58 protein-coding genes (1 of these 58 only partly in view) are annotated in these 56,289 nt (G+C 71.8%); 39 read left to right on the top strand and 19 right to left on the bottom strand.

Features of this window, described 5'->3' with window-relative positions; translation table 11 throughout:
- Positions 1-606: the 3' portion of a bifunctional oligoribonuclease/PAP phosphatase NrnA gene (locus tag LCD35_RS14550; RefSeq protein WP_225044338.1), read on the top strand. 372 nt of this gene lie to the left of the window's left edge; only the last 606 of its 978 coding nucleotides appear in the window; its start codon lies off the left edge, out of view; its stop codon occupies positions 604-606.
- 7 nt (positions 607-613) lie between these two features.
- On the opposite strand, the gene LCD35_RS14545 is transcribed toward LCD35_RS14550, so the two are convergent.
- Positions 614-1,126, bottom strand: a complete 513-nt coding sequence (locus LCD35_RS14545; protein ID WP_224960178.1) for a CGNR zinc finger domain-containing protein — start codon at positions 1,124-1,126, stop codon at positions 614-616.
- A 67-nt stretch (positions 1,127-1,193) separates the two neighbouring features.
- Between LCD35_RS14545 and LCD35_RS14540 the strand changes: the two genes are divergently transcribed.
- The 15 genes from LCD35_RS14540 (at position 1,194) to LCD35_RS14470 (ending at position 17,597) form a co-directional block, all read left to right on the top strand.
- A complete protein-coding gene (locus LCD35_RS14540) occupies positions 1,194-2,507 on the top strand; it encodes an MATE family efflux transporter (RefSeq protein WP_224960177.1) in 1,314 nt (437 codons plus the stop codon).
- Between the two features lie 67 nt (positions 2,508-2,574).
- Positions 2,575-3,516 carry a tRNA pseudouridine(55) synthase TruB gene (gene truB, locus LCD35_RS14535; RefSeq protein WP_224960176.1) on the top strand — a complete coding sequence of 314 codons (942 nt, stop codon included), beginning with the start codon at positions 2,575-2,577 and terminating at the stop codon, positions 3,514-3,516.
- Between the two features lie 37 nt (positions 3,517-3,553).
- Positions 3,554-4,540, top strand: coding sequence for a bifunctional riboflavin kinase/FAD synthetase (locus LCD35_RS14530; RefSeq protein WP_224960175.1), 987 nt, complete (start codon positions 3,554-3,556; stop codon positions 4,538-4,540).
- A gap of 131 nt (positions 4,541-4,671) precedes the next feature.
- Positions 4,672-5,157, top strand: coding sequence for a helix-turn-helix transcriptional regulator (locus LCD35_RS14525; protein ID WP_224960174.1), 486 nt, complete (start codon positions 4,672-4,674; stop codon positions 5,155-5,157).
- Positions 5,158-5,188: 31 nt separating this feature from the next.
- Positions 5,189-5,767, top strand: coding sequence for a 2'-5' RNA ligase family protein (locus LCD35_RS14520; RefSeq protein WP_224978151.1), 579 nt, complete (start codon positions 5,189-5,191; stop codon positions 5,765-5,767).
- 383 nt (positions 5,768-6,150) lie between these two features.
- A complete protein-coding gene (gene rpsO, locus LCD35_RS14515) occupies positions 6,151-6,420 on the top strand; it encodes a 30S ribosomal protein S15 (RefSeq protein ID WP_224960170.1) in 270 nt (89 codons plus the stop codon).
- A 238-nt stretch (positions 6,421-6,658) separates the two neighbouring features.
- Complete coding sequence (locus LCD35_RS14510; RefSeq protein WP_225044334.1) at positions 6,659-8,920, top strand: polyribonucleotide nucleotidyltransferase; 2,262 nt, start codon at positions 6,659-6,661, stop codon at positions 8,918-8,920.
- 122 nt (positions 8,921-9,042) lie between these two features.
- Positions 9,043-10,419, top strand: a complete 1,377-nt coding sequence (locus LCD35_RS14505; RefSeq protein WP_224960165.1) for a pitrilysin family protein — start codon at positions 9,043-9,045, stop codon at positions 10,417-10,419.
- A complete protein-coding gene (gene dapB, locus LCD35_RS14500) occupies positions 10,416-11,189 on the top strand; it encodes a 4-hydroxy-tetrahydrodipicolinate reductase (RefSeq protein ID WP_374108077.1) in 774 nt (257 codons plus the stop codon). Before LCD35_RS14505 ends, dapB begins: the two co-directional genes overlap by 4 nt.
- Positions 11,190-11,675: a hypothetical protein gene (locus LCD35_RS14495; protein WP_225044333.1), complete on the top strand. Its 486-nt coding sequence runs from the start codon at positions 11,190-11,192 to the stop codon at positions 11,673-11,675.
- Positions 11,676-12,248: 573 nt separating this feature from the next.
- Complete coding sequence (locus tag LCD35_RS14490) at positions 12,249-14,081, top strand: hypothetical protein (protein WP_224960161.1); 1,833 nt, start codon at positions 12,249-12,251, stop codon at positions 14,079-14,081.
- Positions 14,078-15,742 (top strand): DUF6239 family natural product biosynthesis protein, encoded by a 1,665-nt coding sequence (locus tag LCD35_RS14485; RefSeq protein WP_225044332.1) that lies wholly within the window; start codon positions 14,078-14,080, stop codon positions 15,740-15,742. Before LCD35_RS14490 ends, LCD35_RS14485 begins: the two co-directional genes overlap by 4 nt.
- Before the next feature lie 35 nt (positions 15,743-15,777).
- Entirely contained in the window at positions 15,778-17,025 is a 1,248-nt protein-coding gene (locus LCD35_RS14480; RefSeq protein ID WP_225044331.1) for a YeeE/YedE family protein, read from the top strand.
- An 84-nt stretch (positions 17,026-17,109) separates the two neighbouring features.
- Positions 17,110-17,313, top strand: coding sequence for a hypothetical protein (locus tag LCD35_RS14475; RefSeq protein ID WP_224959819.1), 204 nt, complete (start codon positions 17,110-17,112; stop codon positions 17,311-17,313).
- 38 nt (positions 17,314-17,351) lie between these two features.
- Positions 17,352-17,597 carry a hypothetical protein gene (locus tag LCD35_RS14470; RefSeq protein ID WP_224959818.1) on the top strand — a complete coding sequence of 82 codons (246 nt, stop codon included), beginning with the start codon at positions 17,352-17,354 and terminating at the stop codon, positions 17,595-17,597.
- An 85-nt stretch (positions 17,598-17,682) separates the two neighbouring features.
- Here the strand turns inward: LCD35_RS14470 and LCD35_RS14465 are convergent, their stop codons facing one another.
- Both LCD35_RS14465 and LCD35_RS14460 read right to left on the bottom strand, forming a co-directional pair.
- Entirely contained in the window at positions 17,683-18,174 is a 492-nt protein-coding gene (locus LCD35_RS14465) for a hypothetical protein (protein WP_225044330.1), read from the bottom strand.
- A 221-nt stretch (positions 18,175-18,395) separates the two neighbouring features.
- Entirely contained in the window at positions 18,396-18,953 is a 558-nt protein-coding gene (locus LCD35_RS14460; RefSeq protein ID WP_224959816.1) for a GNAT family N-acetyltransferase, read from the bottom strand.
- Positions 18,954-19,171: 218 nt separating this feature from the next.
- Here LCD35_RS14460 and LCD35_RS14455 point away from each other — a divergent pair, with 218 nt between their 5' ends.
- Positions 19,172-20,401, top strand: coding sequence for a winged helix-turn-helix domain-containing protein (locus LCD35_RS14455; protein WP_224959815.1), 1,230 nt, complete (start codon positions 19,172-19,174; stop codon positions 20,399-20,401).
- On the opposite strand, the gene LCD35_RS14450 is transcribed toward LCD35_RS14455, so the two are convergent.
- Both LCD35_RS14450 and LCD35_RS14445 read right to left on the bottom strand, forming a co-directional pair.
- Entirely contained in the window at positions 20,385-21,398 is a 1,014-nt protein-coding gene (locus tag LCD35_RS14450) for a DUF4097 family beta strand repeat-containing protein (protein WP_225044329.1), read from the bottom strand. The two genes, LCD35_RS14455 and LCD35_RS14450, sit on opposite strands and share 17 nt — an antisense overlap.
- Before the next feature lie 22 nt (positions 21,399-21,420).
- Entirely contained in the window at positions 21,421-21,999 is a 579-nt protein-coding gene (locus LCD35_RS14445) for a toxin-antitoxin system HicB family antitoxin (protein WP_225044328.1), read from the bottom strand.
- Positions 22,000-22,198: 199 nt separating this feature from the next.
- Here LCD35_RS14445 and thyX point away from each other — a divergent pair, with 199 nt between their 5' ends.
- The 5 genes from thyX (at position 22,199) to LCD35_RS14420 (ending at position 28,359) form a co-directional block, all read left to right on the top strand.
- A complete protein-coding gene (thyX, locus tag LCD35_RS14440) occupies positions 22,199-22,951 on the top strand; it encodes an FAD-dependent thymidylate synthase (RefSeq protein ID WP_224959811.1) in 753 nt (250 codons plus the stop codon).
- 72 nt (positions 22,952-23,023) lie between these two features.
- Positions 23,024-24,448 carry a serine/threonine-protein kinase gene (locus LCD35_RS14435; RefSeq protein ID WP_224959809.1) on the top strand — a complete coding sequence of 475 codons (1,425 nt, stop codon included), beginning with the start codon at positions 23,024-23,026 and terminating at the stop codon, positions 24,446-24,448.
- A gap of 360 nt (positions 24,449-24,808) precedes the next feature.
- Positions 24,809-25,435: a TIGR03085 family metal-binding protein gene (locus tag LCD35_RS14430; protein WP_224959808.1), complete on the top strand. Its 627-nt coding sequence runs from the start codon at positions 24,809-24,811 to the stop codon at positions 25,433-25,435.
- A 261-nt stretch (positions 25,436-25,696) separates the two neighbouring features.
- Complete coding sequence (dapA, locus tag LCD35_RS14425; RefSeq protein ID WP_224959806.1) at positions 25,697-26,638, top strand: 4-hydroxy-tetrahydrodipicolinate synthase; 942 nt, start codon at positions 25,697-25,699, stop codon at positions 26,636-26,638.
- Positions 26,635-28,359 carry a ribonuclease J gene (locus LCD35_RS14420; RefSeq protein ID WP_304612900.1) on the top strand — a complete coding sequence of 575 codons (1,725 nt, stop codon included), beginning with the start codon at positions 26,635-26,637 and terminating at the stop codon, positions 28,357-28,359. Before dapA ends, LCD35_RS14420 begins: the two co-directional genes overlap by 4 nt.
- A gap of 69 nt (positions 28,360-28,428) precedes the next feature.
- Here the strand turns inward: LCD35_RS14420 and LCD35_RS14415 are convergent, their stop codons facing one another.
- Positions 28,429-29,067 (bottom strand): hypothetical protein, encoded by a 639-nt coding sequence (locus tag LCD35_RS14415; RefSeq protein ID WP_224959804.1) that lies wholly within the window; start codon positions 29,065-29,067, stop codon positions 28,429-28,431.
- A 114-nt stretch (positions 29,068-29,181) separates the two neighbouring features.
- Here LCD35_RS14415 and LCD35_RS14410 point away from each other — a divergent pair, with 114 nt between their 5' ends.
- From LCD35_RS14410 to LCD35_RS14395, 4 genes are all read left to right on the top strand, one after another.
- Complete coding sequence (locus LCD35_RS14410) at positions 29,182-29,793, top strand: TetR/AcrR family transcriptional regulator (RefSeq protein ID WP_224959803.1); 612 nt, start codon at positions 29,182-29,184, stop codon at positions 29,791-29,793.
- A 316-nt stretch (positions 29,794-30,109) separates the two neighbouring features.
- Positions 30,110-30,373, top strand: coding sequence for a hypothetical protein (locus tag LCD35_RS14405; protein ID WP_224959802.1), 264 nt, complete (start codon positions 30,110-30,112; stop codon positions 30,371-30,373).
- Positions 30,374-30,400: 27 nt separating this feature from the next.
- Positions 30,401-32,107, top strand: a complete 1,707-nt coding sequence (locus LCD35_RS14400) for an alpha/beta hydrolase (protein WP_225044327.1) — start codon at positions 30,401-30,403, stop codon at positions 32,105-32,107.
- Positions 32,104-32,421: a hypothetical protein gene (locus LCD35_RS14395; protein ID WP_224959800.1), complete on the top strand. Its 318-nt coding sequence runs from the start codon at positions 32,104-32,106 to the stop codon at positions 32,419-32,421. Before LCD35_RS14400 ends, LCD35_RS14395 begins: the two co-directional genes overlap by 4 nt.
- 47 nt (positions 32,422-32,468) lie before the next feature.
- On the opposite strand, the gene LCD35_RS14390 is transcribed toward LCD35_RS14395, so the two are convergent.
- From LCD35_RS14390 to LCD35_RS14355, 8 genes are all read right to left on the bottom strand, one after another.
- Entirely contained in the window at positions 32,469-33,209 is a 741-nt protein-coding gene (locus tag LCD35_RS14390; protein ID WP_224966773.1) for a DUF4190 domain-containing protein, read from the bottom strand.
- A 170-nt stretch (positions 33,210-33,379) separates the two neighbouring features.
- A complete protein-coding gene (locus LCD35_RS14385; RefSeq protein ID WP_224959798.1) occupies positions 33,380-33,997 on the bottom strand; it encodes a hypothetical protein in 618 nt (205 codons plus the stop codon).
- A complete protein-coding gene (locus tag LCD35_RS14380) occupies positions 33,994-34,530 on the bottom strand; it encodes a hypothetical protein (protein WP_225044326.1) in 537 nt (178 codons plus the stop codon). The genes LCD35_RS14385 and LCD35_RS14380 overlap by 4 nt, the downstream gene beginning before the upstream one ends.
- A gap of 188 nt (positions 34,531-34,718) precedes the next feature.
- Positions 34,719-35,033: a hypothetical protein gene (locus LCD35_RS14375; RefSeq protein ID WP_224959795.1), complete on the bottom strand. Its 315-nt coding sequence runs from the start codon at positions 35,031-35,033 to the stop codon at positions 34,719-34,721.
- Positions 35,034-35,072: 39 nt separating this feature from the next.
- Positions 35,073-35,588, bottom strand: a complete 516-nt coding sequence (locus LCD35_RS14370; protein ID WP_224959793.1) for a hypothetical protein — start codon at positions 35,586-35,588, stop codon at positions 35,073-35,075.
- 294 nt (positions 35,589-35,882) lie between these two features.
- Positions 35,883-36,071 carry a DUF397 domain-containing protein gene (locus LCD35_RS14365; RefSeq protein WP_224959791.1) on the bottom strand — a complete coding sequence of 63 codons (189 nt, stop codon included), beginning with the start codon at positions 36,069-36,071 and terminating at the stop codon, positions 35,883-35,885.
- 89 nt (positions 36,072-36,160) lie between these two features.
- Positions 36,161-36,349 (bottom strand): DUF397 domain-containing protein, encoded by a 189-nt coding sequence (locus LCD35_RS14360; RefSeq protein WP_255614930.1) that lies wholly within the window; start codon positions 36,347-36,349, stop codon positions 36,161-36,163.
- Positions 36,350-36,367: 18 nt separating this feature from the next.
- The gene (locus tag LCD35_RS14355; protein WP_225044325.1) at positions 36,368-37,225 is read right to left on the bottom strand and encodes a helix-turn-helix transcriptional regulator; all 858 of its coding nucleotides are present in this window, start codon (positions 37,223-37,225) and stop codon (positions 36,368-36,370) included.
- 119 nt (positions 37,226-37,344) lie between these two features.
- Here LCD35_RS14355 and LCD35_RS14350 point away from each other — a divergent pair, with 119 nt between their 5' ends.
- The 4 genes from LCD35_RS14350 to LCD35_RS14335 all read left to right on the top strand — a co-directional run bounded on the left by LCD35_RS14350 (position 37,345) and on the right by LCD35_RS14335 (position 40,143).
- The gene (locus tag LCD35_RS14350; protein ID WP_224959787.1) at positions 37,345-37,854 is read left to right on the top strand and encodes a hypothetical protein; all 510 of its coding nucleotides are present in this window, start codon (positions 37,345-37,347) and stop codon (positions 37,852-37,854) included.
- Positions 37,851-38,072 carry a hypothetical protein gene (locus tag LCD35_RS14345; protein WP_224959786.1) on the top strand — a complete coding sequence of 74 codons (222 nt, stop codon included), beginning with the start codon at positions 37,851-37,853 and terminating at the stop codon, positions 38,070-38,072. The genes LCD35_RS14350 and LCD35_RS14345 overlap by 4 nt, the downstream gene beginning before the upstream one ends.
- A gap of 331 nt (positions 38,073-38,403) precedes the next feature.
- Positions 38,404-39,033 carry a bifunctional 2-polyprenyl-6-hydroxyphenol methylase/3-demethylubiquinol 3-O-methyltransferase UbiG gene (locus LCD35_RS14340; RefSeq protein WP_224959785.1) on the top strand — a complete coding sequence of 210 codons (630 nt, stop codon included), beginning with the start codon at positions 38,404-38,406 and terminating at the stop codon, positions 39,031-39,033.
- Between the two features lie 369 nt (positions 39,034-39,402).
- A complete protein-coding gene (locus tag LCD35_RS14335; RefSeq protein ID WP_224959784.1) occupies positions 39,403-40,143 on the top strand; it encodes a hypothetical protein in 741 nt (246 codons plus the stop codon).
- Between the two features lie 56 nt (positions 40,144-40,199).
- Here the strand turns inward: LCD35_RS14335 and LCD35_RS14330 are convergent, their stop codons facing one another.
- The gene (locus LCD35_RS14330; RefSeq protein WP_225044324.1) at positions 40,200-41,783 is read right to left on the bottom strand and encodes an alpha/beta hydrolase; all 1,584 of its coding nucleotides are present in this window, start codon (positions 41,781-41,783) and stop codon (positions 40,200-40,202) included.
- A gap of 145 nt (positions 41,784-41,928) precedes the next feature.
- A complete protein-coding gene (locus LCD35_RS14325; protein WP_224959824.1) occupies positions 41,929-42,672 on the bottom strand; it encodes a 1-acyl-sn-glycerol-3-phosphate acyltransferase in 744 nt (247 codons plus the stop codon).
- Between the two features lie 236 nt (positions 42,673-42,908).
- On the opposite strand from LCD35_RS14325, the gene LCD35_RS14320 reads away from it, so the two are divergent.
- On the top strand, positions 42,909-45,395 hold the full coding sequence (locus tag LCD35_RS14320) for a DNA translocase FtsK (protein ID WP_225044323.1): 2,487 nt from the start codon (positions 42,909-42,911) through the stop codon (positions 45,393-45,395).
- Positions 45,396-45,538: 143 nt separating this feature from the next.
- A complete protein-coding gene (locus tag LCD35_RS14315; RefSeq protein ID WP_224961150.1) occupies positions 45,539-46,870 on the top strand; it encodes a sialidase family protein in 1,332 nt (443 codons plus the stop codon).
- A 253-nt stretch (positions 46,871-47,123) separates the two neighbouring features.
- Here LCD35_RS14315 and LCD35_RS14310 read toward each other — a convergent pair whose 3' ends face one another.
- Together LCD35_RS14310 and LCD35_RS14305 are read right to left on the bottom strand one after the other, a co-directional pair.
- Positions 47,124-48,338: an alpha-hydroxy acid oxidase gene (locus LCD35_RS14310; protein ID WP_224961152.1), complete on the bottom strand. Its 1,215-nt coding sequence runs from the start codon at positions 48,336-48,338 to the stop codon at positions 47,124-47,126.
- Positions 48,339-48,552: 214 nt separating this feature from the next.
- Positions 48,553-49,119: a phospholipase gene (locus LCD35_RS14305; RefSeq protein WP_224966777.1), complete on the bottom strand. Its 567-nt coding sequence runs from the start codon at positions 49,117-49,119 to the stop codon at positions 48,553-48,555.
- 175 nt (positions 49,120-49,294) lie between these two features.
- Here LCD35_RS14305 and LCD35_RS14300 point away from each other — a divergent pair, with 175 nt between their 5' ends.
- The 3 genes from LCD35_RS14300 to LCD35_RS14290 all read left to right on the top strand — a co-directional run bounded on the left by LCD35_RS14300 (position 49,295) and on the right by LCD35_RS14290 (position 51,776).
- Positions 49,295-50,023 (top strand): alpha/beta fold hydrolase, encoded by a 729-nt coding sequence (locus LCD35_RS14300; RefSeq protein ID WP_224966778.1) that lies wholly within the window; start codon positions 49,295-49,297, stop codon positions 50,021-50,023.
- Between the two features lie 113 nt (positions 50,024-50,136).
- The gene (locus LCD35_RS14295; protein ID WP_224961158.1) at positions 50,137-51,450 is read left to right on the top strand and encodes an ATP/GTP-binding protein; all 1,314 of its coding nucleotides are present in this window, start codon (positions 50,137-50,139) and stop codon (positions 51,448-51,450) included.
- On the top strand, positions 51,447-51,776 hold the full coding sequence (locus LCD35_RS14290) for an RloB family protein (RefSeq protein ID WP_225044322.1): 330 nt from the start codon (positions 51,447-51,449) through the stop codon (positions 51,774-51,776). Before LCD35_RS14295 ends, LCD35_RS14290 begins: the two co-directional genes overlap by 4 nt.
- A gap of 6 nt (positions 51,777-51,782) precedes the next feature.
- Here the strand turns inward: LCD35_RS14290 and LCD35_RS14285 are convergent, their stop codons facing one another.
- A complete protein-coding gene (locus LCD35_RS14285) occupies positions 51,783-52,316 on the bottom strand; it encodes an amino-acid N-acetyltransferase (RefSeq protein WP_224961162.1) in 534 nt (177 codons plus the stop codon).
- Positions 52,317-52,523: 207 nt separating this feature from the next.
- Here LCD35_RS14285 and rimO point away from each other — a divergent pair, with 207 nt between their 5' ends.
- The 4 genes from rimO to LCD35_RS14265 all read left to right on the top strand — a co-directional run bounded on the left by rimO (position 52,524) and on the right by LCD35_RS14265 (position 55,723).
- Positions 52,524-53,963, top strand: a complete 1,440-nt coding sequence (gene rimO, locus LCD35_RS14280; protein WP_225044321.1) for a 30S ribosomal protein S12 methylthiotransferase RimO — start codon at positions 52,524-52,526, stop codon at positions 53,961-53,963.
- Positions 53,960-54,577 carry a CDP-diacylglycerol--glycerol-3-phosphate 3-phosphatidyltransferase gene (gene pgsA / locus LCD35_RS14275; RefSeq protein WP_224966780.1) on the top strand — a complete coding sequence of 206 codons (618 nt, stop codon included), beginning with the start codon at positions 53,960-53,962 and terminating at the stop codon, positions 54,575-54,577. The genes rimO and pgsA overlap by 4 nt, the downstream gene beginning before the upstream one ends.
- Positions 54,574-55,038 carry a CinA family protein gene (locus LCD35_RS14270; protein ID WP_225044320.1) on the top strand — a complete coding sequence of 155 codons (465 nt, stop codon included), beginning with the start codon at positions 54,574-54,576 and terminating at the stop codon, positions 55,036-55,038. Before pgsA ends, LCD35_RS14270 begins: the two co-directional genes overlap by 4 nt.
- Positions 55,039-55,228: 190 nt before the next feature.
- Positions 55,229-55,723 (top strand): helix-turn-helix domain-containing protein, encoded by a 495-nt coding sequence (locus LCD35_RS14265; protein WP_224961170.1) that lies wholly within the window; start codon positions 55,229-55,231, stop codon positions 55,721-55,723.
- The last annotated feature ends 566 nt before the right edge of the window (positions 55,724-56,289 follow it).

Raw genomic sequence — 56,289 nt, 5'->3', positions numbered from 1 at the left:
GTGATCGACGAGACGGCCGTGGCGACGGTCGTGCTGGTGCTGAGGTTGCTCGACGAGCTCGGCGCCCCGCTGGACCTGCCGATCGCGCGCTGCCTGTACGCGGGGCTGGTCACCGACAGCGGCCGGTTCCGGCGGGCCACGGCGGCCACCCACCTGATGGCGGCGCGGCTGCTGGAGGCCGGGGTCGATCCGGATGCCCTGACCCGCTCGCTGATGGACACCCACCCGTTCGCCTGGTTGCCGATGCTGTCGGAGGTGCTGGGCCGGGCCGCGCTGGAGCCCGCGGCGGCGCAGGGGCTGGGGCTGGTGCACGCGGAGGTGCGGCTCGCGCAGTCCGGCGACGTGCGCAGCGAAGAACTCGACGGCGTGATCGACATCGTGCGCACCACGGCGGAGGCCGAGGTGTCGGTGGTGCTGAAGGAACTGGCCGCGGATCGCTGGTCGGTGTCGTTGCGCGCGGACAGCAAGGTCGACGTCGGCGCGGCCGCGAGCCTCTGCGGCGGTGGCGGTCACCGGCTGGCGGCCGGGTTCACCGCCGACGGGTCGGCCGACGACGTGCTCGACTCGGTCCGCGCGGCGCTGGAGCAAGCCCCGCTGCTCGGCTGACCGAAGGTCAGGTGCGCCGGCGGGCGCGGAACGCGGCCACGTGCACGCGGTTCGCGCAGCGCGCCGAGCAGAACCGCTTCGCCCGGTTCGTGGACGTGTCCAGGAAGTACGTGCCGCAGCCCGCGGCCTCGCACCGGCCCCACCGGTCCATCCCGTGCAGCACGACGCCTTGCGCCAGGCCCCAGGCGGCCGCGGCCGCGACCTCGGTGGCGGGTGGCGCGTCGGGCCCGGCCACGTGCACGTGCCAGCGCGAACCGTGCCCGGACAGCCGGGGGTGCGGTGGGTGCCGCGCCAGCAGGTCGTTTACGGCGTCCTGCGCCCGCGCCGCGGCTCCGGCCAGCAGCGCGTCCAGCGCGTCCCGCAGGCCGGCCGCCACCGTGCGCAGCACCGCCAGGTCCTGCTCGTGCACCCGCTCGGACCACCACGGCTCGTCGTGCAGCGCCGCGCGCAGCCGGTCCAGGTCGGTGAGGTCGGCGTTCGCGAGCCGCAGCGCCAGCTCCGCGTAGTCGGCGCTGTCCATCCGGGCTCCTCACCGCTAGCCTGCGTCAGGGTCGAAATGCGGTTTCATAGCTTACCGGGAGGATGTCGTGAGCGAGGTCGCCGAACGGGTGCCGGTGCGGACGGTGCTCGGATTGGCCGTGCCCGCGCTGGGCGTGCTGGCCGCCGAGCCGCTGTACGTGCTGGTGGACACCGCCGTCATCGGTCACCTCGGGGCGGTGCCGCTGGCCGGGCTCGCGCTCGGCGGCACCCTGTTCACCCTGGTGTCCAGCCAGCTCACGTTCCTGTCGTACGGCACCACCGCCCGCACGGCCCGGCTGCACGGCGCCGGTCGCCGCAAGGACGCCGTCGCCGAAGGCGTGCAGGCCACCTGGCTCGGCATCGCCGTCGGCGTGCTGCTGCTGGTGCTGGCGCAGCTGTTCGCGGTGCCGGTCGCCGAGCTGCTCGCCGGGGAAGGCCCCATCGCGGACGCGGCGGCGAGCTGGTTGCGGATCGCGCTGCTCGGCGCGCCGCTGGTGCTGATCACGATGGCGGGCAACGGCTGGATGCGCGGGGTGCAGGACACCCGGCGCCCGCTGTGGTTCGTGCTGGCGGGCAACGGGACCTCGGCGGTGCTGTGCCCGCTGTTCGTGTACCCGCTCGGGTGGGGGCTGGAGGGGTCGGCGGTCGCGAACCTGATCGGTCAGAGCATCGCGGCGGCGCTGTTCCTGCGCGCGCTGGTGGTGGAGCGGGCCGGGATGCGCCCCGATCCGGCGACGATGCGCGCCCAGCTGGGCATGGGGCGGGACCTGGTGCTGCGCACCCTCGCCTTCCAGGCGTGCTTCCTGTCGGCGACCTCGGTCGCCGCCCGCACCGGCGCGGACGCCGCCGCCGCGCACCAGGTGGTGTGGCAGCTGTGGTCGTTCCTGGCGCTGGTGCTGGACTCGCTGGCGATCGCCGCGCAGTCGCTGGTCGGCGCGGCCCTCGGCGGTGGTGCGGCGCAGCGCGCGAAGGGCGTGGCGCGGCAGGTCAGCTGGTACGGGCTCGGGTTCGGGGTGCTGCTCGGCCTGGTGTTCGCGGCGCTCGCCGCGGTGCTGCCGCGGGTGTTCACCAGCGATGCGGCGGTGCTCGCGCAGCTGCCGAACGCGTGGTGGTTCTTCGTGCTCCAGCAGCCCGTCGCCGGGGTGGTGTTCGCGCTGGACGGGGTGTTCCTCGGCGCGGGCGACGCGCGCTACTTGCGCACCGCGACGATGCTCAGCGCCGCCGTCGGCTACCTGCCGCTGATCTGGTTGTCGCTGGCCTTCGGCTGGGGGCTCGCCGGGATCTGGACCGGGCTGAGCCTGTTCATGGTGCTGCGGCTGATCACGCTGCTGCTGCGGGCCAGGTCGGGGAAGTGGGCGGTCGTCGGGGCCGCCCCGGCCTGAGCCGGCGTCGCCGCCTGGGCGGGGTCGCTGCGCGACGCGCGGACGCGGTCGGGGAGGATTGCCAGCCGTGTCCGAGCACTCCCGAACAGCACGCAACCGTCCCGCCGTCCCGCCCGGCCTGCTCGTGGTGGACAAGCCCTCCGGCATGACCTCGCACGACGTGGTGTCCCGCGTGCGCCGCATCATGGGCACCCGCAAGGTCGGCCACGCGGGCACCCTCGATCCGATGGCCACCGGGGTGCTGGTGCTCGGCCTGGAACGGGCCACGAAGCTGCTCGGGCACCTGGCGCTGGACACCAAGGCGTACCTGGCGACGATCCGGCTGGGCGCGGCGACCAGCACCGACGACGCCGAGGGCGAGGTGCGGTCGCGGACCGACCCGTCCGGGGTGACCGAGCAGGCCGTCCGGGACGGCATCGCCGAGCTCACCGGGGACATCCAGCAGGTGCCGAGTTCGGTGAGCGCGGTGAAGGTCAACGGCAAGCGCGCCTACGAGCTGGCCCGCGAGGGCAAGGACGTGGAACTGGCCGCGCGACCGGTCACCGTCTCCCGGTTCGACCTGCTGGCGCTGCGCGAACCGGCCGAAGCCACCGGTGAGCCGGACGAGGACCGGTTCGTCGAGCTGGACGTGCTCGTGGAGTGTTCCTCGGGCACCTACGTGCGCGCGCTGGCCCGGGACCTCGGCGCCCGGCTGGGCGTCGGCGGCCACCTCGGTGAGCTGCGCCGCACCCGCGTCGGCCCGTTCGGCCTGGCGACGGCCCGAACCCTGGAGCAGCTGGAGGCCGAGCCGGGCCTGTCGATGGACCTGGACCGCGCGATCGCCACCGCCTTCGCGCGGCACGACACCGACGCGGTCACCGTCCGGGCCCTCATGCACGGCCAGACGATCCCGGCGACCGGCGTCGCGGGCACCTGCGGCGTGTTCGGCCCGGATGGCCGGGCGGTCGCGCTGGTGCAGGACCAGGGGCGGACCGCGCGGCCGGTGCTGGTGCTGACCCCGGCGGGCTGAGCGGCCGATCGGGAGGCAACCAGTAGGCTTGCCAGCCGTGCAGCGTTGGCGCGGTTTGGAGCAGCTCCCGGGCGGTTGGGGCCGGTGCGTCGTCACCATCGGCGTCTTCGACGGGATCCACCAGGGACACCAGCAGTTGATCACGCACGCGGTGCGGGCGGCGCGCGAGCGCGGCATCCCCTGCGTGCTGATGACGTTCGACCCGCACCCGGCGGAGGTGGTGCGGCCCGGCAGCCATCCCGCGCAGCTGACCACGTTGCGGCGGCGCGCGGAGCTGGCCGAGCGGCTCGGCGTGGACGTGTTCTGCGTGCTGCCGTTCACCGCGGAGCTGTCCCGGATGCCCGCCGACGAGTTCGTGCACGAGCTGCTGGTGGACCGGTTGCACGCGGCCGTGGTCGTGGTGGGGGAGAACTTCACGTTCGGCCACCGCGCCGCCGGTGACATCGAGCTGCTGGCGCAGCTGGGAGAGCGGTTCGGCTTCGAGGTGGCGTCGGACCGGCTGCTCAGCGGCACCACCGAACGCGCCGACGGCCCGTCGGAGGCGCCGGTGACGTTCTCCTCGACCTACATCCGGTCCTGCATCGACGCCGGGGACGTGGTGGCGGCGGCGTCCGCGCTGGGTCGCTACCACCGGCTGGAGGGCATCGTGGTGCGCGGCGCCGGGCGCGGCGGCAGCGAGCTCGGCTTCCCGACCGCGAACCTGTCCAGCCCGGAGCATTCCGCGGTCCCCGCCGACGGCGTGTACGCGTGCTGGTTCACCCACCGGCGCCGCGGGTCCGCCGAGCCCGGCGAGACGCTGCCCGCCGCGGTCTCCGTCGGCAGCAACCCGACGTTCTCCGGTACGGAGCGGACGGTGGAGGCGTTCGTGCTCGACGTGGACGCCGACTTCTACGGGGAGCACGTGGCGCTGGACTTCGTGCGCAGGCTGCGCGGGATGGAGCGCTACGACTCGGTGGAGGCGCTGATCGAGCAGATGGATCAGGACGTCGTGGACACCCGTGAGATCCTCGGTGCTCGTGGCTGATCGACCCGCTGGGGGCGGGGCAATTCGCCGAACCGGTCCGGTGCGGCGCGATGGCCTGGCAGTATTCAGTACCGGTCGCCCCGGGGAACGTTCCGGTGGCGGCGATCGACGGTGGCACCGGGGGAGCTGAGGTGGCGGAACACAAGAGCGTCCAGCGCAATCTGGCGCTGCAGCGCGAGTGGTACGGCGAGCCGTTGGGCGATCGGGTTCGGCGGCTCGTGGTGGCGTTCCGGATCTCGCAGGCCCAGCTCGCCGAGGTGCTCGGCATCAGCGCACCGATGCTCAGCCAGGTGATGAGCGCCCGCCGCGCCAAGATCGGGAACCCGTCGGTGCTGGCGAGGCTCGTGATGCTGGAGCGCAAGGTGCTGGTGCCGGGCGTGGCCGCCGGCGAATCGGAGGCGATCCAGGCAGCGCTGGCGGACGTGCGCGACTCCCGGCCGTCGGTGGGCCGGGACACGCTGCCGGTGCGGGCGGCGAACGGTGAGGAGGCGGCGTGGCCGGTGCTGCGGGGTGCGGCGAAGCCGAGCGAGCTGGAGGCAGCGGCCGCGCTGATCGACGGCCGCTACCCGGAGCTGGCGGGCCTGCTACGCCGGGCCGCCAACGGCGAACCGGCCTGACCCGGCGGCCCCGGACCGGCGGGGCGGGCGGATGAGCGGGAGCGCGCCGCCGCGGTTGTTCACCGCGGTGCGGCCGCCGCCCGCCGCGGTCGAGCACCTCGCCGCCGCGCTCGGCGAGATCCCGCACGACCAGCGGTTGCGGCGGTTCCGCCGGACGGATCCCGCGCAGTGGCACCTGACGTTGTGCTTCCACGGCCCCACCGACCCGGCGCCGCTCGCGGCCGAGCTCGACCGCCGGGTGCCCGCGGCCGGCCCGGCGCCGCGACTGCGGCTGGCCGGTGCGGGCACCTTCCGCGGGGTGCTGTGGATCGGCGTCGAGACCGCCACCGACGCCGACACGCGCGGGCTGCACGAGCTGGTGCGGATCGCGGGCGGGGATCCCGGCGGGTTCCGGGCGCACCTCACCGTGGCTCGGTGGAACGCGGGCCTGCCGGACCCGGCGCGGCTGATCGGGCCGCTCAGCGGGTACGCGGGCCCCTGGTGGGCCGCCGCCGAGGTCGAGCTGGTGCGCAGCGACCCGGGGCCGGCCGGTTCGGAGCACCGCGTGCTGCACGTGGTCCCGGTGCCACGCCGGGCGGCAGGGGACCAGGGTGGACCGTTCGGCCCCTGATATCCTGACCGCGGATCCGGCTGTAGTCCGTGGCGGCCGAATCCGGTGTGCCGATACCCGGCGTGCACGCGACCAGCGTGCCCGTGACCAGCCCGCGCCAGTGGAGACACCGGCCCGGGGCGTCCGACCGGCGGAGCCGCTCCGGCGGCCGCGCGAGCTCGGGACTGGGGGCGGAGCTCGGGGAGCTCCCGGCGACCTGGACCCCAGGTCGCGTCCGGGATCGGGACGGCGATCTCCGGTGTGGACCGCCCGGGGCGCGCGACGTGGCGATGGCCGTGAGTCGTGTCCGGTGCGTTCCGCACCCGGTGCCCGTCCCGGCTCCGAGTTCGAGACCGGCGCACCAGCAGCACTTGACACGGCACGCGAAACAAGGAGAGTCAGTCGTGGCGCTGTCCACTGAGCAGAAGAAGCAGATCCTCGCCGACTACGGTCTGCACGAGTCCGACACCGGTTCGGCGGAGGCCCAGGTGGCCCTGCTGACCAACCGGATCTCGGGCCTGACCGAGCACCTCAAGCAGCACAAGCACGACCACCACTCGCGTCGTGGCCTGCTGCTGATGGTCGGTCGCCGCCGCCGGCTGCTGAACTACCTGACCAAGGTCGACATCGAGCGCTACCGCTCGCTGATCCAGCGGCTCGGTCTGCGTCGTTGACCTACGTCGGGGGAGCGTTCCACAGTGGAGCGCTCCCCCGATGCACAACCGAATGCACGAAGGCGGGCCACCAGGCTCGCGCACGCACGATCCGGGTCCACGCCCACGGCGGGTCATCATCCGCCGGTCCTCGGTAGTGGCCCCCGGGCGCATCCCGCCCGGTGGCTTCGATCGATGACCGGCCTCGTCGGAAAGATTCCCCCGCACGACCGTGGACCCCTGAAACTAGGAGTTCCACTTGACACAGGCCCACAACGTCGACGAAGGCGTCTACGAAGCGACCGCGGTGCTGGACAACGGTGCCTTCGGCACCCGCGAGGTCCGGTTCGAGACCGGTCGGCTGGCCAAGCAGGCCGCGGGCAGCGTCGTCGCCTACCTGGACGACGACACGATGCTGCTGTCGGCCACCACGGCCTCGAAGCACCCCAAGGACAACCTCGACTTCTTCCCGCTGACGGTGGACGTCGAGGAGCGGATGTACGCCGCGGGCCGCATCCCCGGCTCGTTCTTCCGCCGCGAGGGTCGTCCCTCCACCGACGCGATCCTGACCTGCCGGTTGATCGACCGGCCGCTGCGCCCGTCCTTCGTGGACGGCCTGCGCAACGAGATCCAGGTCGTGGTCACGGTGATGAGCCTGGACCCGAAGGACCCGTACGACGTGCTCGCCATCAACGGCGCGTCCGCCTCCACCCAGCTGTCCGGCCTGCCGTTCTCCGGCCCGGTCGGCGGCACCCGGATGGCGCTGATCGACGGGCAGTGGGTGGCCTTCCCCACCTACGAGCAGCTCGAGCGCGCGGTGTTCGACATGGTCGTCGCCGGTCGCATCGTCGGTGACGACGTCGCGATCATGATGGTCGAGGCCGAGGCCACCGACAAGACGATCGACCTGGTCGGCCAGGGCGCGCAGGCGCCCACCGAAGAGGTCGTCGCCGCCGGCCTGGAGGCCGCGAAGCCGTTCATCCGCACGCTGTGCCAGGCCCAGCAGGCGCTGGCCCAGGCCGCGGGCAAGGCGACCGCCGAGTACCCGCTGTTCCCCGCCTACCAGGACGACGCCTACAGCGCCGTCGAGGGCGCCGTCTCCGCCGACCTGGCGCAGGCGCTGTCCATCGCGGGCAAGCAGGAGCGCGAGAACCGGCTCGACGAGATCAAGCAGGTCGCGCTGGAGAAGGTCGGCATCGAGGAGGGGCAGCCCTTCGCCGGTCGCGAGAAGGAGATCGGCGCGGCGTTCCGCTCGCTGACGAAGAAGCTGGTCCGCCAGCGGATCATCACCGAGAAGGTCCGCATCGACGGTCGCGGCCTCACCGACATCCGCAGCCTCTCCGCCGAGGTCGGCGTGGTGCCGCGGGCGCACGGCTCGGCCCTGTTCGAGCGCGGCGAGACCCAGATCATGGGCGTGTCCACGCTGAACATGCTGCGGCTGGAGCAGACGATCGACTCGCTCGGTCCGGAGACCAGCAAGCGGTACATGCACCACTACAACTTCCCGCCGTTCTCCACCGGTGAGACCGGTCGGGTCGGCAGCCCGAAGCGCCGCGAGATCGGCCACGGCGCGTTGGCCGAGCGGGCGCTGCTGCCGGTGCTGCCCACGCGCGAGGAGTTCCCCTACGCGCTGCGGCAGGTCTCCGAGGCGCTGGGCTCCAACGGTTCCACCTCGATGGGCTCGGTCTGCGCCTCGACGCTGTCGCTGCTCAACGCCGGTGTGCCGCTGAAGGCGCCGGTCGCGGGCATCGCGATGGGCCTGGTCTCCGACGAGGTCGACGGCAAGACGCACTACGTGGCGCTGACCGACATCCTCGGTGCCGAGGACGCGTTCGGCGACATGGACTTCAAGGTCGCGGGCACCAAGGAGTTCGTGACCGCGCTGCAGCTGGACACCAAGCTGGACGGCATCCCGTCCGAGGTGCTGGCGCAGGCGCTGGGCCAGGCCAAGGACGCCCGGTTCACCATCCTGGAGGTCATGGCCGAGGCCATCGGCACCCCGGACGAGATGAGCCCGCACGCCCCGCGCGTCACCTCCGTGTCCATCCCGGTCGACAAGATCGGCGAGGTCATCGGGCCGAAGGGCAAGATGATCAACTCGATCACCGAGGAGACCGGCGCCGAGATCACCATCGAGGACGACGGCACCATCTACGTCGGTGCCGCCGACGGCCCGTCCGCGGAGGCCGCGATCGACAAGATCAACGCCATCGCGAACCCGCAGCTGCCGAAGGTCGGCGAGCGCTTCCTGGGCACCGTGGTCAAGACCGCGGCGTTCGGCGCGTTCGTCTCGCTGCTGCCGGGCAAGGACGGCCTGGTGCACATCTCCAAGCTGGGTCAGGGCAAGCGCATCGGCAAGGTCGAGGACGTCGTCAACGTCGGCGACAAGCTGCGCGTCGAGATCGCCGACATCGACAACCGCGGCAAGATCAGCCTGATCGTCGTCGACGAGGAGGCCGACAAGGCCCCCGCCGGCGAGCAAGCCGACGTCGAGGCTCCGGCGGAAGCCCCCGCCGAGTGATCTCCTGACGCGATGAGATCGGGTCCGCCCGATCATCGGCAGCGAAGCGGCCCGCCCCGGACAGCACGTCCGGGGCGGGCCGTATCGTGTGGCAGGGCGAACGGCGACGAGACCCGGGGACGATGAAGCAGAACCAGACACGTGCGGGACATCTCCAGCGGCCCGGAACCACCCGGGTGCTGGCGACCAGCGGAGCCGAATCGGTGCGGCGCACCGTGCTGCCCGGCGGCCTGCGAGTGGTGACCGAGGAGATCCCCGGCGTCCGCTCCGCCTCCGTCGGCATCTGGGTCGGCGTCGGTTCGCGCGACGAGACCCGGCCGCAGGCGGGGGCCGCGCACTACCTGGAACACCTGCTGTTCAAGGGCACCGCCCGGCGCACCGCCGTGGACATCGCCCAGGAGATCGACGCGGTGGGCGGCGAGCTTAACGCGTTCACCTCCAAGGAGCACACCTGCTACTACGCGCACGTCCTCGACGAGGACCTGCCGCTGGCCGTGGACATGCTCTGCGACGTCGTGTTCGACGCGGTCAACGCCGCCGCCGACGTCGAAGTGGAACGCAGCGTCGTGCTCGAGGAGATCGCGATGCGCGACGACGACCCCGAAGACCTGCTGCACGAGCTGTTCGCCGAAGCGGTGCTCGGCGACCACCCGCTGGGCCGCTCGGTGCTGGGCACCGAGGAGTCCATCACCGAGATGACCCGCGGCCGGGTGCACGGCTTCTACCGCCGCAGCTACGCGCTGCCGAAGATGGTGATCGCGGTCGCCGGCAACGTGGAGCACGGCAAGGTGCTGCGGCTGCTGCGCAAGGCCGTCGGGGACCGGTTGCAGGGCGAGGACGCGCCCGCGCCGCCGCGCACCGGCCGCACCCGGCTGCCCAAGCAGCAGCCGCTGGTGCTGGAGCACGACGACACCGAACAGGCGCACCTGCTGCTGGGCTGCCGCGCGCTGCACCGGCACGACGACCGCCGGTTCGTGCTCGGCGTGCTCAACGCCGCGCTCGGCGGGGGCATGAGCTCCCGGCTGTTCCAGGAGGTGCGCGAGCAGCGCGGCCTCGCCTACTCCGTCTACTCGGCGGTGACCGCCTACGCCGACGCGGGCACCTTCTCGGTGTACGCGGGCTGCCAGCCGGACCGGCTCGGCGAGGTGACCACCGTGATCCGCGACGTGCTCGAATCGGTCGCCGCCGACGGGCTCAGCGCCGACGAGGTCGCGCGCGGGCGCGGCCAGCTGCGCGGCGGGCTGGTGCTCGGCCTGGAGGACACCGCGTCCCGGATGAGCCGCATCGGCAAGAGCGAGCTGAACTACGGGCGGCACCTCAGCGTCGAGGACACCCTGGCCCGGATCGAGGCGGTCACCGCCGAGGACGTGGCGGAACTCGCCGCGGACCTGCTGCGCCGCCCGCTGACCACGGTCGTCGTCGGGCCGTACGAGAACGTCGAGCAACTGCCGGAATCCGTTCGCCGGCCGGAGCACACCAGAAAGGCGGCACGTTCGTGACTTCCCTGGAAACCCCCGTCGCATCCCCGGTGCGGGTCGGCGTGCTCGGTGCGCGCGGCCGGATGGGCTCCGAGGCGGTGCGCGCCGTCGGCGAGGACCCCGGCACCGAACTGGTCGCCTCGATCAACCGGGAAGACCCGCTGCAGCAGCTCGTCGACTCCGGTGCGCAGGTCGCGGTGGACCTCACCCACCCCGACTCGGTGCTGGCGAACGTGCGGTTCTGCGTGGAGAACGGCATCCACGTCGTCGTCGGCACCAGCGGGCTCGGCACCGCGGAGCTGGAGAACATCGGCTCGCTGCTCGCCGAGCACCCGCAGGTGGGGGTGCTGGTGGCGCCGAACTTCGCGCTGGGCGCGGTGCTGTCGATGAAGTTCGCGGAGGTCGCCGCCCGGTTCTTCGAATCGGTGGAGATCGTCGAGCTGCACCACCCGAAGAAGGCCGACGCCCCGTCCGGGACCGCGGCGCGCACCGCCGAGGTCGTCGCGCGGGCCCGCGAGTCGGCGGAGCTGGACCCGGCACCGGACGCCACCACCAAGGAGCTCGACGGGGCGCGCGGCGCGAAGGTCGACGGCGTCCCGGTGCACTCGATCCGGATGGCCGGGCTCGTCGCCCACCAGGAGGTGCTGTTCGGCACCGAAGGGGAGACGCTGACCATCCGGCACGACTCGTACGACCGGCGCTCGTTCATGCCCGGCGTGCTGCTGGCGGTCCGCGAGGTCGGCGGGCGGCCGGGGCTGACCGTGGGCCTCGAATCCGTGCTGGGGCTGTGAATGTCCGAGGGTGAGCGGCGGCGCGGGCTCGGGCCGCGCACCGCGGCGTTCGTGCTGGCCGCGGTGCTGCTGGTGTACCTGGTGCTGATGGGTGGCCGCGCGATCACGATGATCGTCACGGGCCGCCCGGTGTTCGTGGTGCTCGGGTTGGCGATCTTCGTGCTGCCGGTGCTGGGCGTGCTGCTGGTGGTGGACCAGCTGCGCTTCGGCGCCAGCACCGAGCGGCTCGCGCGGCTGCTGCACGACGAAGGTGCGCTGCCGGACGTCTCGCACCTGCCGCGCCGCCCGTCCGGACGCGTCGCGCGGGCGGCGGCCGACGCCTGGTTCGACGAGAAGCAGGCCGAATTGGAGCGCTCTCCCGGCGATTGGCGGTGCTGGTTCGCCGTGGCGCAGGCCTACGACCTGGCGGGCGACCGGAACCGGGGGCGCAAGGCGATGCGCCGGGCGATCGAGCTGCAGCGCGGGGAAGCGGACGCGGAACGGTAGAGCGTCCGGTCCACCCGCGGTACCTGCTTCCGGGTGATCGTCGCCCGCCGACGTTGAATTCCGCAGGTCCGAACCGCGTGGATCTCACGGTTTGGGCGCTTAGTTGACATCGCGTACAGTTGCGCCGCATGATCTAGCGCATGTCCAGGTTCGCCTCTCTGGTGGTCCGCTTGCACGTGGATTTGCAGCACCAGTCCAGCGCCCTCTGTAGTAGTCGCTGATCGGCCGCCGCGCCCGCGCGAAGAAATCGCGAATGGCGTGTTCTGCGAACGTGCCGACCCAGCAGCAGGCCCGCTGAGCAGCGGTTCCAGTCGTCGCTGGTGGTTCGTGCCCGGCCGGGGCGATAGCCCTCGGGGTTGAAGAATTCCCCCGAAAACCATTCCTCCCCAACCGCGGGCGATGCCGCCTGCCTGACTCCGGTGAATTCCGGAGACCAGGTGTGCCCTGAATCGGTTTCGGTCCGAATTCGGCAAACCGATTTTGGGGACACGTGTGTCCGAATCCACAACCACCCGTCCGAGAAGAAACGGTTGCCGAGACCTTGGTGGAACCGAGATGGAGACCGGAGAGAAGATGAGAACCCCCTCGCGCGCATGGCGGAAAGGACTGACCGGAGCGGCCGCCGCGCTGCTCGCGGTCGGCGCCGTCACGCTGCCCGTCGGTGGCACCGACGCCTACGCCGACGTGCAGGTCACCACGCAGCAGGTGCCCGGAGCCGACGGCAAGAACTACACCGTCACCAACCACGTCGTCAGCAAGACCGCCACGAAGGCCGCCGACGGCAAGCGCAAGGAATGGCTGCTGGTGTGGGCCGGTGACGAGAACATCGCCGACACCGCGGTCAAGGACGTCAAGGGCCTGCCCGGGTCGCTCGGCGACGGCCTCGGCAAGGTGCGGGACGCCCTGCCCGGACCGGACTTCCTCGCCGTCATCGACGCCACCAAGGGCTCCGAGACCTACGGCGAAGTCGTCAACACCGCCACCGTCGGCCCGCTGGTGGAGAACGAGCCGCACCACATGCAGTACGTGTGGCACAAGGGCGACACCATCTTCGCCGGTGCGCTGTTCCTCGGCGCCACCTACGCGTTCGACGTCACGAAGCTGCCGAACCTGGAGCTCAAGGGCGTCAGCCTGCCGACCCAGACCCTCGGCGGATCCGTCCCCGACGCGTACTGGACGCTGTCCGACGGCACCTCCTACGGGACCTACATGGGTGGTCCCGTCGTCCCCGGCCCGTACCGGTACGACGACGGATCCGTGCACGTCGGCAACGGGTTCGCGGGCAGCCCCGGCGAGGTCGTCCGGTTCGACCCGAACGGCAAGGTGCTGTCCCAATCGCCCGCGGCGACCCCGCAGGGCGACAACCCGAAGCTGTGCGACAACCTGCCGCAGCTCGGCAAGCCCACCTGCGCCAACCCGCACGGCATCCAAGCCCGCGAGGACCTGAACACGCTGGTCACCAGTGACTACGCGGAACCGCGCAACATCATCCTCGACCCGGTCAAGCAGCCGTCGCCGTACCTGCGCCGGCCGACCGTGCGCACCTGGGACATCTCCGACCGCAACCACCCCAAGCTGCGGGCCGTGTCCTACCTGCCGGACGGGCCGCGCGCCGACCCGGCCGACCCGCTGCACTCCGAGAGCCGCGCCGTGATGGAGACGACCGTCACCAACCTGCCCGGCCACAAGGGGGCGTTCGCCGAGACCATGCAGGGCGGTGCGGTGTTCTACACGCCGGACATCACCGCACCCGCGCCGCGCTGGACGCAGGTCTTCGACGACGGACAGGCGCTCAAGGCCATCGACCCGGCCAACAACGACGCCCGCGGCGGCAGCTCCAACGGCGGCTGGATCCAGACCAGCCCCGACGACAGGTTCCTGTACCGCGCGGTGCAGGGGCGGCAGAAGGGCGCGCTCGGCCCTGACGACCCCGGCTCCACCGGCGGTGTCTACACCCTCGACATCTCCAAGATCGTCGCGGCCGGGAACGACTTCCAGTGCACCATCGACACCGTCGAGAAGGCCGAGAACGGCGGCGGGCAGGACTGCCCGACGCTGGCCGGCGCGACACCCATCAACCCCGGTCAGCCGGGCGCGGGACCGCACTGGGGCGCCTACGACAACTTCACCGAAGGTGCCGACGGGCGGTACGAGGAGACCAAGCAGCCCAGCAGGCTCGCGGTGTCCAACTACTTCGTCGCCCGCTCCGGGCTCGACGGCGACCACAAGGTCAACATGGTCGACCTCGCGCCCGACGGGAAGGTCAGCGTCGACGAGTCCTTCAAGGACGAGGTGACCGGGGAGACCGGGATCAACTTCAACCGGGAACGCTGGCCGCACGGGCCGTTCGGCAACGCGAAACCGCACTCCGAACTGTTCGTCGTCGCCGACGAAGACCTGAAGTGACCACCGCCGCCGGGCTCGGGCTGCTGCGCCCCGCCGTGCGCGGCACCGGCCGCGCCACCACCGGCGCCGCGTGGGCCGCCGCCGGGGTGGGCGCGGTCGCCGCGCTGCTGTCGATCCCGCTGCTCGACATCAACGTCCCCGTCGCCGTCGTGCACGCGGTGCTGCTGCTGGCGCTGCCGGTCGCGCTGCGCGCGCCCACGCCCGCCGCCTACCTCGGATTCGCGCTCACCGCGCTCGTCGTCGTGGAGAGCGCGCTCGGGCACTCGCCCGCGGAATTCCTCGTCACCACCCTCGTCACCGCCACCGCCGTCACCTGGCTCGGGCTCGCCGGGTTCGCGCTCACCCTGCCCGCCGAGCGGCGCCCCGAAGGCGGACTGCGGCTGCGGCCGCTGGCGATCGTGCTCGCCGTGGTGCTGCTCGCGGCCGCCGCGGCGCAACTCCTGCTCACCGGCATCGCCGACCGGCGGCTGCTCGGCGCGCTCGGCGCCGTGCTGCTGCTGATCACGGCGTCCGCGATCGCCGCCGGCGTCGTCGTGGTGCTGCTGCGCCGCGGCGACCCGTGGCGGACCTACCGGATCGGGGCGGTCGCCGTCGCCGCCGCCTTCGTCGCCTGGACCGTGCTGCCCGGCATCCCGGCGCCCGGGGAACTCCCGCTGCCGGGAGTGCCGCGACTCGCGCACGCCGCCGTCGGCGACCAGGACGTGCCGGTGCTCGTCACCCCGCACCGGCCCGGCAAGAACCTCGTGCACCTGCCGGAGAGCGCGGGCGACGAGTTCACCGTCGACGCGGGCGGCGGCCCGGTGCGCGCCGTCGCGCGCCCTGGCACCTCCGGCACCTGGGCCGAAGTGGACCTGCCCGCCGGGCGCGGCGAACTGGAGGTCCACGGCCCCGGTGCCACCACCGGTGACGTCGAAATCGACACCGGCAGCGGCCCCGGACTGCCTGCCGCCACCTCCGGCGACGGGCCGGAATGCGCCAGCACCGCGCTCGCCGCCCTCGTCGCCGGGCAGCGCGTCCCGCTCGACGGGTGCCCCGCCGACTCGCTGTCCGAGCAGGACGCCGCCGCGCTGCGCACCCTCGTCGGCTACGTCCAGCGCAACGGGGCGCCCGGCATCACCGTCCTCGGCGACGACTCGCCCCGATCTCGCGCCGCCGCCGACGTCGTCCGCGACGCCGCCCGGCAAGCCCGGATCCCCGTCGGCGACCGCCCGGCCCCCGACAACGCGCTCGTCCTCGTCGGCAGCTGGACCGACGCGGCCCGGCGCCTCGACACCGTCGCGGCGACCCAGCACACCGCGCCCACCTACGCCTACGGCGTGCACCTCGCGCCCTGGCTGCTGCACAGCCCCGTCACCACCGGCATCGCCAGCTCCGCGGTGCCGCTGCGCTTCGACCCCCGCGAATACCGCTCGCTGGAATACGGCATGGCGCTGTCCACGTCGTTCGGTGGCGAACCGCCGTCCGTCGCCGGATTCCACACCTGGCTCGCCGCCCGCGGGCAACGCGCGCACGACCCCGTCGTGATCTACGCCTCCGCCCAGGTCGACGCGATGCAGATGGACATGCCCGGCATGCGTGGCGGAATGCACGGTTCCGAACCCGCCGGTCAGTGGGTTCCGCATGGCACCGTGGTCGCGGTCTCCGGGCCGCTGGCCCCCTGATACCGCCACCGGCCCCCGAAACGAGGAGCAACGACATGTCCGCAGTGGACACCGCTGAAGCACCCAGAACACCGGCGCCACCCGCGCCGCAGGCACCACCCGCACGCCCCGGCGTCGTCACCATCGGCGTCCTGCTCGCCGCCGTCGTCGGCCTCGCCGTCGCCAGCGCGGCCGGCTGGAAGCTCGCCGTGCTCTACGTCGTCGGCCTCGCGCTCGGCGGCGTGCTGTTCCACTCCCGGTTCGGGTTCACCTCCGCCTGGCGGCAGCTCGTCGCCGTCGGGCAAGGGCGTGCACTGCGCGCGCACATGCTGATGCTGGCCGTCGCGTGCGTGCTGTTCGCCGTCATCCTCGGCACCGGCGCCGGGCTCTCCGGCACCCCGGAAGGGACCGTGGCGCCCGCCGGGCTGGGCGTGGTCCTCGGCTCGTTCCTGTTCGGCGTCGGCATGCAGGTCGGCGGCTCCTGCGCCTCCGGCACCCTGTTCGCCGTCGGCAGCGGGCAGACCGCGATCCTCTACACCCTCGGCGGGTTCATCGCCGGGTCCGTGCTCAGCGCCTTCCTCACCCCGTGGATCAGCGCGCTGCAGAAGACCGGGCCGACCGTGTCCTTCGCGGACACCCCGCTCGGCTACCCGGGGGCGTTGCTGATCTCGCTGCTCATCATCGGAGTGGTCGTCGGCGTCTCGCTGCTCGTCGAACGCCGCCGCACCCCGCCGCCGATCGAAGCGCCGCCCACCGCGCAGGGCCTGCTGCGCGTGCTGCGGGGCTCGTGGCCGCTGTGGGCCGGCGCGCTGCTGCTCGCCGGGCTGAACGCGCTGACCCTGTTCATCTCCGGCGGACCGTGGGGCATCACGTCCGCGTTCGGCCTGTGGGGCGCGAAGTTCCTCGGCTGGATCGGCGTCGACATCTCCGGTGCGCCGTTCTGGACGGTGCCGGAGAACGCCGCGAAGCTCGACGCGTCCGTGCTCGCCGACAAGATCTCGGTGATGGACTTCGGCATCATGATCGGCGCCCTGGTGGCCTCCGCCGCGGCCGGCGCGTTCGTGCTGCACCGCCGCATCCCGTGGCGGCTCGCCGTCGGCGCCGTGCTCGGCGGGATCCTGATGGGACTCGGCGCCCGGCTCGCCGGTGGCTGCAACATCGGCGCCTACTTCTCCGGCATCGCCTCGTTCAGCCTGCACGGCTGGCTGTGGGGCGTCGTCGCCATCATCGGGACCTACGCGGGACTGCTGCTGCGGCCGCTGTTCGGGCTGGGCAATCCGAAGCCCACCGACTCGGTCTGCTGAACCGCCCGCGCGGTGGCGAGCCGCCGTGGGGCGTCCGACTTCCCGCCGGTTCGGGCGGGATGGAGAGAAACGAGGAGAAGCACCATGTCGAAGAGCCTCGCCAGGCTGACGGCCGCGACCGTCACCAGCCTCGCCCTGCTCGGGCTCGGCGCCGGAGTCGCGCAGGCCGACCCGCCGTCGATCTGGGTGATCCCCGGCGTCGACGCGGGCGGGCTGCTGAGCCCCACCGTCGGCCTGCCCACCGCCGCGCTCAACCCCGTCGTCGGCCTGCTCGACGCCCTCAGCTGACCCACCGCCAGCTGCCCGATCGGAGAGGAACACCGCTGATGAACACCGCTGTGCGCCGCGGCCTGGCCGCCACCGCGCTCGCCGGGACCGCCCTGCTCGGTTCCGCCACCGCCGCCATCGCCGCACCGCAGGCCGCCCCCGACCCGGGCGGCGTCGTCATCGTCGACGAGCCCGACACCGGCGACCTGAACAACATCTGGACGTTCGCGCCGCTGGGCGTTCCGGTGCTGGGCCTGCTCGATTCGCTCGCCGACGTGCCCGGGAAGCTCCTGCCGCTGCCCTGATCGACATGAGCGCCGATCCGTGCTGTTCACGAGCAGCGGGCGCCGTCGCACCGGACGTGGACCGCGTGCGGCGGCGTCCGCACGCTCACAACCAGGCGATCATCGCTCCTGGTGCGACCGCCAGCGCCGCGAACCGGACGAAGCGCCCCACCAGGCCGGTCACCAGGAAGGTGCTCAGCGGCACCCGCGCCCAGCCGGCGGCCACGCAGGTCGCGAGGAACGGGGGCAGGCTCGCCACCGCGCTCAGCAGCAGCACCCCGCCCGTCCACATCGGACGGTGCTGGCAGCCGAGGCGGAACCGCTCCAGCCACGCCGCCCACCGGCCGCGGGGCTCGCCCGGCTCGCTCTTGCGCTGCAGGAACCGCGGCAGCCGGATCACGTCGCGCGCCGCGTAGAAGTACAGCAACTTGCCGCCGATCTGGCCGATCGTCACCACCAGCGCCAGCAGCCACCACGGGACTTCGGGGCTCTTCACGACCAGGCCGATCACGAAGATCTCCACGCTGATCACGGGGAGGAGTGCGGAGGCCACCGCCATGCCGAAAGCGGTCGCGATCAAGCAGATCGAGGTCAGCACAGGTCCACCCGGGCGTCGGAGTGCGGTCCGCCACAGGCTAGCAATGCGTGACGGGGTGCTGACGCCGAACTCGGCCCGCGCTGCGCGGCGGGTGGCGGCCCGCCGCATCCCGCACGGTCGGAGCAGGTGAACGGCCTACCGGCCCGGTCCGCTCGGGGATCTGCCTCGGCGGTCGAGCACGGCGGAGGGCCCGGTCTCGGCGGGCTGGCCGCTCGGTGGCGTCAGTGCAGGTCCAGGTCCAGCGGGCCGGTCAGGCGCAGCTCGCGCATCGGTCGGCCGCCCGCGTCCAAGGTGCGGACCGTGCCGTCCGGCAACCAGCCCGCGTGCTCGAAGAACGCCAGCGACACCGAATCGGCCTCCGGCACCCAGCTGATGCCGCGGGCCGCGCCACCGTCGGCGAGGCGTTGCGCCATCGTCGCCAGCAACCGGCCGCCGTGGCCGCGACGTCCCCACCGCGGCTCCACCAACAGCGTGCTCACCCACGCCACCTCGGCGAGGTCCGGCGGCACCGCGCCGTCCGCCGCCGCGGCCTCCTGCTCGGGAGCGGCGCCCGCCGCGCAGAAACCGACCAGGTGGTCGCCTTCGGTGGCGACCAGCACCGCCACCGGACCACCGGCGACCGCCTCGGTCCACTGCCGCGTCGTCTCCGCCTCGTCCAAGCCCGCCAGCACTTCCGCTGGCAGCAGGTCCGCGTAGGCGCTGCGCCAGGTCGAGAGCTGCACTCGGGCGATCTCGGGGGCATCGGCGGGCGTCGCAGCCCGCACCTCGGCATCGGCCATGCGCGCCAACCTAGCGCCCGAGGCGGGGCGGTCGGGTGGCCCGGGCCGGCGAAGCGGGCTGGGCGGGCGAAGCGGGTGGGGCCGGCGAAGCTGGCCGGCGAAGCGGGTGGGGCCGGTTGGAGGTTTCGGTTGGTCCGCCGGTGCAGCTGGCTCCGCCTATGCGAACCGGCGTGTCGGCGCGAGCGGGCGTGTCGGTGCGGGATGGCAGCATGCGGCGGATGCAGACCATGAGCACCGCGGCGGCCCGGCGCACCGCGTTGGCCGCGCAGGGGTTCGCCGACAGCCGCCCCACCGGACGACCCACCCGCCAGCACCTGAACCGGGCGCTGGGGCGCACCAAGCTGTTGCAGCTCGACTCGGTGAACGTCGCGGTGCGCGCGCACTACATGCCGCTGTTCAGCCGACTCGGCTCCTACCCGGCCCGGCTCGTGGACGACGCGGCCTGGGCGCCGACCGCCGCGAAACCCCGGTTGCTCGTCGAGTACTGGGCGCACGAAGCCTCGCTGATCCCGGTGCGGGACTGGCCGCTGCTGCGCTGGCGGATGCGGGAGCACGGCGGTGCCTGGCGCAGTCGTTCCCGGGAACTGCTGGAGACGGCGCCCGGGCTCGTCGACGACGTGCTCGCCGCGGTGAAGGACCTCGGCCCGGTGGGCGCGGGCACCTTGGAACGCGAGCTCGGCGGCGGAGTCCGGCAGGGTCGCGGGCCGTGGTGGAACCGCACCGACACCAAGCGGGTGTGCGAGCTGCTGTTCGCGATGGGCGAGCTCACCACCGGCACCCGCAAGGGCTTCGAACGGCTCTACGACCTGCCGGAGCGGGTGCTGCCGCCCGAGGTGCTGGCCCAGGACCCGGCGGTCGAGGACGCGGTCCGCGAACTGGTGCGCCGCTCCGCCGAAGCCCACGGGGTGGCCACCGAGACCGATCTGCGCGACTACTACCGGCTGAGTCCGCAGCAGTCCAGGCAGGCCGTCGCCGAGCTCGTCGAAAGCGGTGAGCTGGAGCCGGTCGCCGTCGAGGGCTGGACCAAGCAGGCGTACCTGCACCGCGACGCCCGCACCCCGCGCGCGGTCCGCGGCCGAGCCCTGCTGTGCCCGTTCGATCCGCTGGTCTGGGAGCGCTCCCGCGCGGAGCGGTTGTTCGGCTTCCGCTACCGCATCGAGATCTACGTGCCGGAACCGAAGCGGCAGTACGGCTACTACGTGTTCCCCTTCCTCCTCGACGGTGAGCTCGTCGGTCGCGTGGATCTGAAGGCCGACCGGGCGGCGAAGGTCCTCCGGGTTCCGGGGGCCTTCGCCGAGCCCGGTCACGACCTCGGTGCGGCTGTTCCGGAACTCGCGGATGCGCTCACCGAGATGGCCGACTGGCTGGGTCTGGACGGGGTGGAGGTCGGCTCGCGCGGTGACGCCCACCTCGTCGAGGCGTTGCGCGCGCTCACACCGCGGAGGTGAGCAGGGCGTCGCCGCTGCCGGTGCGCCCGAAGATCCGCAGCGCCGGTTCCTGCGCGGTCGGTTGCCCGGACACGTCGAGTTCGCTGTCCACGGTGCCGGTGCTGGAGGTCAGGTCGACCTCCGCATCGGTGCCCCGCGGGAGGGCGATCCGCAGCTCTCCGGAACCGGTGATCAGCTCGACCTGACCGGAGCGGGCCTCGGCGATGCCGACGTCCCCGCTGCCGGAGCGCACCAGCACGTCCGAGTCCACGGTGCCCAGCCACACCGCGCCGCTGCCGGTGACCACCGAGGATGCGGAGCGCACCGCGGCGATCTCCACGTCCCCGCTGCCGCTGCGCGCCTGCACCCCACCGGCCATCTCGCCGAGGTGCAGCGCACCGGAACCGGTGCGGGCGACGGTGCTGCCACCGGCCCGCTCGACCGACACCGCGCCACCGCCGGACTGCACGTGCACCCGGCCCGCCGGCCCGGTCACCCGCACTTCCCCGGCGCCCGCGCGGATCGCGAGCTGGGAATCCTCGGGCGCCCGGACCAGCACGGACAGCGGTACGGCGCGCAGCGGCACCGTGGTGGGGGTGCGCACCGCCAACCTGTTGCCGGTGAGGTCGATGCGGGTCTGCCGCACCGCCTCGGCCACCGGTTCGCGAGGCCCGGAGCGGCCAAAGGGCCGCTCGCCCGGGCCGCGCTCGCCGGGACCGCGGTCACCGGTGCCGCGGTCGCCGGTGCCGCCGCGCGTCGCCGCCTCCCCGAACTGCTCGCTGACCCAGCTGAGCAGCCCGGTGAGCCCGCTGCGCCAATCGCCACCACCCGGGGCCGAATCGTGGCGGACCTCGACGTGCGTGACCGCCGTGGTGCTCAGCTCGACCGTGATCGAGCCGAGGCTGTTGCCGATGTCCACCTCGATGGGTGCCGCCGTGTCGAAGTCCTGCGTGCGCACCAGGCCGGCCGATTCCTCGGCGTCCCGGGGGTCCTGCTCGTCCGCGCCGTTGCCGTTCATCACCACCACCGCCTTCCCGCGCTCAGCCGTGCACCCAGCCGTGCAGCCGCGACCCGGGACCGTCGTCGGGTCCGTCGGGGCGCCAGCGGCCCGCCCCGGGCGGTCCCCAGCCACCGGGTCCCCGACCCGGGCGGTGGTGGTCCCACGGTCCGCGCGGCCTGCCGCCGTGCAGCGCGCCCTGCACCGCCTGCGCGACCCACGTGTTCAGCGAGACGCCCTGGGTGGAGGCGGCCTGCTCGGCCTGCGACTTGATCTCGTCGAGCAGTCGCAGCGTGATGCGGCTGATGTCGCCGCCGTCGGCGCCGGGCGGCGGAGGTGGTGGTCGTTCCTCCTCGGCGGCCGCGGCGCGCGGGGCGCCGCCACCACCGCTGACGACGACGCGGACGTCCCGGCCGTCGAGCCGGAGGTCGACGACTTCCCCGTCGAGGTGCGTGGTCACCTCGGCGGCGAGGTCGGAGAGCGCGTTCATGATCGCCAGGCGGGCAGCGGGTTCGATCGCGGCGGAGAGCGCCGCGGCGGTCTGCCGGGTCTGCTCGTCGCCCGCCGAGGCGGCGGAACCGAGGTCTTCCCGGAGCTGTGCGATGTACGGGCTGAGATCCATGACACCACTATGGCGTCATGGATGGCGTCGCGCAACGACACGATGGTGTCAGCAGGTCCCGGGCGTGCCGCCATCGCCGGTCCCCGGCCGGATCCCGCCGCCCCGGCCGCCGGATACGCTCGGGAAACCGCCGCCGCCCGCCCGGGACGCGGCGGGACCATCCGGGTTCGTCCGCGAGGCAGAAGGGGATCCGCGCACCGTGACCGACATCGTGCCGCCGAAGGTCCAGCTCATCGGCAAGACCGAGTTCTTCCCGCCCGCCGACGTGGACTGGTCCACCGACGCGGACGGCGGCCAGGCGCTCGCGGAGTTCGCCGGCCGGGCCTGCTACCAGTCGTGGCACAAGCCGAACCCGGCCACGGCCACCAACGAGGGCTACCTGCGGCACATCATGGAGGTCGGCCACCTCTCGGTGCTGGAGCACGGGTCGGTCACCTTCTACCTGACCGGGATGTCCCGGTCGCTGACCCACGAGCTGATCCGCCACCGGCACTTCTCCTACTCGCAGCTCTCGCAGCGCTACGTGCCCGAGCGGGACGCGGCGGTGGTCGAGCCCGACGTCATCGCCGAGGACCCGGAGCTGCACGCGAGGTTCGTCCGCGCGACGGAGGCGAGCGTCGCCGCCTACACCGAACTCCTGGACGCCCTGCAGGAGAAGTTCGCCGACGAGCCGCAGGCCACGTTGCGCCGCAAGCAGGCCAGGCAGGCCGCGCGCTCGGTGCTGCCCAACGCGACCGAGACCCGGATCGTGGTCACCGGCAACTACCGCGCCTGGCGGCACTTCGTGGCGATGCGCGCCAGCGAGCACGCCGACGTGGAGATCCGGGCGCTGGCCGTCGAATGCCTGCGGCAGCTGCAGCGGGCCGCCCCGAACGTGTTCGGCGATTTCGAGATCACCGCGCTCCGGGACGGCTCCGAGGTCGCTTCCAGCCCGTTCGTTGCCGAGGGCTGAACGCGGAACCGCGCGAGCCCCTCCCGCGTCCGATGAGATGATCTCGACCAGGACTGACGTGGGGGAGGGTCCGTGGTGGAGCGGACGGACGCGCTGGCGCGCACCATCGGCGACCGCTACCGGGTGACCGGTGAGCTGGGGCGCGGCGGCATGGGCATCGTCTGGCGGGCCTGGGACCAGGTGATCGGTCGCGAGGTCGCGATCAAGCAGCTGCACGTGCCGGACGGGGTGCCGCCCGCCGAACGCGCCGTGTTCGAGGAGCGGGTGCTGCGGGAGGCCCGCACCGCCGGGCGGCTCAGCGACCCCGGCGTGGTCACCGTGCACGACGTGCTCAGCGAAGGCGGCGGCACGTTCATCGTCATGGAGCTGGTGCAGGCCGGGACGCTCAGCGAGCTCGTCGCCCGGTGCGGGCCGATGCCGCCGGAGCGGGTCGCCGACCTCGCGCGGCGGTTGCTGTCCGCGCTGGAGGCGGCGCACGCGGCCGGGATCGTGCACCGCGACGTGAAGCCCAGCAACATCATGATCGCCGACGGGGTCGTGAAGCTCGCCGACTTCGGCATCGCGCAGACCGTGGACGACCCGCGGCTGACCAGCAGCGGCAGCATCGTCGGCTCGCCGTCGTTCATGGCTCCGGAGCGCATCCAGGGAGCCGATGCCACCCCGGCGGGTGATCTGTGGTCGCTGGGCGCGACGTTGTTCTTCGCCGCGGAGGGCTGGTTGCCGTTCGAGCGGCGGACCACGGCGGCGACGCTGCACGCGGTGCTCAACGAGACGCCCGCGCTGACCCGCACCCAGGGCCCGCTCGGTTCGTTGATCACGGGTCTGCTCATCGCGGACCCGCGCGCCCGGTTCACCCCGGCGCAGGCCCGCGCGCTGCTGGCGGGCGATCAGGTGGGCACCCGGGTGCAGGCCGCGCCGACCGCGCCGCTGCCCGCCGGCCGCCGGACCCCGTGGCGCGCCGCGGCGGTGGCGGCGGTGGTGCTGCTGGTGGCGGGCCTGCTGATCGGGCGGTTCGCGCTGGTGCCGGGGCCGCCGGAGGCGGAGCTGCCGACGCTGACCTACGGGCCGGACGGCGACCTGACCACCTTCGAAGCCAGCAAGATCGAATCCTGCGGCACGGGCGTCCCCGCCGCGGGCGCGAGCGTGCCCGAGGAGCAGGTCGGGTCCTGCTCGGAACCGCACGACTTCGAGGTCTACACCGACGGTTCCCCGTTCGGCAGCAGCGCGAGCAGCGACACCGCCTACCCCGGCGCGGAGCAGCTGGCGCGGTTCGGCGAAGCGCTGTGCGGCGCCTACTTCGCCTCCGCCGAGGTCGAGCTGCCGGGCAAGGACGCGGCGCTGCGCTACGGGGCGCTGGTGCCGACCGAGCAGGCGTGGGAGCTGAAGCGGCGGACCGCCGCGGACGACGACTCCGACACCGACGGCGGCGCGCAGACCGTGCTCTGCTACCTGCGCAGCACCGACGGCACGAAGCTCACCCGATCGCTCGCGAACTGACCCGGATTCGGCCGGAAGGGGTGGAATCCGGCACGCGCGGTGCGGTGATCCTCGCGCTGGAGTGAGCAGCGGGGGCGCCGCCGGGTCGCCGCTGGCCTCGGACGAGCGGGCCGGGACGAGCGGGCCGGGGACGAACGAGCCGGTCGCCCGGGCGGCGCACGCTTCGCCACCGGCGCGATCGAGCTCCCGGCCGCGCTGCGCTGTGGCGCGGTGGTCCCCACCCGCGAGGCGTGGGAGGACGAGCGGGCCACCTCGGCGGACGGCGACCCGTCGAACGACCGGGGCGCTACGCGCCCAGCGCCGACGGCAGTCCGCCGATGACCTCCGTCACGGGGAGCTGAACCCCGGTAAGGTGGCCGCATGGGTGTGGCCAACGACGAACGCCGGGAACTGTGCGACCTGTTCGACCAGGTCGGGCCGGACGCGCCGACGCTGTGCGGCGAGTGGAAGACCAAGGACCTCGCGGTGCACCTGGTGCTGCGGGAACGCCGCCCGGACGCGCTGGCGGGCAAGTTCGTCAAGGCGCTCGCCGAGCGCGGCGACAAGATCGAGCAGGAGCTGCGGGACAAGCCGTGGCCGGAGCTGATCGGCACCGTCCGCGAAGGCGCCCCCAAGTGGAACCCGCTGGCGATCGGCGCCGTGGACGAGGCCGTCAACACCGCCGAGTTCTTCGTGCACCACGAGGACGTCCGCCGCGCCCAGCCCGGCTGGCAGTCGCGCCCCACCGACCCGGAGCGGGAGGAGGCGCTGTGGAAGTCGCTGAGCAGGGTCGCGAAGGTCTTCTACGGCCGCAGTCCGGTGGGCGTGGTGCTGCGCCGCCCCGACGGCACCGAGATCGCCGCGAAGCGCGGGCCGCGCACGGTGCGCTTCAGCGGTGAGCCCAGCGAGCTGCTGCTGCACGCGTTCGGCCGCAAGCAGGCGCGGGTGGACATCGACGGCAACGACGCGGACGTCCTCGCGGTCGAGGACCTGCGCCGCTCGTTCTGACGGCGGTCGCCGAACCCGTTCGGCGGCCCGGCGGCGCGCGTTCGGCCTGGTGCGGGACCTGCGCCAGCGCTGCCGCACCGGCCGATTTCGCGCGCTGGCACCGGAAATCCGCCCGTCGTGGCGCTGATCAGCGGGAACACGGCCGGTTCCGGACGGGCTCGGCCGTCGAGTTTCCGCGATCTTCGAGCCGGGCCGGGTGCGGCGCCGGTGGTGGCCGATGCGGCGCGCTGATCAGTGGGCTCACCAGGTAGCGTCAGGGCCATGACCGTCTGTCCCACCGCCACTGAAGGACGGCCGTTCGGCCGGGTCCTGACCGCCATGGTGACGCCGTTCGACGCGGACGGGAAGCTCGACCTGGCGCTGGCTCAGGAGCTCGCGACCTACCTCGTCGATCACGTCGGCAACGACGGCCTGGTCGTCAACGGCACCACGGGCGAGAGCCCCACGACCAGTGATGACGAGAAGGAGCAGCTGCTGCGCGCCGTCGTCGAAGCGGTGGGGGACCGCGCGACGGTGGTAGCGGGAGCGGGCACGAACGACACCGCCCATTCGGTGGAGCTGGCCCGCACCGCGGAGAAGGCCGGTGCGCACGGGCTGCTCGTGGTGACCCCGTACTACTCCCGCCCGCCGCAGGAGGGCCTGCTGTCGCACTTCACGACGGTGGCCGATGCGACGGAGCTGCCGGTGATGCTCTACGACATCCCGCCGCGCTCCGTGGTGCCCATCCACACGGACACGTTGAAGCGGCTGGCGGAGCACCCGCAGATCAAGGCCGTCAAGGACTCCAAGCACGACCTGTGGGCGGGCAGCGAGGTGCTGTCGAACAGCGACCTGGCCTACTACTCGGGCGAGGATCCGCTGAACCTGCCGTGGTTGTCCGTGGGCGCCGTCGGTTTCGTCAGCGTCATCGGGCACGTGGTCGGCGACCGGCTGCGCAAGATGCTCGACGCGTTCGAGGCGGGCGACATCGCCACCGCGCGCGAGGTGCACGTCGGGCTGATGCCGGTGTACCGGTCGATGAACTTCGTCGGCGGCGTGGTGTTCTCGAAGACGGCGATGCGGCTGTGCGGCTACGAGACGGGGCATCCCCGACTGCCGCTGCCGCAGGCCACCGACGAGCAGGTGCGGGTGATCACGAGTGATCTGTGGGACGCCGGTCTGGTCCTGGTCAATCCCGACGCCGCAGCAGAGGTGACGCGTTGAGCGCTCGCGCAACAGCTTCCGAACACCAGCCCGTGACCCCGACGGCCTCGGCGCCACCACCGGCGCTGCCCGAGGGCGGCCTGCGGGTGACCGCCTTGGGCGGCATCGGCGAGGTCGGCCGGAACATGACCGTGTTCGAGCACGAGGGCAAGCTGCTCATCGTCGACTGCGGTGTGCTGTTCCCGGAGGACGACTCGCCCGGCGTGGACCTGATCCTGCCCGACTTCGGGGCGATCGAGAACCGGCTGGACGACGTCGAGGCCCTGGTGCTCACGCACGGCCACGAGGACCACATCGGTGCGGTGCCGTTCCTGCTGCGGTTGCGCCCGGACCTGCCGGTGGTGGGGTCGAAGTTCACGCTGGCGCTGCTGGCCGCCAAGTGCAAGGAGCACCGGCAGGACCCGGTGCTGGTCGAGGTCACCGAGGGACAGCACAGCAAGCACGGCGTGTTCGACCTGGAGTTCTTCGCGGTCAATCACTCGATCCCGGACGCGTTGGCGGTGGCGATCCGCACGCCGGCCGGGGTGGTGCTGCACACCGGGGACATCAAGCTGGACCAGCTGCCGCTGGACGGCAGGCTCACCGACCTGGCCGGGTTCTCGCGGCTGGGCGACGAGGGCGTGGACCTGTTCCTGGTGGACTCGACGAACGCCGAGGTCCCCGGGTTCGTGACGCCGGAGCGCGAGATCGGCCCGGTGCTGGACCGGGTGATCGGGAAGGCGACGCAGCGGCTGATCGTGGCGTGCTTCGCCAGCCACGTGCACCGCGTGCAGCAGGTGCTGGACGTCGCCGAGCAGCACGGCCGCAAGGTGTGCTTCGTGGGCCGGTCGATGGTGCGCAACATGGGCATCGCGAACGACCTGGGCATCCTGCGGGTGCCGCCGGGCCTGCTGGTGGAGCTGGACGAGGCGCTGGCGATGCCGGAGCACCTGGTGCTGTTCGTCTCGACCGGTTCGCAGGGCGAGCCGCTGTCGGCGCTGTCCCGGATGGCGCGCGGCGAGCACAAGCAGATCCGGATCCGCGCCGGGGACACCGTGGTGCTGGCGTCCTCGCTGATCCCGGGCAACGAGACCGCGGTGTTCGGCGTGGTCAACGGCTTGGTGCGGCTGGGTGCGGACGTGGTGCACCAGGGCGGGGCGAAGGTCCACGTCTCGGGTCACGCCTCCGCCGGTGAGCTGCTGTACCTGTACAACGCGGTGCGCCCGAGCAACGTGATGCCGGTGCACGGCGAGTGGCGGCACCTGCGCGCGAACGCGGAGCTGGCCCGGTTGACGGGGGTTCCGGCGGAGCGCGTGGTGATCGCCGAGGACGGCGTGGTGGTCGACATGGTCGACGGCATCGCGCGGGTCTCGGGCCGCGTCGAGGTGGGCCACGTCTACGTGGACGGCCTGTCCGTCGGCGACGTGGGTGAGTCGACGCTGTCGGACCGGCTGGTGCTGGGCGAGGGCGGGTTCATCTCGATCACCGTGGCGGTCGAGGCGGCGACGGGCCGCGCGGTGTCCCGCCCGACGTTGTCCGGGCGCGGTTTCTCCGACGACCCGAAGGCGCTGGACGACGTGGTGCCGCTGGTGGAGATGGAGCTGGCCCGCACCGAGTCGGAGGGGATCACCGACACGCACCGCATCGCGCAGGCCGTGCGCCGCGTGGTCGGCAAGTGGGTGGCGGACAAGTACCGCCGCCGCCCGATGATCGTGCCGAACGTGCTGCCGGTCGATTCCTGATCGCTCGCTCCGAAGAGCTGTGCACGGCCCGTCCGACCAGGCGCACTGGTCGGGCGGGCCGTGCGGCCGTCAGCTCCCGGCGCCGTCGAGCAGCCAGTGGTGGCGCATCCGGAGGGCGCGTTCGGTGCTGGCCAGCGCCGCGCCGATGGTGAGGGTGGTGTTGAGCCACAGCGGCAGGTGCAGCGGCGAGGTGAAGATCCCGATGTTCTCGGCGATGGGCGGGATCCGGGAGATCGGTTCGGCGACTTGCAGCACGAGCAGGGCGACGCCGATGACCAGCAGCGCCACCGAGAGGTGGCCGAGCGCGCGGCTCGCGGCGGGGTGGTCGCGGTCGAGCCGGGCCCGGCGCCCTTCGGCGGACCTCGGGTCGGGGACGAGCTGCTGCTCGCCCGCGGCGGTGACGTGGTGGCAGCGCTTGAGACCGGCACGGCTGACCGCGACTTCGATGGTGCCGCCGTCGACGGGGAAGACCGCGGGGAGCTTGGCGACGGCGTGGTGCCTGCCGTCGCGGTACAGGTCCGCCTTGACCTCGCCGGTGGTCTTGTCGCCCCAGAGCCGGACGTCGACGGCGTAGTCCGTGCCCTCGCCGGTGCGCAGGTGGAACAGGGAGCGGCTGAACTGCTGCCACCAGCGGAAGGGATTCAGGGGGCGTCCGTCCCCGCTCTTGACCCGCGCTGCGGCGCGCCGGTGCCGCCATTCCTCGAACATGCCCCGCCCCTTTTCCGTGCAACACGCTGTACTAGAATCTGGAACAGGACGCTAGCACAGCGTGTTGGAAAAGCACCAGCACGGTGTACCAGTACAGTGCGGGTGGAGGTGGACATGGACGACGGGGACGACCCGGTGCTGAGCACCCGGCACCGGATCCTGGTGGCAGCGGCGACGATGCTCGGCGAGGACGCCGCCGCCCGGTTGAGCGTGCGCGCGGTCGCGGCGCGGGCCGGGGTGAGCACGGGTTCGCTGCGGTACCACTTCCCGACCCAGCAGGAACTGCGGGAAGCGGTGCTCGCCGGGATCTACGGCCTGGTGGCCTCCGACGACCCGATCCACGACCGGTCGAGGTCGCCGCGGGACCGGCTGGTCGCCTGCCTGCGGCAGGTGCTCGCGCCCGCCGGGGCGGGGCAGCAGGCGCGGGCGGCCTTCGGGAAGGTCTACGAGGCGTTCATCGCCCCCGAGCCGACCGAGGAGATCAGGCAGGCGCACCTCGGCATGGAACGTGAGGGGCGGCGCCGCACCGAGTACTGGCTGTCGGTCCTGGTGGACGAGGGCGTGCTCCCGGCGGGAGACAACGCGCGGCGCGCGAAGTTCCTGCTGACGGTCCTCAACGGGCTGGCGCTGGAGCGCGCGCTGCCCGCCGGCGACTCGCTGCTCGCCGACGAGACGAACACCCTCCACTTGGCCGTGGACAGCGTGCTGGACCCGCGGAACGCGTGAGCGGCGAACGGGCGGGTAGAACATTCCGGGAGTGAACTGCTCCCGGGATATTCCGAGCAGGAGCCCATTTCGGCGAATATTCCGAATAGGTCAGCCCGATCCTCCGGTCGTGGCCGCTCTCGTTTTCGTTCGCCCGGATCGATGGATTGACGGTCGCGGTGGATCGACCGCGCGTATCGCCGTGTGCTGATCAATTGCTCGATGGAGTCAACGGTATCGGCTGATCGTGTGGTGAGTAGATATCCGCTATTGCTGGATCCGCCGCTTCGCTACCTTCGATCTCGAAGGCTCTCCGGCTGGTTGAGGAGCGCGCGACATGGGATTTCGAGTCGACCCGGACGTGATCGGCCGATTGGCGTTCGGCCTGCACGGCTCCACCGCGGGAATGGCGATATCGAGTCCGCCGCCGGAGGTGGACGCGGGTCCGTCCTCCGCGGCGGTGACCGCGCTGATCGCAGAGCTCGTCCGTGCCGCGGCCGGAGCGCTGGAGATCACGGAGCGCGCCTCGGCGGAGCTGCACGCGAACGGTTCCACCTACGCCGCCGTCGATGCGGACAACGAGCGGTTCTTCCACCGCTGAGTATTCGAGCGATCGTTCGGGGGAACGATGAGCCTCACCATCTTCACCGCAGGTGACCCGGAATCACTTCGTCGGCTGGCGGAATCGATGGGGCGGTACGCGGCCGGTGTCGACGATGTCGCCGCCGGGTGGTTCCGGACCCGTTCGGAATCCGAATCGGAATGGGAGGGGACCGCATCGGAGGCTTTTCGCTCCGCCGCGACCCGCAACGGGCGGGACATCGTCGAACTGGCCGAGATCTGCGCGAACCTGTCGCGCGTGTTGCACGTCTTCGCCGATGATCTCGACACGGTCAGAGCGCGGATGCGGCAGGCGGAGGGGATCGCGCACGAGGCCGGGCTGCTCGTGCTGAACGCGACGATCCACCCGCCGCACTCGTCGGCCGGGCTTCCGGAGCCGAGCCTGCCGGGCACCTCGCCGCCCGCGGACCCGCGCAAGCAGGCGGCCTACGCGGAAGCCGGCCAGACCGTCGCCGACGCGCGCGGCCTGGAAGCCACCGCCCACGAGAGGCTGCTGGCGGGCCTCCGTGCGAACAGCGCAGGGCTGGAAGCCATCGGCTTGCACGCGGAGTGGGGCCGAGCGGCGGCGACGGCGACCAGCCCGGCGGCGATCGGCCTCGCGGGGATGGCGATGGCACTGGACGAGTGGGCGGCGGGAGCCACCCGCGCGCTGTTCGAGAAGGCGGTGCTCGGTGGTCCGCACGCGGTGCACGGGATGTGGTCGGCGCTGACCTCCGCCCAGCGCGCCGATCTGCTCGACCGCTTCCCGCAGCTGGTCGGACGCACCGACGGAGTTCCGGTGGCGGTGCGGGATTCGGCGAACCGGGCGTTGCTCGCCGGGCAACGAGCTGATCTGCTCGGCAAGATGGGCGAGTTGCGGGCGCTGGTCGAGACGACGCGGTCCGCGCCCGGCGGCAGGCCCGCCGCGCAACTCGCGCGAATCCGGGAACTGCGGGAGACAGTGCACTTCCTCGACATGATCGACGACCGGTTGACGGGACCACCGGAGAAGTACCTGCTGGGCGTCGACACCACCGCGCACGGCCGAGGAACGTTGATCATCGCCGGCGGGAACCCGGACACCGCCCGGCACGTCGTCACGAGCGTTCCCGGGACCTACTCGGATCTCGATGGGGCGAAGGACGTCCTGGAACGTGATGAACGCCTGCGCCTGCTGGCCGAACGGCACGCGGGCGGTGAACCGGTGGCCGCGGTGACCTGGGTGGGATACGAATCGCCGGACGACTTTCCCTCCGCCGCGCAGGACGGGTTCGCGGTCGAGGCGAAGGGTGAGCTGGCCCGGTTCCAGGAGGGCCTGCGCGCCACGCACGGGGGGGAACCCAGCCACAACACCGTGCTCGGGCATTCCTACGGCTCGACGGTGGTCGGTTACGCGGCGCGGGACCACGGGATGGCGACCGACGAGATCGTGTTCCTCGGTTCGCCGGGCGTCGGCGTGGAACACGCGCGGGAACTCGGCGTGCCGCCCGAGCACGTCTGGTCCGGGACATCGGGCGATGACGTGATCGATCACGCGACGCCGTCGTTGGATCCGCGGGACTTCTTCGACGGCGAGGACGACCACTGGTTCGGGATGAACCGGTCGGATCCGCACTTCGGCGCGCGGTCGCTGGAGACCGATCCGGACGGAGGGCACACGGACTACTGGGACAGGCGGACGTCGCTCGAATCAATGGCTCGCGTCGTCGCGGGTGTGGAGAAGGGACATCCGTGAGGACCACGAGAGCGCAGCGGTTGCGGATCCTCGGCGTGGTGTTCGGGCACGTGGCCGGCTGGGCGCTGTTCGCGCTGGGCGTCGCGGCGTGGTGCGTGGTCTTCCCGGCCACCGTGCGCGGATTCGGCGACAGCGAGGTCGAGCGGAACCTGTTGACCTTCTGGGTGTTGATCTACGCGGTGTTGGCGGGAGCGGGCGCGGCGGTGCTGATCGGGGTCCTCACGTGGCGGCGGGTGCTCGCGCGGATCGTGCTCGGTGTCTGGGCCGTGCTCTTGTGCGCCGCCGTGCTCGGAGTGGTGTTCGGCGGCCGGTGATCACCCCGCCCCCGGGGGAAGCAGGGCGAGGTGATCGGTGGTCCGGCTCAGAACTCGCCGTGGAAGTAGGCGGTGTCCGCGGCGAAGTGGCTGGGCGCGACGGAGATCCGCAGGTCGCCCTGCTCCGGCGCGACGTCGAAGATCCGGGTGATGGTGAGGGTCCCGCCGGGCGGGATCTCGGCGTTGACGAACGGCCGGTCTTCCAGCGAGTACTGGGCGGGCCGCCCGGCGTGGGTGGCGGTGATGTCCCAGGACAGCGGGTTGATCTCGCCGCTCGTGCCGTTGGTGATGGTCAGGTCGACCGCGACGGCGCGGGTGCCGGAGTCGTGCAGGTACGGGTTGCCCTGGTGTTCCTCCGGTTCGGCGACCTGCACCGATTCGCCGCCGCGCCAGGTGTGGGTCTGGCCGAAGCCGAGCTCGATGACCTCCGCCCCGGAGTCGTCGGCGGCCGGAACGGCGTCCTGCTGCGCCGAGACGCCCGCGGATTCGGACTGCCGCGCGACCTCGTTCGCGGCGGAGCCGAACAGGCCGACCCAGGCGAAGCACACCAGCAGCCCGATCGCGGCGAGCACGGTGCCGGTGATCGCCATGCCCTGGTTGTTCGCCAGGCCGTTGCGCGCCCGGATGATGCCGATGACGCCGAACACCAGCCCGAGGATGCTCAGCGGCCAGGCGACCAGGCCGATGATCGGGATGAACGAGAACAGCAGGGCGAGCAGGCCGAGCACGAATCCGGCGGTGCCGAGACCGTTCTTCGGGGTCGTCGGCGGCGGGACCACTGCGGACATGGGTTTCCTCCGGGGAGAGCTGGAACGAGATGGCGTCGGCGCACAAGCCGGAACGTCGAGTCCGCAAGATCGTTCCAACGGGAGCGCGCGGTGTCCGCGCTTTCGCCCCGGTCCACTCTTAGGTGTGATCTCCCTGGAGGTGCCGCCCGATTCCTGCTAGAGGCGGGAGTTCAGCGCAGTTCCAGCAGGTCCAGGGCGCGGCCGGTGGCGGTGGCGGGGCCCCGGTGCACGGAGTGCGCGATCCCGTTGTAGACGAGGTCCCACAGCGCGCGTTTGCGCTGGATCCGGTGCAGCGGAGCGCGGGCGGAGCCGCCGTACCCGTCGGTGAGCACGAGCCACGGCTCGGCGGCGTCCCCCGGTCGCTCGATGGCGATCGTTTTCAGCTTGTACAGCTTGACGTAGCTCCTGGTGCTGCTCGCGAACCAGTCGGCTCCGGCCGAATACCCCTCGCTGCGGCCGCGGAGGTAGAACGGGACGGCCGCGGCGGCGGCTATCGCCCACAACCACCAGGTCCGCGCCCACTCGAATCCCCAGTCGAGCCAGCAGTAGCGGAGCACGCCGAGCCCGCTCACGAACAGGCCGGCTTTGAGCAGGCCGGTGTCCAGTCCGTGGCACCACTCCAAGATCGGCCCTTCGCCCGGCGGTGCGGGTGGGAAGCGCGCGAAGGCCCGTCGAGTGCGTCCCTCGCTCCGCCAGGTGACGAGCACCGGCGCCCGTGGTGGGCGCGGCAGTCCGGTGATCGGGTCGGGTTTCCGGGCGGGCGAGTGCGGCCGGGCGTGTTCGGTCAACGGAGCTGGAGCTTGTCGAGGGCTAGCTCGTTCGCAGTGGCGGTGCCGCTGTTCACCGAGTGCACGATGCCGTTGTACACGAGGTCCCAGAAAGCGCGGTTGCGCTGCACCTCACGCAGCTTGGCTCCGGTGAAGCCGCCGTTTCGGTCGGTGAGTTCGAGGACCCATGCGTCCACGCCAGCGGGGTTCGTGACGGTGACCTTCGTCAGCTCGTAGAGCTGCACATGACGTTTGCGGCTCGTCGCGAACCAGTCGGCTCCGGCTGAAAAGCCTCCGTTCCGACTGTAGAGGTAGAAGATCGGGACAGGCGCGAGGACGAATGCCCACAGGCCCCAGGTGGTGATCCAGTCGAATCCCCAGTCCTTCAACGACAAGAATGCCGCGATCAGGAAGGCGACGAAAATCCCGGACTTGATGCCGTTCGAGTTCGACTCCTGGAACCATTCGAGAACCGGGCCCGAACCGGGTGGGGCGGACGGGAAGCGCGCCCGTGCCGAGTCTCGTTCTCCCGGCTGTTGCGGGCTGATCACCACGGGTGCGCGAGGTGGCCGAGGGTTCCCGGTCGTCGCGTCCGGTCGTGGTGCTGCTTGTCGCACTGCTGGTTTCCTTCCTGGGACGGGAGAAGGGAGGGCGTCCGCGACGAGGATGCTCTTGCCGAGCTTGGTCGATCGTTCGCGTGGCTGGTGTTCCAGCCGGCCTGGTTCTGCTGCGTACTACGTGGTTAGCCGATCGCGTAGGTCATCAGCGAGACGGCGAGCATGATTCCGGTCAGCCTGAGCAGGATCCAGAGCGTCCGGCGGAGCCAGCTGGCGATGGCGATCGAGACCAGGAGCAAGCCCGCCAGCCACGGCACGATCCACAGTGCGAAGAAGATACCGATGATCTGTTGGTTCGTCGCGCCGGGGCCGGACGCGTCGGCGCTGAACCCGGTAAGCGACGCGCCCGAGTAGGGAAACCAGCCGACAAGGCTGAAAGTCATAAAAACCACCGACGACGATGCCCGTGCTTCGCAGTGGTGTGACGGTGACGTGGTCACCGGCTTGATGGGCGGGCGAGTGCGGCCGGGCGTGTTCGGTCAACGGAGCTGGAGCTTGTCGAGGGCTAGCTCGTTCGCGGTGGCGGTGCCGCTGTTCACCGAGTGGACGATGCCGTTGTACACGAGGTCCCAGAAAGCGCGGTTGCGCTGGAGCTGGCGTAGGGGCGCGCCGACACATCTGTCGTCGGCGTCGGTCAGCTCGATGCCGATGGATTGGCCACCGGCTTGGTATTCAACAGTGATTTTCTTGAGCTCGTACAGCTTGACGTAGTGCTTCTGGTCCGTGGCAAGCCAGTCAGCACCCGCGGAGTACCCACTGCGGCGGCCGAGGAAGTGGAACACTATCGGCGGCCAGATCACGAACAGCCACAGCCACCACGTGCTCATCCAGGAGAATCCCGAATCGAGCAAGCACAGGAAGATCGCGATGAACATGCCTAGAACGACCCCGCCGACGAGGTGATCGGCGTCTTCGGCTTGGTACCACTCCAACAGCGGCCCTTCGCCCTCCGGCGCGGGTGGGAACTCGGCCTTGTCCTCATGGGTTTTTCCCACCGTCTTCCACGTTGTGATCACAGGGGCGCGCGGCGGCCGTGGCTCACCTGACATCGTGTCGGGCCTCGGGGCCGCCTTCGGCACGTCGCGTCCGCCTTCGTGGTGGTGTGTTCGGCAGGCAGGAACCCCGGTGCCTGCTGTTGATCCTCATCGTCGGGCGGCCCCGCTCTCGGGACTGCCGGAGCTTGGTAGAGCGGGAAACCGCTCAACGCTTGAACGGAGCAGTCGTGGGGTGGGGAAGCGGGCCGTCCCGCCGTGTGGGTGGTGGGACGGCCCGCGGGTCTTCCGGGGTGGTCAGGCCTTGAGGGTGCGGAGGAAGGCCGACCAGGTGGTGCTGGTGAAGATCAGGGTTCCGCCGTCGCGGTCCTTGGTGTCGCGGACGCCGGTGCTGCCGGAAGTCAGGGCTACTTCAACACATTCGTTCTGCGAATTGCTATAGCTGCTCTTGAACCAGGTGGCACCGATGAGGTTTCGCTCGGGCATGCCTGCCTCTCGTTCAACGGGAGTTCGACGTGTCGGGCTTGCGGGCCGTCCGTCCTTCCGGGGGGCGAGCGGCCCGCGTCGCCCGGAGGTCAGTCCTTCAGCGTGCTGAGGAAGGTCGACCAGGTGGTGCTGGTGAAGGTGAGGGTTCCGCCGTCGCGGTCCTTGGTGTCGCGGACCCCGGCACCGCCCGGGACTAAGGCGACCTCGACGCATTCGTTCTGCGTCTTGCTGTAGCTGCTCTTGAACCAGGCGGCACCGGACAGGTCGTGAGCGATCATGGTGGGGCCTCTCGTCGGCTACGAGTACTGCTTGCCCACCGATCGTATGAGATCTTGAGACTCCCTCGGGCCGAGCGCGGCGGCCTGGAGATGGCTCCACAACCGGTCGTACTGCGAGACCGCATCCTTGGCGTCGAGGTATCGAGCATCGTCGAAGCACTCGACGTAGACGAACTCCAGGGACGACGAGATCCCTGATACGGGAATCTGGAGCATGGTGAAGTCGTACGAGATCCCGCCCACGGGCGTTGCCGCTTCGAACGGCATGACCTGAAGATCCACGTTCGGTTGCATCGCGATCTTCACCAAGTGTTCCAGCTGATCCCGCATGACGGCGGCAGAACCGATCTGTCGTCTGATGCAGGACTCGGACAGGATGAACGCCAGGGTGGGCGGCTGAGGCTTGCTCAAGATCGCTTGACGCTCTTGTCGTGCCAAGGTACCTGCGTCGACGCTTTCCTCGTCTTCCCGGATGGACTTCGTGTCCAACGCCCGGATGTAGCCCTCGGTTTGGAGGAGTCCCGGCACGATCTCGGTCTGCGCGTGCCGAATGCTCTCCGCGTCCGTCTCCAGGTCGACGTACATCCGGAACCATTCCGGGAACACCGCCCGGTATCCGGTCCAGCGGCCGCGGGTGCTGCGGGTGCGGGCGAGCTCGAACATCCACTGCATGTCGGCGGGGTCCACGCCGTAGAACTCCAGCAGCAGCTTGAGATCGCCCTTGGTGATGCCGCCCTGGCCGAGTTCCAGCCGGGAGATCTTGCTGTGTGCGCAGTCGAGTTCCTTCGCGGCTTCGTGCTGCTCGAAACCGGCCTTCTGCCGTGCGTGGCGCAGCTCGTTGCCGAGCTGGAGCCGGCGCACCGTCGGTGTCGCCATCCCGCCTCCGTCGTGATCTTCATGGGCCTGATCAGTCTCCCGCGATCAGCAATCACAGCGGAACTACACGATCAGGCGACTAGCTAAACCGCATTTGCGGAAATAGCTTTGCGCCATCGTTGATCGACAAGGGGGTACGGATCTCCTCGACGCAAGGCCCGCTCGTGCTGGTGCTCATGGGCGCCACCGCCGCGGCGCCGTGGGCGGCGCTCGCGCTCGAATCGCGCACCGTCCGCGCGAAGCTCGCCCGCCGCAAGGCCCGGCGCACCCTGCGTGCCGCCGGATTCCGCACCGCAGCGGGAAGAACCGCGTCGATCACCGAACTCCCGGTGGGCCGCGCACCGGCGCGACCGGGCTCGATCGGCAGCGGGGGCGCGTTCCCGGCCGAGGGCGCGGCCGTCCGGGATGTGGCCACCGGCAGGGGTGCGGTCGTCCGGCGGAACTCGGCCATCGGGCGGCGTTCGGCGCTCGGACGCGCCGGCGCGGTCACGCCGCTGTTCTCCTCCACAGTGGACGGAGACGTTCCGGGTGCCCGCACCGTCCCCGCCGTCGCCCCGCCCGAGGACGTCTTCGTCAGCGTCGGCGCCGTCGTCGCGCTCCCCGACGAACCACCGGGACTCGCCGCGTGAGCCACGAACACCAGCCCGAACGCCACTTCTGGCTGCCCGTCCCGGATTCCGGCGACCTCGTGCGGCACGCGTTCCGCGGCAGGCGCTGGGAGAACCAGCCCGCCGAGGACTCGGTGTGCGGACGGCGGCTCGCGATGGCCCAGCCCTGCGAACTCGACTGGTGCCGCGCGCCCACCTGCCCCGACTGCAACGACACCCTGAAGAACGAGCGGCCCTGACCGCTCCCGCGAGACTCCCGGGGCGAGGTTCCCCTCTCCGACCCCTCGTCCCGGGAAGCCCGGCCGGTGCGGCGACCTCCCCGACAGCCCACCGGCCGGGCCCCCAGGTGAATGGCCCTTCCGCCCAGTCCTGGTAGGCGAATGGGTCACTCACCTGGCCGGGTCTCCGCGAATGCCCGACTCGCCCAGTCCCGGCGAGTGGGTCACTCACCTGGCGGGCCGCCGGGGACGCGAGGGCCCTTCGCGGTGGGGATTTTGCCGGAGCGGCAAGGTTCCGTGCGGATGACGCACTCCCGCGGTGAGACTGGCGCTCACCGACGAAAGGGCACCGATGAGCAGCACCGAAGCGCACGCGTTCTGGGACGACGTGCACGCCGCGCGACCCGAGCAGCGGCAGCCGACGCCGAACCTCCGGCTCACCGAGATCGTCCCCGGGCAGGCACCCGGCGATGCGCTGGAACTCGGTTGCGGCGGGGGCGGCGACGCGCTGTGGCTCGCCGAGCAGGGCTGGCGGGTCACCGCCGTGGACATCTCGGCCGTCGCCGCCGACCGGCTCACCGCGCTGGCGAACGCGCGCGGGCTCGGCGACCGGATCACCGCCGCTCGGCACGACCTCGGCGCCGGATTGCCTGCGGGCGAGTTCGACCTGGTCTGCGCGCACTACCTGCACACCCCGTTCGATCTCGACCGGGCGAGCGTGCTGCGCGCCGCCGCGCACGCGCTGCGCCCCGGCGGGCGGCTGGTGGTCGTCGACCACGGATCGATCGCGCCGTGGTCCTGGGACCAGAACCCGGACCTGCGCCACCCGCCGCCGCAGGAGGTCGCCGCCGATCTCGCCCTCGACCCGCGGACCTGGGCGGTCGAGCGCGCCGACTCGCCGCGGCGCACCGCCACCGGGCCGGACGGCAGCACCGCCGAACTCACCGACCACGTGCTGGTCATCCGCCGCGCCGACGGCTGAACCGGGCAGGGGGCACCCATGTCGGGGGGCGTCCTCGCGAGGGAACCGCGGAGAACCCGCGGGTGGTCGGGTTGATCGGGTGGTCGTCGGCTCAGCGGTTCCGCCGCTGACGAGGCGCGGACACGACCCGCGGCTCAACTTCCACGACGGGCGGCGAGCGCGGAGCAGCGCACTGGGCCGAACGCGGCGGAACCGATCCGCCGCACAGCCCCGTGCGCTGCTCTTTTCGTGTCATGACGGGGAAAAGTGGTGATCTCCGCAGCCCGCCCCGGAACAGTGAGCGCCGCGCTCCCGCGAGCACCGAGCGGGAGCACCGGATCTCGCCGACGCCGCCCGGAGATCCAGCGAGCGGCACACCGAGGGGTGCTCATGTTCCGACCCGGCAGGGCGCTGCCCGCACTCGCAGCAGCCGGACTGCTCGCCGCCACCGCGTGCGGCGACGTCGACGTTCCACCGCGCGAGCGGGACGGACTGCTGCTGCGGATCCGCACCGAACCGCCCGGACCCGGCAGCACGTCCGTCCCCGACTACAGCCTCTACGGCGACGGCACCGTGATCACACCGGGCGAACCGGTCGGATCGCTGCGCCCCTTCGCGGTCACCCGCCTCCGCGACACCGAGGTGGACCAGCGGTACCGGGCCGCGCACGAAGCGGGCCTCGCCGCCGACGAGACGCACGGCGACGCCGCCGTCCCCGGCGCCACCAGCATCCGCGTCGACCTCCGCTCCGGCGGCGAGGAACACCGCACCGAACTGGTCTTCACCGACCGGCCCGCCGGGCCACCGGAGCTCGTCGACTTCGTGCAGCGGCTCCGCACCGCGCCGCCCGCCGGCGCCGAACCGGCCGCGGACCGGATGGCCGTCATCGCCCACGACGCCGACAGCGCGCCGGGCGGGCGACCGTGGCCGTTCCCGTCCCCGGTGGCCGGATCGCGGGTGCCCGGCGGTCGCTGCACCGTGCTCACCGGTGGCGACGCGGCCACCGCCGCGACCTGGGCGCGCGAGACCGATCCCGGCACGCGGTGGGGGAGCGGCGGCGTCGGCTTCCGGCTGGTGTTCCGGCCGCTGCTGCCCGACGAAACCGGCTGCGCCGACCTCGACCCGCGCTGACCCGAACGCGGACGCGCCCTCCGTCCGGTGTGGACGGAGGGCGCGCGGTCACCGGATCAGCGCCAGTGGCGCAAGGCGTCCTGCAGGATCCGCGGCTGCTCCGGGCGCTCCGGGGCGATCGTCTCCGCACCCTCCGGCGTCGGCTGCGGCAGCGGTTCGCAGGTGACGTCCGGGCCCGCGCCGGGCTTGCGCTCCGGGAGCGCACCGGTGGTCAGGTACTCGGCGATGCGGTCGTCCACGCAGGCGTTGCCGGACAGCGAACCCGAATGCGTCGTGCCACCCGGCAGGCTGATCAAGCTCGCGCCGGGGAAGCGCTTCCGGGCCTCCAGCGCGCCGGGGAACGGGGTCGCCGCGTCCAGTTCCTCGCTGATCAGCAGCGCGCTGTCGACCTCCCCGCCGTCCACGTCCACCGGCTTCCCGGCGGGCGCGGGCCAGTTCCGGCAGGAGGCGTTGTACCAGGCGTTCGCCCACGTCTCGAACGGCGCCTGCGCGTGCGTCACCCAGTTGTCCGCGCGCCAGCGGCCCCACTCCCGCGGCCACTGCACGTCGGTGCACTGCACCGCGTTGTACACCGCGAAACCGTTGTCGTCGCCGGGAGTGTTGCTCGCGTCGTAGATGTCCACCAGCGGCTGCCATTCGCCGCGGTGCACCCAGCCCGCGAACGCCTTCGCCCGCTTGTCCCAGCCGGTCTGCCCGTAGCCCGCCGCCAGGAACAGGTCCGTCCACTCCGAGGAACCGATCTCCCCGCCCGCGGGCTGCGCCTCCAGCTTCGCGCGCTGCTCGTAGAACAGCCGCTCCACCTGATCACCCGTGGTGCCCAGGTGGTACACCGAGTCGTAGCGGGCCACCCAGTCGAAGAAGATGCCGATGTTGCGGTCGAACGCCACGTCCTGGTTCAGGTTCGCCCGGTACCAGACGTCCTCCGCGTTCACCACGCCGTCCAGCACCACGCGGCGCAACCGCTCCGGGTGCAGCGTGCCGTACACCTGCACCAGGTAGGTGCCGTAGGAGAAGCCGTAGTAGTTCAGCCGCTCCTGGCCGAGCGCCTTGCGGATGCTCTCCATGTCCTCGACGGAATCCGTCGTGCGCATGTGGTCCAGCAGCTCGTCGCCGGTGTTCCCGCACGCCGCCGCGTAACCGTCGGTGCGGGACAACCACTCCCGCTCCTTCTCCGGCGTCGTCGGCAGGTAGTCCGGCCGGTTGTGCGCGAAGTAGTCCGGGTCGCAGGACAGCGCCGGAACGCTCGACCCGACCCCGCGCGGATCGAAACCGACCCAGTCGTAGGCCGCGCCCGCCCCGTGCGGCACCGACTCGCCCAAGCCCGCCAGGTACAGGCCGGAACCACCGGGTCCGCCCGGGTTCAGCAGCATCACGCCCTGGTACTGGTCCTCGGGCACGGTGTGCTTCACCCGGGACACCGCCAGCGAGATGTGCTCCCCGCCGGGATTCGCGTAATCCAGCGGAACGTCGAGCATCCCGCATTCCGCGCCGGCCTCCTGCAAGGACTCGTCCTCGCACGGTCCCCAGGAAACGGGTGCGGGTTCGAAAGGGGGATTCGGTGCGGCGGAAGCCGCCGGTGCGCACAGCAGGCTCGCGGCCAGCAGGCCGGTCACCGCGGTCGCGGTCGCTGATTTCTGCACTTCGGTCCTCGATGTCCGTTTCCGGCGTCCGCTGCGGATCGCCGATCGGGCCAGTCTGCTCAGCGGACTCGCATTCCACCAGCGGTTTCCCGTATCCGCACGATTGCGTCCATTCCCAGTTGAACGGAATTCGGTGGGGAAGGGCTCACGGCCGCCAGGGGCTGCGCTGGTCGGTGATCGGGCGGGTGGGGTCCTCGTGGCTCGGGACGTCCGGCTCGTCCGCGCGCAGCGGGACCAGGCCCGCGGTGATCGCGCGCATGATGCGGTCGCGGGCGCGGCGGGCGTCACCGGGCCGGTGCGCGGACAGGTCGCTCAGGTCCACCGGGTCGCCGAAGTGCACCCGCAGCACCGGGCGCCGCCGGATCGCCGCGAACCAGGAGGACAGCAGCACCCGCACGTCCCGGAAGCCCTCGATGCGCAGCATCCCGTAGCACATCGCCTCGTGCGCACCCCACTGGCTGACCGGGATCACCGGTGCCGTCGAAGCCAGCGCCATCCGCGCCACACCGGTCTTGCCGCGCTCCGGCCACAGACCGGGCTCCAGGCTCAACCGGCCCTCCGGGTACACCAGCACCGGCCGCGGGTCCTCCTCCAAGGAGCGCACCACGTCGTCCAGCGCCTCCGCCGCGTTCGCCTTGCCGCGGTTCGCGCGGAGGTGCCCGCAGCGCCGCAGCACCGGACCCAGCACCGGCGCGTCGAACAGGCCGCCCGTCGCCAGGAACCGCAGCGCCAGCCGCCTGCGCCCGCACGCCGCCATCAGCACCAGCGCGTCGATGTTGCCGATGTGGTTCGCCGCCAGCAGCAGCGGCCCGCCGCGCAGCTCGTCCGGCACGTCGCCCGTGACCCGCAGGCGACCCGTCAGCAGGATCAGCGCCCGGTCGATCCGCAGCAGCACCCGCCACAGCAGGGGTGCCTGCGCGAACGAGCGCGCCCGGGACCGCGGGGACGCGCGCGGGGCACGAGGACTCGGCTCCAGAGGGCCAACGGGCTGGGCGACCATGACGACAGAGGATCGCACAAGCACCACCGGCACGAGCGCGGGACGTGAACATCCGAGGCAGATCGCCCGCGTGACCCCTGTGCCGCTTGTGACGCGAGGGGCACCGTCGAGATAACGTGAGACCCATGGCGGGCCGGACCACGAGCGGTGCCCAGCGCAAGAACCAGTCACAACAAGGTTCGAGGAGCCGGGCCCAGAGCTCACGACGAAGCTCAAGCGGCACCACGGGTGCGAAGAGCCGCAAGACCACCTCCGGCGGAGGCGGGCGCGGCTCCACCCACGCGCCGCGCCGCGCCCCGGCGAAGAAGAGCACCCAGCCCCGGGTCGGCGGTGTGCTCAGCCGCGCCAAGGACATCGATCCGGCGCACGGCCGGACCGGGCTCGCGATCATCGCGCTCGCCGCCGCCGTCATCACCGCCGCCGGGATCTGGTGGCACGCGGGCGGACCCGTCGGGCAGTGGCTCGACTGGGGGCTGCGCTTCGTCATCGGTGACGCCGTGCTGGTGCTCCCGGTCGTCGTCGCCGGTGTCGCGGTGTTCTTCGCGAGCACCGACCACAACCCGGAGGCGCGGCCGCGCGTCGTGCTCGGGTCCGTGCTGCTCGGCTGGAGCGCGCTCGGCGTGCTGCACATCGCCGAAGGCGCGCCCGGCGACTGGCTGGTCTGGCCGGAGGCCGGGGGAGTGCTCGGGTTCCTCGCGGGCGGGCCGCTCGCGCAGGGCCTCACCGGCTGGGTCGCGGTGCCCGTGCTGGTGCTCGTCGGCCTGTTCGGGCTGATGCTGCTCACCGACACCACGCTCGCCACCGTCCGCACCAAGCTGCTCGGCAGGCCCGTCGAGGACGGCGAACCGCTCACCGAAGAGGTCCAGCCGGAGACGGTGAAGCTGCGCCGCCCCTCCCGCCGCCGCCAGAGCTCCACGCCCGTCGACGACGAGGACACCGCCGCCGCCCCGAAGAAGGGCAAGGGCGGGACGAAGAAGATGGAGCAGCTGTCCCTCGACGACGTGCCCGAGGAAGCGCCCACGAAACCGCGCGGCAAGAAGGCCGCCGAAGTCCCCGCCGCCGCCGAAGCACCCGAAGAGCCGCCCGCCGACAACGGCAAGCTCACCATCAGCCGCGCCGTCGAAGGCGACTACAAGCTGCCGCCGCTGGACGCGCTCACCGGCGGCGACGCGCCCAAGACCCGCAGCAAGGCCAACGACTCCATGATCGAGGCCATCACCGCGGTCCTGGAGCAGTTCAACATCGACGCGCAGGTCACCGGCTTCGTCCGCGGGCCCACCGTCACCCGCTACGAGGTCGAGCTCGGGCCCGGCGTGAAGGTCGAGAAGATCACCGCGCTGACCAAGAACATCGCCTACGCCGCCGCCACCGACAACGTGCGGCTGCTCGCGCCCATCCCCGGCAAGTCCGCCGTCGGCATCGAGGTGCCCAACAGCGACCGGGATATGGTGCGGCTCGGCGACGTGCTGCGCTCCACCACCGCCTCCGGCGACCAGCACCCGCTGGTGATGGGCCTCGGCAAGGACATCGAAGGCCACATGGTCACCGCGAACCTGGCCAAGATGCCGCACCTGCTGTGCGCGGGCTCCACCGGCTCCGGCAAGTCCAGCTTCGTCAACTCGATGCTGGTGTCGCTGCTGGCGCGGGCCACGCCGCAAGAGGTCCGGATGATCCTCATCGACCCGAAGATGGTCGAGCTCACCCCCTACGAGGGCATCCCGCACCTGATCACGCCCATCATCACCCAGCCGAAGAAGGCCGCGGCCGCGCTCGGCTGGCTGGTGGACGAGATGGAACAGCGCTACCAGGACATGCAGGCCAACCGGGTGCGCCACATCGACGATTTCAACGCGAAGGTCCGCTCCGGCGACATCACCGCCCCGCCCGGCAGCGAACGCGAATACCGGCCGTACCCGTACATCCTCGCCATCGTCGACGAGCTCGCCGACCTGATGATGACCGCGCCGCGCGACGTGGAGGACGCGATCGTGCGGATCACGCAGAAGGCGCGCGCCGCGGGCATCCACCTGGTGCTGGCCACCCAGCGGCCCTCGGTGGACGTCGTCACCGGCCTGATCAAGACGAACGTGCCCTCGCGGCTCGCGTTCGCCACGTCCTCGCTCACCGACTCGCGGGTCATCCTCGACCAGCCCGGCGCGGAGAAGCTGATCGGCATGGGCGACGCGCTGTACCTGCCGATGGGCGCCGGACGGCCGCAGCGCGTGCAGGGCTCCTTCGTCAGCGACGAGGAGATCCACCGCGTCGTCTCCTACACCAAGGAGCAGGCCGAACCGGACTACACCGACGGCGTCACCGCCGCGAAGCCGGGCGAGCAGAAGGAGGTCGACTCCGACATCGGCGACGACCTCGACGTGCTGCTGCAGGCGACGGAACTCGTCGTCACCAGCCAGTTCGGGTCCACCTCCATGCTGCAGCGCAAGCTGCGCGTCGGGTTCGCCAAGGCCGGGCGGCTCATGGACCTGCTCGAATCGCGCAACGTCGTCGGGCCGTCCGAGGGGTCGAAGGCGCGCGACGTGCTCGTGAAACCCGACGAACTCGAAAACGCGCTGTACTCGATTCGTGGCGGACCGCCACCGGATTCCGAGGAGTGAGCGACGGGCCCGCCTAATTCCGGGGGGGCCGTCGTCGTTCCAGCGGTGATCTTCCTCTCCGAAATGGTCCCGACGTGTGCTTTTCACCGGCACGACACCGCCGTTCAGGGGAGTGGTGGAAATGTGCCAACGGGGTTCACGTCGTGATCACCGTCGGATATGTTCTGCGCCGCTCCTCGATCGAAGGGTTCGCGATGAACGGCAAGAAAGCACGAGCCGGTGCCGCCACCGCGCTGTCGGTGCTGCTGCTCGCCGGCTGGTACCAGGCGAACGCCTGGGCAGACCCGCCGGCCACCGACCCGGTGCCGATGGACGTCTCGAAGGGCGAGATGTTCCGGCAGGGCGGCAGCAGCTACCCGCGGCTGGTCCGGCTGGAGAACGGCGGCCTGGCGAACGGCCGCGTCCTGGCCAGCATGACGACCTACGTGGACAACGCCGGACGTGCGGTGATCTACGAGAGCACCGATGACGGGAAGTCCTTCCAGCCCGTCGGCGAGATCCGCGACCCGGCGGGCGAGAACGCCAAGGGCATGTGCTGCTCGACCCTCTACGAGCTGCCCCGCCAGGTCGGGGACATGCCCGCGGGAACCCTGCTGTGGGCGGGCACCGCGGGCGTCGGCGACGACGAGGAGAACCGCACCAGCAGCGTCCGGCTGTGGCGCAGCGACGACCACGGCCGGAACTGGACCTTCATGTCCGACGTCGTGGCGAAACCGCCGGGTCCGGGAATCTGGGAACCGGAGTTCACCGTCTCCGCGGAAGGCGATCTGGTCGCCTTCTACTCGGACGACATGGACCCGGCGCACGATCAGAAAATGGTGCAGGTCCGGTCGAAGGACGGCATCACCTGGACCGATGAACGCGATGCGATCAAGCAGGACGAATTCCGGGTCCGGCCGGGCATGGCGGGCGTTCGGCAATTGCCGGACGGCACGTACGTGATGACCTACGAGATGTGCAACTTCGACCCGGTGCACACCTGCACGGTGTGGATGCGGACCTCGCCGGACGGCTGGGACTGGGGCGACCCCTACGACCCCGGCACCGAGATCGTCTCGGACACGGGTGGGCAGCCGCTCGGCACGCCGACGATCACCTGGGCGCCGGGCGACGACCCGAACGGCAGGCTCGTCCTCGCCTACCAGATGCTCGGCGGGGACGAAGGCGGCTGGGCGCCCGGCAACGGCCGCACCCTGATGGTCAACGACCACCCGTCCGACCTGTCCACCGGCTGGCGCGAGATCGACGCCCCGGTGCACATCGACCACAACCAGGGCAGCACCTGCCGCGGGTTCAGCCCGTCCGTCCTCCCCACCGAGGATGGGAAGTCGCTGATCCACGTCGTCACGGACTTCGAGAAGTACATCGGCGGGCCGTGCGAGGCGTTCTTCGGCACCGGCCCCATCGACGGCGACGGCGACGCGGCGACCGCGGACACCGGCCGCACCCCGCTCGACCCGCGCCCCGGGCGCTGAGTTCTCCGGTATCCGCGCCTGTTGCGTGGTGCGCGCGTGGCGGAACCTCAGCGGTTCCCCCGCTGCGGGATCGTTTTCACCGGTGGCTCCGCCACAGGCGAAAACGCTGTCCTCGCGAGGGAACCGCTGAGAACCCGCGGGTGGTCCGGCTGCTTTGGTGGTCGCTGTTCAGCGGCTTCGCCGCTGACAGGAGAACGACACTCCCGCAGCGCAGGGGCGAGGGGCGGCGCGTCCACCCGGAACACTGCTGCGATCAGGTGCGCAGCGTCGCGTGGGACTCGGTCAGCTCGGCCAGCGAGGTGACGCCGAGCAGCCGCATCGTGCGCTCCACCTCGGTGCGCAGGATGTCCACCGCGCGCTGCGCGCCGCGCTCCCCGCCGGCCATCAAGCCGTACAGGTAGGCCCGCCCCACCAGGCAGGAGTCCGCGCCGCGCGCCACCGCGGCGACCACGTCCGCGCCGCTGAGGATCCCGGTGTCCAGCAGGATCTCCGCGCGGTCCCCGACGGCCTCCCGCACCCGCGGCAGCAGCTCCAGCATCGTCGGCGCCCGGTCCAGCTGGCGGCCGCCGTGGTTGGACAGCACCACCGCGTCCGCGCCCAGCTCCACGACCTTCGCCGCGTCGGCCGCGTTCTGCAGGCCCTTGATGACCAGCGGTCCGTCCCACGCCTCCCGCAGCCACTCGACGTCCGCGAAGCTCAACGAGGGGTCGAACATCTCGTTGATCAGCTCGGCGACGGTGCCCTCCCAGCGGTGGAAGGAGGCGAACGACAGCGGTTCGGTGGTGAGCAGGTTGAGCCACCACGCCGGGTGCAGCGCCCCGTCCGCGATCGTCTTCACCGTCAGCGACGGCGGGATCGTCAACCCGTTGCGCACGTCCCGCAGCCGCGCGCCCGCCACCGCGGTGTCCACGGTGAGCATCAGCGCCTCGTACCCGGCGGCCTGCGCGCGCTGCACCAGGTCGCGGCTGGCCGCGCGGTCCCGCCACACGTACAGCTGGAACCACTTGCGGGCGCGCGGCGCGGCGGCGGCGAGGTCCTCGACGGAGGTGGTGCCCATCGTCGACAGGGCGTACGGGATGCCCGCGCGCTCGGCGACCCGCGCCACCGCGGGCTCGCCCTCGTGGTTCATCATCCGGGTGAAACCGGTCGGGGCCAGCGAGAACGGCAGCGCGGAGTGCTCGCCCAGCACCGTCGTGCTCGTGTCCACCGTGGACACGTCGCGGAGCACGGAGGGGTGGAACTCGACGTCGTGGAACGCGCGCCGGGCCCGCCGCAGGCTCGTCTCGCTCTCGGCGGCGCCGTCGGTGTAGTCGAAGACCGCGCGCGGGGTGCGGCGGCGCGCGATGGCGCGCAGGTCCGCGATGGTGTGCGCGTTCGACAGCCGCCGCTCGGTGGGGTTCAGCTTCGGCGGCTCCACCCGCAGCAGCGGGCGCAGCTCGGACCAGCGGGGGATCTGCCGCCGCACCATCGGGCACCGTCCTTCCACGTCGTCGTGATCGACGTGGCCGACCCTATCCGGCGGCAGCGCCCGGAGGCACCGCCGAAGACGAGCGGGGGCGGCCACCTGGTGACCGCGCCCGCTCCTCGCCCGGGCCTCGATCAGCACCGCCGATCGAACCTCGATCAGCACCGCCGATCGAACCTCGATCAGCTTGCCGACCAGTCCCCGGGCCACCCGCCGATCAGGCCTGGAACAGCACCCGCTCGCCGCTGCGCGTCTTCGCCTCGAAGCCGATGACGCGCCCGGAGTCGGCCTGCACCGGGGTGATCTCGGCCTGCTCGACCGCGTCCGCGGTGGAGGTGCCCGCGCCGCCGAACTGGCGCACCGCCGCGTAGTAGACGTTCGCGGCCGCCTTGCACAGCCCGTCGTCGGCGCAGACCGAGTACATGTCCGCCTTGAAGTTGTCGTCGACGCGCAGCCGGCCGTCGTCGGTGAACCGGCCCTGCGCCTTGTAGTTGCGGTAGCCGAAGTCGTGCCGGTCGCAGCTGGTGGAGAAGTCGAAGCCCAGCGGCTCGTCCGGCGAGTAGGAACAGCTGTCCGAGGACCAGTCCAGCTGGTCGGCGTGCGGCTGCTCGGACCGCAGGTCGACGAAGTCGTCCAGCGAGGTCTCGAACAGGTACTGGTCGGTGATCTGCCGCAGCTCGCCGTCGGACAGGTCCGCGTGCGCGGTACCTGCGGACAGCAGCAGCACGGCGCCCGCGGCAGCGGAAGCGACGAGGCCGCGGCGGATTCGTGCGGAACGGAACACGAGGTCTCCTCGGGTCAGGGTGGGGCCTGCACAGATCACCCAGTGTTATAGCGGTTGCACGCGGTGCGCGCGGGACTGATCGGGTTTTCAGCAGGTGAACCGGGGATGTCGCGACGGCCGGAGCAGCCCGGCCGGCGCGGCTAGGCTGGTGATCACCACGAGCGGAGGGGGACCGGTGCGGCTCAGCACGACGGTGTTCGGCGACGGCCCGCGCGAGGTCGGCCTGGTGCACGGGCTCGGCCAGTCCGGGGCGCTGTGGGAGGACTTCGCCGCGCCGCTGGCGGCGAGCGGGCACACGGTGATCGCGGTGGACCTGCGCGGCCACGGCGACAGCCCGCGGGGTTCCTCCTACCTGGTCGACGACTTCGCCGCGGACCTGGTCGACACGTTGCCCACCGGGCTGGACGTGCTGGCCTGCCACTCGCTGGGCGGGGCGATCGTGCCGCGCGCGATCGGCCGGCTCGCGCCGAAGCACGCGCTGTACCTGGATCCCGGGTTCCGGCTGGCGCTGCCGACGAGCGGGCTCCGGGCGCGGCTGTTCTGGGCGGCGCCGCTGGTCGGCCTGCTGATCAGCGCGCTGGGCCGCCGCGACCAGCGGCGCCGCGCGGAGGCCGCGCACACCCCGCGCACCCGGGAGCTCACCGCGCGGGCGAAGCGGGGCTTCGACCGGAGCATGATCAGCGCGGTGTACCGGGACATCGCCCACCACCCGTTCCCGGCCGCCGCGCCGGAGGTCCCCAGCACCGTCGTCCTCTCCGGCGAAGGCGAAGCGGTCGTGCCCGCCGACCTCGCCGCCGACCTGGCCCGCCACGGCTGGGACGTCCGCCGCCTGTCCGAACTCACCCACGAGTTCTGGCTGGAGAACGCCGACAGGACCACCGAAGCCGTCGCCGACCTCTTCTGACCCGGGTCCGCCCGATGGTGTCGGCGCGGACACGCCCGTCGAGGTACCTCCGGGCTGTTCTTTGCGGTTAACTTGCACGAGAATGCTCGAAGCTCGACCTCGGAAGGTGTCCCATGCTCCGGAGCTTCCGGCTCGGCAACCACCGCTCGTTCGCGGAGGAGCAGGAGTTGCTGCTGATGCCTGCCTACGACAGGACGCGCGAAGTCCTGCCGGTGGCGGCGATCTACGGGGCCAACGCCTCGGGCAAGTCCAACCTGCTGGACGGGCTGCGGTTCATGCGGTCGGCAGTGGTGGATTCCTTCGGCCACTGGGACGCGGACGGTGACGATGGTGTGCCGAGGCGACCGTTCCGGCTCGACCCCGCGCTACGAGCAGAACCTTCGACCTTCGTCGTCGAGCTGCTCATCGAGTCCGTCCGCTACACCTACGGGTTCGTCCTGGACGACTCCGCCGTGCGCGAGGAGTGGCTCTACTCGTATCCGGAGAACCGGCGCCGGGTGCTCTTCGAACGCGAAGGTCGCGAGGTGAAGTTCGGCTCGACCGTCCGGACGGCGAAGGTCAAGCGCGAGGTGCTGGAGGAGATGACCAGGGAGAACGCCCTGCTGCTCTCCGTGGCAGGGCAGTCCCGGTTCGAGGAGGTCCAGCCGGTTCACCGGTGGTTCGTGCGCACCTTGCGCTTCCGGCGATCCGCGGCGGGCCGCCCGGCGATGTTCGGAGCTCGACGACTCGCCGGATTCCTGGAGCGCGACGACGCGTCGAGGGAGCAGGTGTTGAACCTGATCCGAGCGGCGGACCTCGGTATCGCGGATGTCCAGGTGGAGCGACGCGAAGATCGCAGCCTGATCGATTCGTACCTCGGGCGCGCGAAGCGGGCCGAGGAAGCGGGCGAATCCGAGGAAGCGGACCGCTTGAAAGCCCGCATTGCCGAACTGGAGGCTCGCGGCCTGGATGTGGAGATGCTGCTCAAGTTCGCGCACGCGGAAGGCGGCGGCGAGCTGTTCGAGCTCCGAGACGAATCGCAAGGCACGCAGCAGTGGGTCGGGCTGCTGCCGGTAGTCCTGTCCGCGCTCCACGACGGCTCCGCCCTCGTCGTCGACGAGATCGACACCAGCCTGCACCCGTTGCTCACCTCCCGGCTGATCGGACTGTTCCGCGACGAGCGGATCAACACACGCCAGGCCCAGCTGATCCTCACCACCCACGACACGAGCCTGCTCGGCACGATGCTCGACGAGGAGTCCCTCCCACGTGATTCGGTGTGGTTCGTGGAGAAGGACCGCGCCGGGCGGAGCTCGCTCTACGCGCTGTCCGACTTCAAACCGCGCAAGGGCGAGAACCACGAACGGCGCTACCTGCACGGCAGTTACGGCGCGGTCCCGTTCACGGCGGCCGAGCGATTCGCGGAGGCGTTCGGGGTCGACCGGTGACCCGCCGGGAGAACAGGGGCGGTCGTCGTCGGCCCAAGGCGAAGATCAGGCTGGCCGTGTCCAACCCGTGCATCGAGTACTGGCTGCTCCTGCACTTCGAGGAGTACGACGGCGCGTTGCTCGACTACGCGGCGGCCGCGCGCAGGCTCAAGCGCCACGTGCGCCACTACGCGAAGGCGTCGATCGCCTTCGACGACTACCGGGAAGGCCTCGCGGACGCCCGCGCGCGGGCGGAGCGCAGGTGCGAGCACGAGTGCGAGCACCAGCGGAACCCGTCCAGCGGGGTCTGGCGCTTGGTCGACGTGATGGACGGGCGCCCCGGCTGAGCCGGGTCAGCGGGGGAGTTCGAGGAGCATCCGGGTGTTGCCGAGGGTGTTGGGCTTGACGTAGGGCAGGTCGAGGAATTCGGCGACGCCTTCGTCGGCGGAGCGGCGCATCTCGTCGTAGACGTCGGGGGAGACCGGGGCGCCGTCGATCGGGCGGAAGCCGTGGCGGCCGAAGAACGAGGTCTCGAAGGTGAGCACGAAGACCCGGGCCAGCCCGAGCTCGCGCGCCAGGCCGACGAGCCTGCCGACGACCTGGTGGCCGACGCCGCGGCCGCGGGCCAGCGGGTCGACGGCGACGGTGCGGATCTCGGCCAGGTCCTCCCACAGCACGTGCAGCGCCCCGCAGCCCACCAGGCGGGGCGCCCCGGCCTCGCCGGCCAGTTCGGCGACCCAGAACTCCTGGACGTGCTCGTAGAGCGTCACGAGTTCCTTGGCCAGCAGTACCTTGCCCGCGTACGAGTCGACCAGGGCCTTGATCCCCCGGACGTCGTCGACCCGAGCACGCCGAATCGATATCGCCCCAGTCGCATAGTCATGCATGGCGGGAATGCTACCTTTCCCGCGCCACGCGGGTCGACGCTCCGCGACGAACGCAACGCGACCGCACACCGGCCCGCCGCGGGGCGAGGTCATCACCCGGCGTGAACCCGATCCCGGGCCGCCGCCCGCCGGTGCGCTCAGCGGACCTGCGGGCCGCTCGCCGGGCGCGGGCGCAGGGCCGCCGGACCCGGCGGCTAACCTCGGGTCATGCCAGCAGGGTCCACACCGCGCCGAGTGTCCATGGTCACTCTGGGTTGCGCGCGCAACGAAGTCGATTCCGAAGAGCTCGCGGGAACCCTGCACGAGCACGGGTGGGACCTCGTCGACGGCGCCGACTCCGCGGACGTCGTGGTCGTCAACACCTGCGGATTCGTCGAATCCGCGAAGAAGGACTCGGTGGACACGCTGCTGGCCGCCTCCGACACCGGCGCGAAGGTCGTCGCCGTCGGCTGCATGGCCGAGCGCTACGGCCAGGAGCTCGCCGAGCAGATGCCGGAAGCCGACGCCGTGCTCGGCTTCGACCACTACGGGCAGCTCGCCGAACGGCTCGACGACGTGATCGAGGGCAAGCCCCTCGCCTCGCACCAGCCGCGGGACCGCCGCACCATGCTGCCGATCACCCCGGTCGCGCGGCCCGCCGCCGCCACCGAGGTCGCCGTGCCGGGCCACGGCTGGGTGCCTTCCACCCGGGTGAGCAGGCGCAGGCTGGACAACGCGCCGGTCGCCTCGCTCAAGCTCGCCTCCGGCTGCGACCGGCGGTGCACCTTCTGCGCCATCCCCGCCTTCCGCGGTTCCTTCCTGTCCCGCAAGCCCGACGAGATCCTCGGCGAGGCGGCCTGGCTGGCTACCCAGGGCGTGCGGGAGCTGTTCCTGGTCAGCGAGAACTCCACCTCCTACGGCAAGGACCTCGCCGACCCGCGCGCCCTGGAGGCGCTGCTGCCGCGGCTCGCCGGGATCGACGGCATCGACCGGGTGCGGGTGTCCTACCTGCAGCCCGCCGAGACCCGTCCCGGGCTGGTCCGCACCATCGCCGCCACGCCCGGCGTCACACCCTACTTCGACCTGTCCTTCCAGCACGCCAGCGAGACCGTGCTGCGGCGGATGCGGCGCTTCGGCTCCACCGAGTCCTTCCTCGGGCTCATCGAGCAGATCCGGGAGCTCGCGCCCGAAGCGGGCATCCGCAGCAACGTGATCGTCGGGTTCCCCGGCGAGACCGAGGAGGACTACGCGGAACTGGGCGACTTCCTCACCAGGGCCCGGCTGGACGCCGTCGGCGTGTTCGGCTACTCCGACGAGGACGGCACCGAGGCCGAGGGCTTCGACGGCAAGCTCGACGAGGACGTCATCGCCGAACGCGTCACCGAGCTGTCCGCGCTCGTCGACGAGCTCACCGACCAGCGCGCCGAAGACCGCATCGGCGAGCAGGTGCGGGTCCTGGTCGAGCGCGGCGCCGATCACGAGGACGGCTGCGCGGGCCGCGCCGAGCACCAGGGGCCCGAGGTGGACGGCGAATGCCTCGTCGTCGATCCTGGGAACGTCGTCGTCGGCGACGTGCTCCGCTGCGAAGTGGTCGGCAGCGAAGGCGTGGATCTCGTGGTCCGCCCGACCGGCGATGCCGAACGGCAACCGTCCGGGGGGACGACATGAGCGCCGACGGCGCGGCTTCGGGAGCGGGGCCCGACACCCGTCCGGTGCCGCTGCTCAACATCGCCAACGTGCTCACCGTGTCCCGGCTGCTGCTGGTCCCGGTGTTCCTGGTGGCGCTGCTGCGGGAGGACGGCCACCAGCCGCTGTGGCGCTGGGTGGCGCTGGCGGTGTTCCTCGTCGCCGCCATCACCGACCGCATCGACGGCGAGCTCGCCCGCAGGCGCGGCCTCATCACCGACTTCGGCAAGATCGCCGACCCGATCGCGGACAAGGCGCTGACCGGAGCCGCCCTGGTCGGGCTCAGCCTCGTCGGCGACCTGCCGTGGTGGGTCACGCTGTTGATCATCGCACGTGAGCTGTTCGTCACACTGCTGCGGTTCTGGGTGATCCGGCACGGCGTGATCCCGGCCAGCCGCGGCGGCAAGCTCAAGACGCTGCTGCAGGCCATCGCGATCGTCGCCTACCTGCTGCCGCTGGGTGAGCTGATCGACCCGCTGCGCTGGGTCATCATGGGCGCCGCGGTGCTGGTCACGGTCGTGACCGGGCTCGACTACGCGGTGCGGGCCTGGCGGCTGCGCGCAATGGGCAGGCGCACCGGGGGCGCGGGCTCGTGAACGCCGCCGCCGAACTCCTCGGCCTCCTCCGCGACCGCGGGGAGACCGTCGCCACCGCCGAATCGCTCACCGCGGGCCTGCTCGCGGTCACGCTCACCGACGTGCCCGGCGCCAGCGACGTGGTGCGCGGCGGGCTGATCGTCTACGCCACCGACCTCAAGGAACGGCTCGCCGGAGTGGACGCGGAACTGCTGACCCGCGGCGGTGCCGTGCAGCCCGCCGTCGCCGAACAGCTGGCCACCGGCGCCCGCGAGCGCTGCGCCGCGACCTGGGGCGTCGGCCTCACCGGAGTCGCCGGACCCGATCCGCAGGACGGCGCGGAACCCGGCACCGTGCACCTCGGATTCGCCGGCCCGAACGGGACGAACGTGCTGTCCACCAAGCTCGCCGGTGATCGCGCCGGAGTGCGGGCGGCGGCCGTTCGAGTGGCGTTGGAACACTTCACGACAGTGCTGCGTTGAACGTCCCGGACGTGTCCGCGCGCCCCAGCGCTGCGGAATCGTCGCCGAACCGCGCACGCGTGGTGGCGCCGAGAACGTTCGCCCTCGGCGGATTGGCGGATGATCGCTCTCGCGACGGCGTTGCGATGAGTAACGTAGGGGGCGTTGACGCGTAGCGCACGATGTAAGCGACGAAGGAGGGAGGCGCGCGATGACCGTGTTGTTGCGGGAAGCAGTCGGTGAAAGGCTGCGCCGCGCCCGGACCGCTCAATCTCGTACGCTGCGAGATGTCTCGCGCGCCGCCCGGGTGAGCCTCGGCTACCTCTCGGAAGTGGAGCGGGGACGCAAGGAGGCTTCGAGCGAACTGCTGGCCTCGATCTGCGGTGCATTGGACCTGCCGCTGCCCGAACTGCTCGTCACGGTCGCGGGTGACCTCGACGGGTCGGGCACCGTGCTCACCCCGGCGATGGTCGAACAGCGCGGCGCCGCCGACTTCGACGGTGGCCGCCTGGTGCCGAGCCTGATGGGTGCCGACCTCGCCGACACCGAGCTGTCCGGTGCCGACTTCGCCGACGCCGAAACCGCGGGCGTCGAGGCGCAGCTCTCCAGCGAGGACCTCACCGAGGAGCACCGCCTGCAGCCGGTGCTCAGCCAGCGGATCAGCGCACCGGTGCGCAGTTCCGGTGGCGTGGTCGTCGCCGCCTGACATCCGTGGTCGCGCGGGGTGGTGCACCCCACCGCCCCGCGCGCGGCGGAACCTCCTCGCGCCCTCGTGCGTTGATCGGGTGGACCGCGTGGAACCGCGGCCGCGACCCGGGCGCGGGCCCGGTCGGCGGTGCTGGTTCGATCATGGCGTGACCGCTCGGGGGTCACCGGGGGAAAATCCCGGAGATCTTCGCATCCTGGTGGAACCGGACACCGTGCCCTGACACGATGGGTTCGGCGGCACCATGAGAATGGGACACGACACGGCTGGAACCGGCACGCGCCGGACCTCGGGCATCGGGTCGAGGTCCGCGGTCGCGACACGCGCACGGGCAGCACCGGCAGGAGAGAAGGCAGGCGGAGGAGATGGCCAATCCGTTCGTGAAGTTCTGGAAGTACCTGATGGCGTGGGGGGGGGGGGGCGAAACACCCCCAACCCCCCCCCCCCCGGGGGGGCACCCCAACAATAAAACCCCCCGAACACACCCCCCCCGACCACCCAACCCCAACCCCCCCAAAAAACGGACTTAACCCAAACCAAATTTACCCCCTAGCGCCCCCCCCACA

The organism is Saccharopolyspora sp. 6V (assembly GCF_020176785.1).
Lineage (GTDB): Bacteria > Actinomycetota > Actinomycetes > Mycobacteriales > Pseudonocardiaceae > Saccharopolyspora_C > Saccharopolyspora_C gregorii.
This window is presented reverse-complemented; position numbering and strand designations above follow the sequence as displayed.

Coding starts and splice junctions, on each gene's coding strand:
- LCD35_RS14335 (WP_224959784.1), top strand. CDS start 39,403: ATGTTCCGACCCGGCAGGGCGCTGCCCGCACTCGCAGCAGCCGGACTG.
- pgsA (WP_224966780.1), top strand. CDS start 53,960: ATGAGCGCCGACGGCGCGGCTTCGGGAGCGGGGCCCGACACCCGTCCG.
- LCD35_RS14475 (WP_224959819.1), top strand. CDS start 17,110: ATGTCGAAGAGCCTCGCCAGGCTGACGGCCGCGACCGTCACCAGCCTC.
- LCD35_RS14545 (WP_224960178.1), bottom strand. CDS start 1,126: ATGGACAGCGCCGACTACGCGGAGCTGGCGCTGCGGCTCGCGAACGCC.
- LCD35_RS14265 (WP_224961170.1), top strand. CDS start 55,229: ATGACCGTGTTGTTGCGGGAAGCAGTCGGTGAAAGGCTGCGCCGCGCC.
- LCD35_RS14295 (WP_224961158.1), top strand. CDS start 50,137: ATGCTCCGGAGCTTCCGGCTCGGCAACCACCGCTCGTTCGCGGAGGAG.
- LCD35_RS14340 (WP_224959785.1), top strand. CDS start 38,404: ATGAGCAGCACCGAAGCGCACGCGTTCTGGGACGACGTGCACGCCGCG.
- LCD35_RS14285 (WP_224961162.1), bottom strand. CDS start 52,316: ATGCATGACTATGCGACTGGGGCGATATCGATTCGGCGTGCTCGGGTC.
- LCD35_RS14310 (WP_224961152.1), bottom strand. CDS start 48,338: ATGGTGCGGCGGCAGATCCCCCGCTGGTCCGAGCTGCGCCCGCTGCTG.
- LCD35_RS14430 (WP_224959808.1), top strand. CDS start 24,809: ATGGGTGTGGCCAACGACGAACGCCGGGAACTGTGCGACCTGTTCGAC.
- LCD35_RS14445 (WP_225044328.1), bottom strand. CDS start 21,999: ATGGATCTCAGCCCGTACATCGCACAGCTCCGGGAAGACCTCGGTTCC.
- LCD35_RS14470 (WP_224959818.1), top strand. CDS start 17,352: ATGAACACCGCTGTGCGCCGCGGCCTGGCCGCCACCGCGCTCGCCGGG.
- LCD35_RS14365 (WP_224959791.1), bottom strand. CDS start 36,071: ATGCCCGAGCGAAACCTCATCGGTGCCACCTGGTTCAAGAGCAGCTAT.
- LCD35_RS14400 (WP_225044327.1), top strand. CDS start 30,401: ATGAGCCTCACCATCTTCACCGCAGGTGACCCGGAATCACTTCGTCGG.
- LCD35_RS14405 (WP_224959802.1), top strand. CDS start 30,110: ATGGGATTTCGAGTCGACCCGGACGTGATCGGCCGATTGGCGTTCGGC.
- LCD35_RS14460 (WP_224959816.1), bottom strand. CDS start 18,953: ATGGCCGATGCCGAGGTGCGGGCTGCGACGCCCGCCGATGCCCCCGAG.
- LCD35_RS14355 (WP_225044325.1), bottom strand. CDS start 37,225: ATGGCGACACCGACGGTGCGCCGGCTCCAGCTCGGCAACGAGCTGCGC.
- LCD35_RS14410 (WP_224959803.1), top strand. CDS start 29,182: ATGGACGACGGGGACGACCCGGTGCTGAGCACCCGGCACCGGATCCTG.
- LCD35_RS14455 (WP_224959815.1), top strand. CDS start 19,172: ATGCAGACCATGAGCACCGCGGCGGCCCGGCGCACCGCGTTGGCCGCG.
- LCD35_RS14390 (WP_224966773.1), bottom strand. CDS start 33,209: ATGTCCGCAGTGGTCCCGCCGCCGACGACCCCGAAGAACGGTCTCGGC.
- LCD35_RS14520 (WP_224978151.1), top strand. CDS start 5,189: ATGAGCGGGAGCGCGCCGCCGCGGTTGTTCACCGCGGTGCGGCCGCCG.
- LCD35_RS14415 (WP_224959804.1), bottom strand. CDS start 29,067: ATGTTCGAGGAATGGCGGCACCGGCGCGCCGCAGCGCGGGTCAAGAGC.
- dapA (WP_224959806.1), top strand. CDS start 25,697: ATGACCGTCTGTCCCACCGCCACTGAAGGACGGCCGTTCGGCCGGGTC.
- LCD35_RS14320 (WP_225044323.1), top strand. CDS start 42,909: ATGGCGGGCCGGACCACGAGCGGTGCCCAGCGCAAGAACCAGTCACAA.
- rimO (WP_225044321.1), top strand. CDS start 52,524: ATGCCAGCAGGGTCCACACCGCGCCGAGTGTCCATGGTCACTCTGGGT.
- LCD35_RS14480 (WP_225044331.1), top strand. CDS start 15,778: ATGTCCGCAGTGGACACCGCTGAAGCACCCAGAACACCGGCGCCACCC.
- LCD35_RS14450 (WP_225044329.1), bottom strand. CDS start 21,398: ATGAACGGCAACGGCGCGGACGAGCAGGACCCCCGGGACGCCGAGGAA.
- LCD35_RS14490 (WP_224960161.1), top strand. CDS start 12,249: ATGAGAACCCCCTCGCGCGCATGGCGGAAAGGACTGACCGGAGCGGCC.
- LCD35_RS14505 (WP_224960165.1), top strand. CDS start 9,043: ATGAAGCAGAACCAGACACGTGCGGGACATCTCCAGCGGCCCGGAACC.
- LCD35_RS14360 (WP_255614930.1), bottom strand. CDS start 36,349: ATGATCGCTCACGACCTGTCCGGTGCCGCCTGGTTCAAGAGCAGCTAC.
- LCD35_RS14495 (WP_225044333.1), top strand. CDS start 11,190: ATGTCCGAGGGTGAGCGGCGGCGCGGGCTCGGGCCGCGCACCGCGGCG.